The organism is Halobacillus sp. GSS1 (assembly GCF_017307035.1).
In the GTDB taxonomy this organism is placed as follows: domain Bacteria; phylum Bacillota; class Bacilli; order Bacillales; family Halobacillaceae; genus Halobacillus; species Halobacillus litoralis.
In genome coordinates this window covers 57,672-115,342 of the sequence record NZ_JAFLHE010000005.1, presented here as the reverse complement: position 1 = coordinate 115,342, position 57,671 = coordinate 57,672, and the positions used below count along the sequence as shown (strand labels likewise).

Annotated in this window: 40 protein-coding genes and 2 riboswitches (2 of these 42 cut by a window edge); of the genes, 22 read left to right on the top strand and 18 right to left on the bottom strand. The window is 42.9% G+C overall.

Features of this window, described 5'->3' with window-relative positions; all coding sequences use genetic code 11:
* Window positions 1-75, bottom strand: a riboswitch (SAM riboswitch); it reaches 30 nt to the left of the window's first position.
* Window positions 76-420: 345 nt separating this feature from the next.
* Window positions 421-1,848, bottom strand: coding sequence for a cell wall-binding repeat-containing protein (locus J0K78_RS12255; RefSeq protein WP_206947343.1), 1,428 nt, complete (start codon window positions 1,846-1,848; stop codon window positions 421-423).
* A 390-nt stretch (window positions 1,849-2,238) separates the two neighbouring features.
* On the opposite strand from J0K78_RS12255, the gene J0K78_RS12250 reads away from it, so the two are divergent.
* Window positions 2,239-2,457 (top strand): hypothetical protein, encoded by a 219-nt coding sequence (locus J0K78_RS12250; protein WP_206947342.1) that lies wholly within the window; start codon window positions 2,239-2,241, stop codon window positions 2,455-2,457.
* Between the two features lie 113 nt (window positions 2,458-2,570).
* Here the strand turns inward: J0K78_RS12250 and J0K78_RS12245 are convergent, their stop codons facing one another.
* Window positions 2,571-2,981 (bottom strand): hypothetical protein, encoded by a 411-nt coding sequence (locus J0K78_RS12245; protein ID WP_206947341.1) that lies wholly within the window; start codon window positions 2,979-2,981, stop codon window positions 2,571-2,573.
* A gap of 271 nt (window positions 2,982-3,252) precedes the next feature.
* Here J0K78_RS12245 and J0K78_RS12240 point away from each other — a divergent pair, with 271 nt between their 5' ends.
* Window positions 3,253-3,432: a hypothetical protein gene (locus tag J0K78_RS12240; protein ID WP_160911222.1), complete on the top strand. Its 180-nt coding sequence runs from the start codon at window positions 3,253-3,255 to the stop codon at window positions 3,430-3,432.
* Window positions 3,433-3,746: 314 nt separating this feature from the next.
* Here J0K78_RS12240 and J0K78_RS12235 read toward each other — a convergent pair whose 3' ends face one another.
* On the bottom strand, window positions 3,747-3,950 hold the full coding sequence (locus J0K78_RS12235; protein WP_206947340.1) for a hypothetical protein: 204 nt from the start codon (window positions 3,948-3,950) through the stop codon (window positions 3,747-3,749).
* A 315-nt stretch (window positions 3,951-4,265) separates the two neighbouring features.
* On the opposite strand from J0K78_RS12235, the gene J0K78_RS12230 reads away from it, so the two are divergent.
* On the top strand, window positions 4,266-5,900 hold the full coding sequence (locus J0K78_RS12230; protein ID WP_206947339.1) for a cell wall-binding repeat-containing protein: 1,635 nt from the start codon (window positions 4,266-4,268) through the stop codon (window positions 5,898-5,900).
* Window positions 5,901-6,132: 232 nt separating this feature from the next.
* Complete coding sequence (locus J0K78_RS12225) at window positions 6,133-7,101, top strand: M20/M25/M40 family metallo-hydrolase (RefSeq protein WP_206947338.1); 969 nt, start codon at window positions 6,133-6,135, stop codon at window positions 7,099-7,101.
* A 62-nt stretch (window positions 7,102-7,163) separates the two neighbouring features.
* Here the strand turns inward: J0K78_RS12225 and J0K78_RS12220 are convergent, their stop codons facing one another.
* Complete coding sequence (locus J0K78_RS12220; RefSeq protein WP_206947337.1) at window positions 7,164-7,640, bottom strand: DUF6843 domain-containing protein; 477 nt, start codon at window positions 7,638-7,640, stop codon at window positions 7,164-7,166.
* Between the two features lie 319 nt (window positions 7,641-7,959).
* Between J0K78_RS12220 and J0K78_RS12215 the strand changes: the two genes are divergently transcribed.
* The gene (locus J0K78_RS12215) at window positions 7,960-8,412 is read left to right on the top strand and encodes a serine integrase family protein (RefSeq protein ID WP_206947336.1); all 453 of its coding nucleotides are present in this window, start codon (window positions 7,960-7,962) and stop codon (window positions 8,410-8,412) included.
* 79 nt (window positions 8,413-8,491) lie between these two features.
* Here the strand turns inward: J0K78_RS12215 and J0K78_RS12210 are convergent, their stop codons facing one another.
* Complete coding sequence (locus J0K78_RS12210) at window positions 8,492-9,907, bottom strand: alanine/glycine:cation symporter family protein (protein ID WP_206947335.1); 1,416 nt, start codon at window positions 9,905-9,907, stop codon at window positions 8,492-8,494.
* A gap of 204 nt (window positions 9,908-10,111) precedes the next feature.
* Here J0K78_RS12210 and J0K78_RS12205 point away from each other — a divergent pair, with 204 nt between their 5' ends.
* The gene (locus J0K78_RS12205; RefSeq protein ID WP_206947334.1) at window positions 10,112-10,405 is read left to right on the top strand and encodes a YrhK family protein; all 294 of its coding nucleotides are present in this window, start codon (window positions 10,112-10,114) and stop codon (window positions 10,403-10,405) included.
* A gap of 130 nt (window positions 10,406-10,535) precedes the next feature.
* Here J0K78_RS12205 and J0K78_RS12200 read toward each other — a convergent pair whose 3' ends face one another.
* The 4 genes from J0K78_RS12200 to J0K78_RS12185 form a co-directional block, all read right to left on the bottom strand.
* A complete protein-coding gene (locus J0K78_RS12200) occupies window positions 10,536-11,399 on the bottom strand; it encodes a 5'-methylthioadenosine/S-adenosylhomocysteine nucleosidase (RefSeq protein ID WP_206947333.1) in 864 nt (287 codons plus the stop codon).
* 151 nt (window positions 11,400-11,550) lie between these two features.
* Window positions 11,551-11,654, bottom strand: a riboswitch (purine riboswitch).
* Between the two features lie 264 nt (window positions 11,655-11,918).
* The gene (locus J0K78_RS12195; RefSeq protein WP_206947332.1) at window positions 11,919-13,544 is read right to left on the bottom strand and encodes an L-lactate permease; all 1,626 of its coding nucleotides are present in this window, start codon (window positions 13,542-13,544) and stop codon (window positions 11,919-11,921) included.
* A 24-nt stretch (window positions 13,545-13,568) separates the two neighbouring features.
* Window positions 13,569-14,534, bottom strand: coding sequence for an L-lactate dehydrogenase (locus J0K78_RS12190; RefSeq protein ID WP_206947331.1), 966 nt, complete (start codon window positions 14,532-14,534; stop codon window positions 13,569-13,571).
* A 297-nt stretch (window positions 14,535-14,831) separates the two neighbouring features.
* On the bottom strand, window positions 14,832-15,209 hold the full coding sequence (locus J0K78_RS12185; RefSeq protein WP_206947330.1) for a PilZ domain-containing protein: 378 nt from the start codon (window positions 15,207-15,209) through the stop codon (window positions 14,832-14,834).
* Between the two features lie 223 nt (window positions 15,210-15,432).
* On the opposite strand from J0K78_RS12185, the gene J0K78_RS12180 reads away from it, so the two are divergent.
* Window positions 15,433-16,485 carry a lactonase family protein gene (locus J0K78_RS12180; RefSeq protein WP_206947329.1) on the top strand — a complete coding sequence of 351 codons (1,053 nt, stop codon included), beginning with the start codon at window positions 15,433-15,435 and terminating at the stop codon, window positions 16,483-16,485.
* Between the two features lie 241 nt (window positions 16,486-16,726).
* Here J0K78_RS12180 and J0K78_RS12175 read toward each other — a convergent pair whose 3' ends face one another.
* The 5 genes from J0K78_RS12175 to J0K78_RS12155 all read right to left on the bottom strand — a co-directional run bounded on the left by J0K78_RS12175 (window position 16,727) and on the right by J0K78_RS12155 (window position 23,373).
* Window positions 16,727-18,253 (bottom strand): AbgT family transporter, encoded by a 1,527-nt coding sequence (locus tag J0K78_RS12175; protein WP_206947328.1) that lies wholly within the window; start codon window positions 18,251-18,253, stop codon window positions 16,727-16,729.
* A gap of 65 nt (window positions 18,254-18,318) precedes the next feature.
* Window positions 18,319-19,626, bottom strand: coding sequence for a hypothetical protein (locus J0K78_RS12170; protein WP_206947327.1), 1,308 nt, complete (start codon window positions 19,624-19,626; stop codon window positions 18,319-18,321).
* Window positions 19,623-20,870: a M20 family metallo-hydrolase gene (locus J0K78_RS12165; RefSeq protein ID WP_206947326.1), complete on the bottom strand. Its 1,248-nt coding sequence runs from the start codon at window positions 20,868-20,870 to the stop codon at window positions 19,623-19,625. The genes J0K78_RS12170 and J0K78_RS12165 overlap by 4 nt, the downstream gene beginning before the upstream one ends.
* Entirely contained in the window at window positions 20,867-22,174 is a 1,308-nt protein-coding gene (locus J0K78_RS12160) for an amidohydrolase (RefSeq protein WP_206947325.1), read from the bottom strand. The genes J0K78_RS12165 and J0K78_RS12160 overlap by 4 nt, the downstream gene beginning before the upstream one ends.
* Window positions 22,174-23,373 carry a M20 metallopeptidase family protein gene (locus tag J0K78_RS12155; protein ID WP_206947324.1) on the bottom strand — a complete coding sequence of 400 codons (1,200 nt, stop codon included), beginning with the start codon at window positions 23,371-23,373 and terminating at the stop codon, window positions 22,174-22,176. The genes J0K78_RS12160 and J0K78_RS12155 overlap by 1 nt, the downstream gene beginning before the upstream one ends.
* A 431-nt stretch (window positions 23,374-23,804) precedes the next feature.
* Here J0K78_RS12155 and J0K78_RS12150 point away from each other — a divergent pair, with 431 nt between their 5' ends.
* The 4 genes from J0K78_RS12150 to glpK all read left to right on the top strand — a co-directional run bounded on the left by J0K78_RS12150 (window position 23,805) and on the right by glpK (window position 27,331).
* Window positions 23,805-24,419 carry a hypothetical protein gene (locus J0K78_RS12150; RefSeq protein ID WP_206947323.1) on the top strand — a complete coding sequence of 205 codons (615 nt, stop codon included), beginning with the start codon at window positions 23,805-23,807 and terminating at the stop codon, window positions 24,417-24,419.
* A 122-nt stretch (window positions 24,420-24,541) separates the two neighbouring features.
* Window positions 24,542-24,706, top strand: a complete 165-nt coding sequence (locus J0K78_RS12145; RefSeq protein WP_206947322.1) for a hypothetical protein — start codon at window positions 24,542-24,544, stop codon at window positions 24,704-24,706.
* 276 nt (window positions 24,707-24,982) lie between these two features.
* Window positions 24,983-25,813: an MIP/aquaporin family protein gene (locus J0K78_RS12140; RefSeq protein WP_206947321.1), complete on the top strand. Its 831-nt coding sequence runs from the start codon at window positions 24,983-24,985 to the stop codon at window positions 25,811-25,813.
* 24 nt (window positions 25,814-25,837) lie between these two features.
* Window positions 25,838-27,331: a glycerol kinase GlpK gene (gene glpK, locus J0K78_RS12135; protein WP_206947320.1), complete on the top strand. Its 1,494-nt coding sequence runs from the start codon at window positions 25,838-25,840 to the stop codon at window positions 27,329-27,331.
* Between the two features lie 130 nt (window positions 27,332-27,461).
* Here the strand turns inward: glpK and J0K78_RS12130 are convergent, their stop codons facing one another.
* Window positions 27,462-29,198, bottom strand: coding sequence for an ABC transporter ATP-binding protein (locus tag J0K78_RS12130; RefSeq protein ID WP_206947319.1), 1,737 nt, complete (start codon window positions 29,196-29,198; stop codon window positions 27,462-27,464).
* A gap of 213 nt (window positions 29,199-29,411) precedes the next feature.
* Between J0K78_RS12130 and J0K78_RS12125 the strand changes: the two genes are divergently transcribed.
* The 4 genes from J0K78_RS12125 to J0K78_RS12110 all read left to right on the top strand — a co-directional run bounded on the left by J0K78_RS12125 (window position 29,412) and on the right by J0K78_RS12110 (window position 38,803).
* Window positions 29,412-30,341 carry an aldo/keto reductase gene (locus J0K78_RS12125; RefSeq protein WP_206947318.1) on the top strand — a complete coding sequence of 310 codons (930 nt, stop codon included), beginning with the start codon at window positions 29,412-29,414 and terminating at the stop codon, window positions 30,339-30,341.
* Between the two features lie 391 nt (window positions 30,342-30,732).
* A complete protein-coding gene (locus tag J0K78_RS12120; RefSeq protein ID WP_206947317.1) occupies window positions 30,733-31,854 on the top strand; it encodes a M20 peptidase aminoacylase family protein in 1,122 nt (373 codons plus the stop codon).
* A gap of 499 nt (window positions 31,855-32,353) precedes the next feature.
* The gene (locus J0K78_RS12115) at window positions 32,354-36,316 is read left to right on the top strand and encodes a cell wall-binding repeat-containing protein (RefSeq protein ID WP_206947316.1); all 3,963 of its coding nucleotides are present in this window, start codon (window positions 32,354-32,356) and stop codon (window positions 36,314-36,316) included.
* A gap of 33 nt (window positions 36,317-36,349) precedes the next feature.
* Window positions 36,350-38,803 (top strand): cell wall-binding repeat-containing protein, encoded by a 2,454-nt coding sequence (locus J0K78_RS12110; RefSeq protein ID WP_206947315.1) that lies wholly within the window; start codon window positions 36,350-36,352, stop codon window positions 38,801-38,803.
* A gap of 114 nt (window positions 38,804-38,917) precedes the next feature.
* Here the strand turns inward: J0K78_RS12110 and J0K78_RS12105 are convergent, their stop codons facing one another.
* Window positions 38,918-41,461, bottom strand: a complete 2,544-nt coding sequence (locus J0K78_RS12105; protein ID WP_206947314.1) for a cell wall-binding repeat-containing protein — start codon at window positions 41,459-41,461, stop codon at window positions 38,918-38,920.
* A gap of 303 nt (window positions 41,462-41,764) precedes the next feature.
* On the opposite strand from J0K78_RS12105, the gene J0K78_RS12100 reads away from it, so the two are divergent.
* The 3 genes from J0K78_RS12100 (at window position 41,765) to J0K78_RS12090 (ending at window position 48,971) form a co-directional block, all read left to right on the top strand.
* A complete protein-coding gene (locus tag J0K78_RS12100; protein WP_206947313.1) occupies window positions 41,765-42,286 on the top strand; it encodes a BsuPI-related putative proteinase inhibitor in 522 nt (173 codons plus the stop codon).
* Window positions 42,283-44,346: a S8 family serine peptidase gene (locus J0K78_RS12095; RefSeq protein WP_206947312.1), complete on the top strand. Its 2,064-nt coding sequence runs from the start codon at window positions 42,283-42,285 to the stop codon at window positions 44,344-44,346. The genes J0K78_RS12100 and J0K78_RS12095 overlap by 4 nt, the downstream gene beginning before the upstream one ends.
* 365 nt (window positions 44,347-44,711) lie before the next feature.
* A complete protein-coding gene (locus J0K78_RS12090; RefSeq protein ID WP_370551124.1) occupies window positions 44,712-48,971 on the top strand; it encodes a cell wall-binding repeat-containing protein in 4,260 nt (1,419 codons plus the stop codon).
* Window positions 48,972-49,336: 365 nt separating this feature from the next.
* Here the strand turns inward: J0K78_RS12090 and J0K78_RS12085 are convergent, their stop codons facing one another.
* Together J0K78_RS12085 and J0K78_RS12080 are read right to left on the bottom strand one after the other, a co-directional pair.
* Window positions 49,337-51,673, bottom strand: a complete 2,337-nt coding sequence (locus J0K78_RS12085; RefSeq protein ID WP_206947444.1) for an immune inhibitor A domain-containing protein — start codon at window positions 51,671-51,673, stop codon at window positions 49,337-49,339.
* Window positions 51,674-51,966: 293 nt separating this feature from the next.
* Window positions 51,967-53,079, bottom strand: a complete 1,113-nt coding sequence (locus J0K78_RS12080; protein WP_206947310.1) for a hypothetical protein — start codon at window positions 53,077-53,079, stop codon at window positions 51,967-51,969.
* Between the two features lie 699 nt (window positions 53,080-53,778).
* On the opposite strand from J0K78_RS12080, the gene J0K78_RS12075 reads away from it, so the two are divergent.
* The 4 genes from J0K78_RS12075 to J0K78_RS12060 form a co-directional block, all read left to right on the top strand.
* Window positions 53,779-54,543, top strand: a complete 765-nt coding sequence (locus J0K78_RS12075; protein ID WP_206947309.1) for a tyrosine-protein phosphatase — start codon at window positions 53,779-53,781, stop codon at window positions 54,541-54,543.
* 337 nt (window positions 54,544-54,880) lie between these two features.
* On the top strand, window positions 54,881-55,876 hold the full coding sequence (locus tag J0K78_RS12070) for a pectate lyase family protein (protein ID WP_206947308.1): 996 nt from the start codon (window positions 54,881-54,883) through the stop codon (window positions 55,874-55,876).
* A 277-nt stretch (window positions 55,877-56,153) separates the two neighbouring features.
* Entirely contained in the window at window positions 56,154-57,080 is a 927-nt protein-coding gene (locus J0K78_RS12065; RefSeq protein WP_206947307.1) for an NAD-dependent epimerase/dehydratase family protein, read from the top strand.
* A 32-nt stretch (window positions 57,081-57,112) separates the two neighbouring features.
* Window positions 57,113-57,671: the 5' portion of a YveK family protein gene (locus J0K78_RS12060; RefSeq protein ID WP_206947306.1), read on the top strand. The gene runs 197 nt beyond the window's last position; 559 of the gene's 756 nt are visible here — the first part of the coding sequence; its start codon is at window positions 57,113-57,115; its stop codon lies beyond the right edge, outside the window.

The following is a 57,671-nucleotide window of genomic DNA, read 5'->3' as shown; positions in this document are numbered from 1 at the left end:
GATTTGGCACCATGCTATATTAATAGCGGTTGCCGGGCTTCACAGGGCCAGTCCCTCCACCTCTCTGGATAAGATGTTCTTTCGTTATTTGGTTAAGTGCCATGTTAGCAAGGGAAAGGGTATGTGTCAATGCATTTTAGAGAAAAGTGTGAAAATTTATTTTATTTGAGTGTGGTAGAAATTGTAATGATCCCCGGCAATTAAAGAGTCAAGGGTGTTTCCATAATCTTTCCCTTGAGGTTCCGTTTTTAGTAAGTGATTAACCAAACGATAAGGCATTTTTGGAGTTTTCTAGGATAATTTGTAGAAAAACACCACCAAGCCTGATTGACTACTTGGTGGTGTTTAATCTGTTCTTACTTAATGCTCTGACTTTGCATTTTGTTAAGGCTGACCATGGAATAGTAGAGTAGTAGAAACCTATTCAAATAGCTCCAGAATCTCATCCTCCACATTCTCACTGACAGCTGCCGTGCCACCAAGAATAGTGAAGTAGAAGGTTTCGTTCTTAACAAAATAATCTTTCACCTCAGGCGAAAGGTAATTGGTAGGAGTCAACAATAACGGTTCACCATACGTATAAGTGGCTCCTGCAAGAGCGTCTGCGAAATCCACTCCAGTCGCGATATTCACAAACGTCGGTTCCAGTTCGAAGTACTCAGCGATTGCGATCGATGTGCTATATCTGTTTTTCCCGGATATCCGTTCTGGATCTGGAAGTTGAGAGAATACTTTTTGATCGATCACTCCTTCACCACCTACGACATAGGTGAAGTCGTAATCATTGATGGCTTGTTTCGTAGCATCCGGGAGTTTACTTTTTTCTGTTAAAAGGATCGGCATCATGTTGCTTGCGGCTACCGGTGCGATGGAAAGCGCGTCAGGGAAGTTTCTTCCGTACGCGACCACGGCTCCATCACTAGCTGGAAGCACTTCGGCAATGGCTGTTGCGGTTTCGTACCGGTCAGCTCCTGAAATCCTTTCGACATCCAGTCCTAATTTCACAAGTGAGTTTTCAACATCTTTGGAAATGGCACCTGTGCCACCAAGGATCGTGACATGCTTGGCGCCTAACACCTCAATCGTTGACTTTGTAATCTGCGGAAGAGAGTTTTTCCTGGTCAAAAGAATGGGAGCATCATAGTAGAACGCAAGCGGCGCCCCTGCAAGCGCATCAGGGAAGTCAGCTCCCGTTGCAAGGATGATATGGTCGCTTGGATACCCAGCACTTCTACGTACAGCAATAGCTGCCGCTGTATGGTAGCGGTCTTCACCGGCGATACGGTCAATATATGGTTCATCTTCGAGAACAAGAGGACTAAACATGTATGTTTCCCCATTATTCAAGTCAGCTAAATCAGAAGCCTCAAAGTAGTAGACGCCCGGGTCCAGATAAAATCCACCCCCATATCCATACTCGTCGCTACCTTCAAAGTAGCTATCCATTTCTTCACCGGTGGAGTTATAAACATTTACATTCAGCTGCATGTTGGTTTCATCTTCATTCATAGAGAAAAGAGATACAGACAGATCCACTTCTTCATCTCCATTGATTTCAATCTTGTAATAATCTTTATCACTCTTTGTGAATGTGCCAACGGCGAGATCCTCAGTTGTTATGTGATTGGCCTGGGCCATGGTATTATTCGGCTCTTCCTCTTCAAATTCTCCCCATTGGTTATAGCCAAGCAGTTTAATTTCCTGGGCATTCGGAACCTGCTTTTGTTTCTTGAAATCTTCCAGACTTTTAAAAGGTGTTTCGCTTGTGGCAAGGACAGGTGTGGTCAATAAGGTAGACGTTAATAGAGCAGCAACTGTAAAACCGACAAATTTTTTCACTCGTTTCATTTTCCCCTTTACTTTTAACTTCAATAGGACTTAAGCAACAGTACAACCGCTGATTTTAACGGGATCATCACCTTCCATTCGAGTTCACTAAAAGGATTATAAATCAGTCTTCGAAGTAAAGCTATCTATTTTTTATGACATATATCGACTCATTGGTCTACGTGTCTGATAGATTTAAAGAATCGCAAAGTGAGATTGGGACATCTCTGTTTAATCTTGGTAGAGCGTTTATATTTCGGCATGAAAAGCAGGAATTTAGAAGAAAGACGTAGTAAATAATATATACAAGAATATATAATTCTTGGTTTCCTCAGGTCTTTCCTGTTTTTTTAATCGAAAGGCATGATTAGGTGGATTTAAACAAGACTACTAAGTTGAGGGGGCATACAAATGGCAGAAGTATCTTCAATGAAACAGGCCGTAGATGTATTACTACAAAAGGGATTATCCAAACGGCAGATCTTAACCAATGTAGATAGCAGCCATTTTCCGTTTGAGGACGAAGAAATTGTGATGACCTTTATTGATTTGCAGATTGAGTGTTCCTCTGATGAGGAATTTAATAAGTTGGTCGCGTATTTATATGGATTTAGTTCGAACCTCTCATAGTTTTTCCATTTCTAGTTTTCTCATAAATAAGATGCTGATCACAGACGGTTCGTGCAAGAAAAAAGCCTGGTAACAACGGTGGACCATTGTTACCAGGTTCTTTTTATGGAATCTCACTGCTTATGCTGATTACGTCTTTTTATCGTTTCTAATAAGTATGAATCGAAAACCCAGAACAGGAAAGCAGCAATGATTGAAAATATGGTGAAAACCCGACTGATAAAAAATAGAACGACGATCCCACCTAATAAGTGAAAGGAAAGGGAATAACTTCGATGTCTGACAGAGATTTTGGTTTCTTTTGTAACTAGGGAAGCGAGGTGATCACTTAGTAATGACCATACGGGAGCATATATAAATATAGATGGGATACCGATCCAAAAAAATCCAAACACATAATCATGGATGCCCTGGGACTCGCCAAATAAGAGGAATACAAAGACTAAGTACACATGTATAGATAAGAAAACAAATAAGCTGCTAAGTAGTTTTCTAAACATAGTTGTTCGTAATAACTTAGACATTATAGGCATTCCCTCCTTTTCTATTAAATGTCTTTATTATCTCACCTACGGAGGGTGGGGGAAAACCGTAATCTTCCTTGAGGGTATAGAAACCTTTATCCTTATAAGTTAGTAGAATAAAGTTGAGTGCCTGTCCCGTTTGAAATCCCAGGACTTAACACTTGTATTTGTCACCATATCTCCATCTCCCTAGTACAATTGCCCGCATCCACACCTTTTCCATATCGATTCGTATTGTAGAAGGTAAGCCAATACGATGGGAGAGAGTGATATGGGGGATTTAATTCCTTTTCGACGGACTGGAAATAAAAAGCTTGATGATGCTATTCTGAAATTCCAAATGCACGTAGAAAAAATGAAAAAAGCAAAATCAAAAGCAGAAATTAACTATCACTACAATGAAGCATTGCATGTTCTGAAAGAAGCACGAAATAAAAGAGAAGAGCGATGAGTGCAGGAAGTACAGTGAAAGTATGGTGCTTGTTGTAACGCCTTTGAATGTTTAGAAACTGTTTACGTTTACTTTTGATATGTATCGAAGGAATAAGGCTTTCATATCCATGGAAGTCTTATTTTGATGATTGCTTTTTTTAAATGAAAGCACCTGTTCCTTTTCTTAACTTTTTTTAGTGAAAAACTAGCTTATCGACCTGTGCGTCGTAGCTCTTCTCTGGAGATAGGAGAAAGAATTACTCTCCCTTGAATACATCGAGATGCTTCCTCTTAACTCTTCTTGTTAAAGTAGCAAGGCTTAAATGAGCCTTCTCACTTTTCTTTATTTCTTCTCATTGCTTTCCTTATATCTATTTTAGCCGGGATCAGGACTATGAAAGCAATCATCAATGTGACAAAACTCCACGTTTTATCTTCCACTTTAAAAAAGGCAAACCATAAAATCACCGCAAATGAGACAAAGGATAGAAGAGGGAGGTACCATTTCAGCTTTTCCTTTAGAGAACGTTTATCCATATTCACACATCCTAATAAGTTTTGTCTTGAAACATGTGTGTAAACCTATACCCCTTTGCCTGCTTGGTAATCCACCAAATACTGTGGTTTCAGGATTGCCATAGGTTGTGTTGAAGGGGCTGGGCATGAACTCAGCCTATCAAGAACCTTTGTGTTTTCCCGCTTTCTTAATTTGGTCATTACTTGAGCAAAGATTTGGGGCTGGATCAAAGGAGTTTTGCAGGAATAAATAAGAAAAGGTCTAATTATATAAGGTAGTGTTCTATATTGGGTTTTGTTCGTGTTTGTTAAAGAACACAAAAAGGAGGGGACATGTTGGATCAAAGAGTTATGTGGAGGAATAAGGTAAAGTTATTTGCTATTCTGTCACTCGTTTTCATAATGTTAGCTCCGTCGTTCGTTTTTGCAGAAGAAAACGATCATTCTGCAAAAGATTGGGACTATGTCGCGCTTGGAGACTCATTAGCTTTTGGTATTCAATCGGATAATACGCCAGGTTTAGGCTATGCTGATTTCGTTGCGGAGGATTTAGAGAACCTTTATCGGCTAGGGTCATTTACCAAAGAGTTCGCAGTGCCGGGTTTAACATCCGAAGGTTTATTGACACAGCTGCAAAACGATACAGAGACTCAAGCTGCAGTTAGTAACGCAGACCTTATTACTTTAAGCGTAGGAGCCAACGACTTTCTCGGTGTGCTTAGAAATAACCCCGAGGATTTGCAGGATCCTGAATTTGTTAAAGATAAGTTTGAAGTCGTGAAGGATAATTATATTGGGATTATGGGTGCGATACATACCTTGAATCCTGAAGCCAAGGTCGTTGTAATGGGGTATTACAACCCTTTTTATGCTTATCCTGCCGATCAGCAAGCAGCTTTTGTACAGCTGATGAAGTCTTTAAACCAGGTTATTGAGACGATTGCTATACAGTCGGGGAGCAGTTATGTTCCGACATTCGATGCCATAGCTGAGAACTATCCAGCATTTCTGCCGAATCCAGAGAACGTCCATCCTGGACAAGAAGGGTATAGGAGGATTGCGGAAGAGTTCTGGCAAACGATTAAAACGATCATCCCAATCTCATCTGAACGGATTGCAGGCATGGACCGATACGAAACCGCAGTGGAAATATCCGCTCATGGTTGGGAGAGTGCCGAAACTGTCATCATCGCTCGTGGAGACGACTTCCCTGACGCGCTTGCAGGAGCGCCACTAGCCTATAAGTTGGATGCACCGATCTTACTAACGGGTTCTACGCTTCCTTCAACTGTGAAAGAAGAGATTCATAGATTAGATGCGAAAAAGGCAGTTATTCTGGGAGAAGAAGGGGCAGTAACCCCATACGTGGAGGACCAACTGAAAGGCTTGGGTCTTGAAACAGAGAGGATTGGCGGAAAAGACCGCTTTGAGACAGCCGCCTACATTGCAGCTGTTTTGGATGGAACGCCATCGAAAGCGGTTGTCGCAAACGGGTTGAACTTCCCGGATGCTCTATCCATCGCTTCTCATGCAGCGGAGAAAGGTTATCCCATTTTATTAACCCGTCCAAATGAACTTCCTGAAGTTACTGAGACAGCTTTATCCGACTTTCAATCAAGTATAGTCGTTGGCGGAAGCATCGTTGTTTCTGATGGTGTTCTTGATCAACTCCCGGATGCTGTTCGCTATAGTGGGAAAAACCGTTACGAAACATCTGCAGAGGTTGCAACTATGCTCAATCCAGCTGACAAAGCGTTCTTTGCCACTGGTGCTGACTTTGCTGATGCTCTTACAGGTTCCGTCCTTGCAGCGAAAACGGATAGCACGTTCCTGCTGGTTCCTCTTACTAGAGTAGATGACTCTATTACTGATGCAGCAAAAATGCTAGGTGTGCGCCACTTCACCTTATTAGGTGGTACGGGAGCCATTGATGAGACGGTTTCTGAGGAGTTGCTTGAACAAGTAAAATAAAGAATCAGAAGGCGGGCGAGTTACTTTTACAAACTCTATGTTTATCCTCCAATACGAGAATAATAGATGAGTTGAGCGTGGTATCCATGATGGGATATTGCGCTCTTTTTTTGGTGATCTAGCGACATACGTTCATGAAAGTTTTCTGTGTTTTTGTCGAATCTATTCCTTTATCACTGATCATCTATTAATATATGACAAAATAAACCAATTTGGTTAAAGGAGTTTTGCAATGAAAAAGAAAATTTCACTTCTCTTGATGACGTTCGTCTTTGGGTTGCTTCCATTCGTAGGGAGTGTATCGGCCGATCCAGTTACCTACCATCCTTCACTCGTACATAAGGACGGGGCCATGGCTTATGAACATATGCAGTACCTGGCTGATGAAATTGGTCCAAGAGTAGCGGGGACAGACAATGAAAGAGAAGCGGCTCGCTATATTCAGGGGCAATTTGAACGGATGGGTTTAGAGACCGATGTTCAGGAGTTTAACTATTCTGGTACGAAGGATTCGTCTAATGTGGTGGCTTACAAAGAAGGAAAATCCACAAAACAGATCATTGTCGGTGCTCACTATGATTCCGTCTCATCTGGAGTTGGAGTGGATGATAATGCGTCAGGTGTAGGCGTCCTGTTAGAAACAGCAGAAGTGTTAAAGAACATAAAAACACCGTATTCCATCGTATATATAGCTTTTGGTGCGGAAGAAGTGGGATTACAAGGGTCTAAGTATTATGCCGATCAGATGACGGAGAAAGAGATCAAAAATACGATTGGAATGATTAACTTAGACAGTCTGGCTGCAGGTGATCAAATGTATGTGTATGGCAATGCTGGAGAAGATGGATTCATCCGTGATCAGGCTTTGGATATAGCAGATAAGAAAAAATTAGATGTGGAAACCAACCCGGGTTTGAATCCTTATTACCCAGCGGGTACGACAGGGGATTGGAGCGACCACGCCCCGTTTAAGGCGAAGGGTATTCCTTATGGTTACCTGGAAGCGACCAATTGGGAGATTGGAGATTTAGACGGTTATCAGCAGACTGTAAAACACGGGGAAATATGGCATACAGAGAAAGATACGCTGGCTTTTATTGAAGAGGAATTCCCAGGTCGCATTCAGGAGCATTTGTCTACGTTCAGTACGTTGTTGACAGATTTATTGAAGTTTATGAACAAAACGAGCACGTCAAAGTAACCTGAGTACACAATATAAAGAAGCAGAGGTAATTGCCTTTGCTTCTTCATATTGGTTACGTTCTACTGTGCAATCTTTGGGCACTTTGTGAATGGACTTCGATCCGCATTAAAATATTGGGTAGCATGATGATATTCAGTGCCATCGGCATCTACAAATGTACCGTTAGAACCTGGCCCGATGTCTTCCCGTGGGATTTCCTCGGTGATCTTTCCGTCTTCATCCACATAATAGGCAGAAATTTGGAAGGGTCCTGCGTGGTCTTCGTTGACCCATCCGTAATCCTGAGGTGAGGATGTCTCAATTACTCGATCTCTAGGAACTTCATAAACGAATTCGTTGTTTTCGTTAATTGTGAGAGGGTCCGCACCCTCAACATTATAGCGGATAACCGCGCATCCACTAAAACCTTCAGGCACTAACCACTTCTCATCTACCCCTACCTGTTGTCCTTCTCCCGCACCCTCATTTAAGAAGAATATGGATGACAAACCTAGTGAAGCTATAACTAAAAGGGTACCTAATATGTATTTTTTCATATACACACCTCTTCTGCTGGTCTTTTAGCAGTTTAACATTCATTAGGAGTTTATTGTTAAAGCACAAGGAAATGATTAAAGCATCTATTATGTTTGCTTTGTAATGTATTTATACAGAGGGGAAGGACCATATTCTAACGAGATAAAATATACGGGTTGATAAGAGGGGGATCTCAGAAAGACATAGGTTCCAATGAACCCCGTTTGAAGTGAATACGCTACAGGTTAATGAGGCCATACTAGCATATGAATCCAGATTATTGGATGCGTATGCTTTTTTGTGTTCTATTAAATATGCTTATTTGGGATGTGGAGAATAATGAAAAGTGTTTTCTGCTATTACAGGAAGTCTATGAATTTTGGAAACTCATGGGCTCCAGTCCAGCGCATTATCCACCAGGATAAAATGTTGTTCGATTACTGTTCATCCAACAACTTGCATGTCCTCAAAAGGTTCAGTGATTTAGGGTACTTAGGTTCTCCCTTTCAACGACCTGAATTGCTGCAGATCAGAAAAATAATAGAAAAACCAAAGAATAGGGCGGACTTACTTCTGTTTTACAGCATTGCTGGGCTAAGGACAGAGATGAAATCGAACGCGGATCTGCTTTTAGAAGTGGTGGATGTTTTAGGGAAGGTACATTTTTATAGGGAAGAGTTGACCCTGGACTCAAAAAAGATGGAATTATATATGAAAGGGGCCGGGGGCAGTGATCTTTCTATTTATAGAGAAGCACTCACTCCTCCGTTGAATAAGAAAGAAGAAGCATGATGACAGTGATCCATAGTTTAGTCTATCTCGTCCAAATAAAAGAACAACCTGCCCGGAGACAGGTTGTTTTAGCAAGATATTAGCTCGCTTTCGAACGCGTGTAAGAATGCTGATGAATATAATCATTAAAGTAACTGTTCGTTTCATTCACGATCACTTTATAAAGAAGCAATAAAGCGATTAAGTTCGGAATCATCATCAAAGCATTCGCCATATTCGCAAACGCCCATACAAGGTCAAGCTGCATGACGGCACCCATAAAGGTTGCAGTGATGTATATGAAACGATAGGGGACGATGTAGCGCAAGCCTAATAGATATTCGAAACATTTCTCTCCGTACATGTACCAGCCGACAATCGTTGAAAAGCCGAAGAAGATGACGGAAAAGGCGACGATGTATTCGCCTACGGTTCCTAACGCATGTCCGAATGCTGCACTTGTCAGCGCACCACCGTCAAGGCCAGTCGCATGTTGAACACCTGAGATCGCTCCACCGGATGGATCCCAGAACCCAGTCATGATCAGGACAAGTCCGGTCATAGTACAAACGACGATCGTCACGATGAATGTACCTGTCATGGCAACGAGCGCTTGTTTTACTGGGTGATCGGTTTTGGCGTTACCGGCAATCAATGCGGCTGTACCTAAACCAGCTTCGTTTGAGAAAATCCCTCGTGATACACCACTTCTGACGGCTTCCATGACGACAACACCAGCGAATCCACCAGCCGCGGAAACCGGGCTGAATGCGTATTGGAAGATCATTTCAAAAGCAGGGACGATCGCTTCGTAATTGGCGATGATGATGAATAGAGCACCACCAATATACAGAAAAGCCATGATCGGAACAAAAAATCCGGCCACTGTACTGATCCTCTGGATGCCGCCGAAAATAATCACCCCCGTCAAGATCGCGAGCACAGCTCCGGTAAACCAGCCATTAATGTGGAAGCTTTCCGTCATAACATCTGAGATGGTATTGGACTGCACACTGTTTCCGATTCCTAAAGCAGCGAAGGCACCGAATAACGCGAATGCGACCGCAAGCCATTTCCACTTCTTGCCGATCCCGCGTTCTACATAGTACATCGGGCCACCGGAATATTCTCCGTTTTCATTTTTTACTCGATATTTCATCGCAAGAAGGGCTTCAGAGTATTTGGTCGCCATTCCTAACAAGCCGACAATCCACATCCAGAAAATCGCCCCGGGTCCACCAAGAGTTAAGGCAGTAGCGACACCTGCGATATTTCCGTTTCCGATTGTCGCTGATAGCGCTGTCATTAAAGTTTTGAAATTACTGATATCCCCTTGGGAATCCTGGGAGGTTTCGGTTTTATCTTCTTTTGTAAATGCGAGTTTAAAGGCATAAAACAGCTTACTGAACTGCAGCCCTTTTAACATTATGGTTAAAAACAACCCTGTCCCGAATAACAGGACCAAACTGGGTGTTCCCCATAGAACATCATTAATCTGGTTCAATATCTCTAGCATGATTACCCTCCTAATCCTGTTGTAACCGTCTATGTAGGGCGGTCTTTTATAATGTCCATGTTCTACCCTATCACGTTTTCATCTATAAACGTTCGTTGAAACAACAAAATATAAGCGCTTACATTTGTGTGTAATGAACAAATGCAGGGTTTCCCGTTATAAAACATGTAGGGAGAGGGAAGGGTTTTAGTAGGAGGTGTGTGGATGTCGAACCAAAAGTCAGATAAACAGAAATACATCGATCTTCATGTAGGGAAACATGATGTCTTTTTTAAGAAAACATACGATATTCTTTATACCATCAATGACGTACTGCTTGGACTATGGTTTTTGATCGGTAGTATCTTTTTTTATTTCGAACCTTTAAAAAACTGGGGTGTGACACTTTTTGTCCTCGGAAGTATTCAAATGCTCATCCGTCCGACAATCCGGCTTGTTCATTACTTTCATATGAGGAAGGAATATGGAAAGCAGTATGAGAAAACCCGTGGTTCATGATCATCCATGTGAAATATAGACAGCCCTTTGCGTAATGGCTTAACCCGGGAAGTTGAAAAACTACAGAAAAGCGAAGCATCCACTTAAATCGTGGATGCTCCGCTTGTTTTAATACTATATTTTGTTCGTACTATTTAGAAATATACTCTTTCACAACTTCATATACATAGTCCTGGTTCGCTTCAGCTGTGTCCGGATTATACTCTCCGCCATTCGTTTTATTATTGGATAGTGTACGAATGCCGAGGTAAGGGACATCGTAGGCTTTGGCGATTTGTGCACCGGCAGCGCCTTCCATCTCCTCGACAGAAGTTCCGAAGTTCTCATGGAACCACTGGATGCGGTCGACTTCATTGTTCCAGACGTCTGCAGAACCAATCGTACCTTCGACGACTTTTCCTTCTTCATGCGTATCTTTGACGGCTTTGGCAGCTTTCAGCAGTTCTTTGTCTCCTTCAAAATAACGGATGTTTTCAGCATCAGGGTCTTCTCCGGCACTTCCTTCTGAAGCCATTAGATCCATAGGGATCCATTCTTTCGGAGCGATGCCTTCTCCATCTTCCAGATGTCCTGTTTTCATGGAACCGATGTTGACCGTTCTTTCTCCGAGTACGATATCAAACACGTGCAAGTCAGGATCGTGACCACCGGATGTTCCCTGGTTGATGATGGCAGCAGGATCGAATTTTTCTATAGCGATCGCCGTAGCGGCAGCTGTATTTTCCATACCTTTTCCTGTTTTCATGACAATCACAGGATAACCATCGACTTTCCCTTTATAAAAGACGAAGTTCCCGGAAGTCTCTTCTTCTACATCCTCAAGCTTTGCTGCGAAGTTTTCGGCTTCAATGGGCATTGGGCCCTGGATGAGAATGGGCTGCTGGTCGTTTTCTTCAGCAGATGCTTCTCCCTCTGTGGAACTTTGGCACCCTGCCAGAAAAGAAAAGGTTAGAGTGATGAATAGTAAGATTGCGAGGTTGCGAATGTTTTTCATGAGTAGCTCTCCCTTGATGTAGTACTCAATCACAAGTTGTACATCGTTGATTCCAAATAAAAAAGCCTGGAAAGTAACGGTCTACCTTCCAGACTACAAAAAGTTAAAGCAAGGGTGAATAACATTACTAAAAATACTGCATTTAGGTGCAGATGGACTTGCTTCAACTCGTAGTCCAGTTCTTTCAATGGGAACCAGGTAGAAACGCTCAGACCTTATTACTGAGAATATACGAGTACGGTATGTAATTGGTTGTGGTGTAACTATAACAAAGACGCTTTAAATATACAAGTAAAAAACGAACATTAATTAAGAGTATACATTTAAATGTTCGATTTAAATAGTGTTTAGTAATTATTATATATGTTTGGTAATGATTTACATGTTAATAAACGGACATTAGGAGTTTTGTGGAAGGGGGTTTAAGAGTGCTGGACCCACTGGCATTTTTTGTCCTGACCTCCCATAACGATAGGAGGTCAGGTTTGTTAAATAAAGTGAACACTTCACGGCCGTACCTTATATTCCAAACAAAGATAATACGAAGGTAGTGAGGCAGACGCAGACCAATAACCACAAACTGTATTTCAATGTCATTTTAAATAGAGCAGATTCTTGGCCGGTCTGTTTAACAGCCGCTGTCGCAATCGCGATGGACTGTGGAGAAATCAGTTTGGCCATGACGCCGCCGGCGGTGTTCGCAGCAAGCAGGAGCGCTGGGTTCGCCATAATCTGGTTCGCTGTCACTACTTGCAAATGTCCGAACAAAGCATTGTTACTGACGACAGATCCTGTAATGAACACGCCCAGCCAGCCGAGGACCGGGCTGACAAGAGGAAATAAATCTCCGGTTTTTGCTAATGCGAGTCCAATAGAAGAGCTTAAGCCGGCAAAGTTAGATAGATTGGCAAATCCCATGACGAAGCAAATCGTCAGGATAGGAATCCATAGTTCCTGGATGGTCGTTCTTAGAGAATCCATTCCTTCCGGCAGTGTGATTGCGGAACTGAACCATCCGGTAAGCAGAACAGCAACCAATATCGCCGTTCCTGTTGCAGATAGTAAATTTAATTGGAAGATGGCATCTAAGGGAACGATTTCAGGTGAAATCGGCGGTGCCTTCTGGATTTCCTCATGTAAGAAAGGAACGGGAATCAAGAGTGTTGTTTTTGCCAGTAACCCGCCTTCACTGAATAAGGCTTTAAAGGCAGGAAGGCTCCAAACTGTAATGACAGCCGTTAAAATATAAAAAGGAGACCAGGCTTTAATGATTTCTTTGATCCTGTAAGTTTCCGCCTGCTGGACAGCTGGAGCATTCTCTTCTCTGTGAATGTTTTTCGGCTGCCATTTCCGTAAGAACAAGGCTAGTCCAGCCATACTTGCAAGGGCGGCAAGAATGTTGGCAAGCTCAGGGCCCAGGAACAGGATGGTAAAGATCTGCACTCCTGTGTAAATTCCGCTCACGACGAAAAGGGCAGGCAATGTTTCTTTGATACCTTTTCTTCCATTAAGAAGGAACACGAGTAAAAAAGGAATGATGAAAGAAATCAAAGGTAAAAGGTAAGCAAGAGTGCGGGACAATTCCATGGTTTCGAGGTTCCCCATCTGTGCACCAACAATGACAGGAATACCAATGGCTCCAAATGCTCCTGAAGCTGCGTTTGCAATCAAACATAACGCCGCGGCTTTCAAAGGTCGGAAACCTAACTCGACAAGGAGAGCGGCACTGATGGCAATAGGGACACCGAACCCGGCTGCACCTTCCAAAAAGGCGTTAAAGCTGAATCCGATGAGCAAAAGCTGCAGGCGCTGATCCTGAGAGATGTTGGCTATACTTGAACGGATGACCGTGAATTTTCCAGTGCGCACCGCGATTTTGTATAACCAAACGGCCATGATGACGATGTAACCGATTGGCCACAGCCCGTTGGCGATTCCATGAAAAGAAGCAGCAATCGCATTTCCCATCGGCATGTCAAAGAATAGTACAGAAGACAAGACGCTGAGGATAAGGGTGAGAAGGGCAGCGAGAATGCCCTTCATCCGGAAACGCGTCAAGGCTAAAAAGAAGAAAATAATCGGCAGCGCAGCGACCAAAGCGCTCAGCCATACGTTTGAAAATGGATCATATTGTTGTAACCACATCCGTTATCACTCTTTCTGTACAGTCTAGTAGGTAGGTTTCACTTCGAAATGATCGGCCAGGATATTCTGGAGTACATCTGCGCTGTATTCCAGCTGCGTTTGCTCTTTTTCACTTAAATTCAGCTCCACGATATTACGGATGCCCTGGCGATTGATGATGGCTGGTACACCGATATAAACATCTTGAAGATTGTACTCACCATTCAAGTAAGCACTCACGGTCATCACACTGTTTTCATTACGAAGGATGGCTTTCGTAATCCGTGTCAGACCCATAGCTATGCCATAATAAGTGGCGCCCTTTTTCTCAATGATCTGATAAGCAGCATCTCGTACATTTGTGAAAATGTCCTCAAGGTCACCCATAGTATAAGGTTCATGGCGGCGGACCAGTTCAAGTACCGGTACTCCACCAATCGTCGCTTGACTCCATACAGGGAGTTCTGTGTCTCCATGTTCTCCTATGATATTGGCGTGAACGTTTGTTGGGTTGACATCAAAATATTCACCTAACAAATAACGGAACCGTCCGGAATCAAGGATTGTTCCACTTCCAATCACACGTTCTTTCGGAAGTCCACTGAATTTCCATGTAGCATAAGTAAGAATGTCCACGGGGTTCGTTGCAACGAGGAAAATGCCATTGAATCCACTCGCCATCACTTGATCCACAATCGTTTTAAAAATAGATAAGTTCTTTTTCACCAGGTCTAAACGAGTTTCGCCGGGCTTTTGGTTGGCGCCTGCACATAGACAAACAATATCTGCATCTTTACAATCTTCATAATTTCCGTACCAGGTTTTTGTTGGGTTTGGAGCAAATACTTTTCCGTGATTCAGGTCCATGGCATCTCCCATGGCTTTGTTTTCATCCAAATCGATAATGACGAATTCCTGCGTCACAGATTGGTTCAACATTGCAAAAGCATAGCTGCTTCCCACAGCTCCAGCTCCGATTAAGGCGACACGGTTTACACGGTTTGTAGTCATTTGAATTCCTCCAAATAATCGAATTATGTTTGTGAATCATTTCACATACTTATTGTGCAATATTTCACCGGAAGATACAATAGTTTTTTGTGAAGTTTTTCACAAAAGAATAATATACATAAGAAGTAAGCGATTTCTTGTTCAAAAGTTGTACACAATTAATCAGTGAGATAAAACTGAGGGGGTTATGTGTTTGCTCTAATAAAAAAAGCGAAGGGGAACGGTTGTCCGTTCGCCCTTCGCTTTTTTTCGTCCTAGTTATGATTCGGTCTTTTGAAGGTTTCTCATGATTGTTGTTTATATTTCATTCCCATGATCATGGTTGTTGGCGTAGGATTTGAGTGCTTCCACCAGCGCTTTACTTTCTGCTTCATCCAAGTCCATATAAATCCCATAATTAAACTGGGCAATTTTTTTCTTCCAAACAATGGTCCCAGGTAGGAGGAAATGCTGGCTATTCAGGTAGAAACTGATGGACAATTTGACCTCGTGTCCATCCTGGTGAGGAAGATCCAGGTTTGTGCTCAACTTCATTCCCTGGGGGCTGATATCTATGATGTGGGCTTCACCTTTTGATGTATGCACCTCTTTTTTTCCTATTCTATGAATACGGAAGAAAGCCTCGAGCGGTTTTTTGAACTCATAGCGGAAGTAATCTTTCCTTTTATATCTCATGTTCCTAACCTCCCCGGTTGTTCAGTTGAACCTTTGTATGTTCATCATACGTTCCCGTTACTGGAATGACAAGATATGGATGTATCATTAAAGGGATGAGAATCCGGGTATATAAAAGAGGGAGATGACAGTGATTTTGAAGCGAAGCCGTTTATGAGATAATGAAAGGAAGCGGCGGTCTGTTAGGATCGTCCACTACAACCGATGTAAAGGAGTTTTCTTAATGACAAAGTTTGTTGGATATGTAGGAACCTATACAAAAAAGGATAGTAAAGGTGTCTATCAATTTACGCTGGATACGGATAACAAAGAATTGCAAGATGTGAAATTAGCGGCTGAGCTGGGCAACCCGACATACGTAACCGTGAGTGACGACCATAAGAAGCTATATGCGGTGACCAAAGAAGGAGAAAATGGCGGCGTAACGGCTTTTTCCATTCAAGAGGGAACGGGAGAGTTAACGAAATTAAACACGCAAACGGCTGCAGGATCTCCTCCATGTCATGTCAGTGTCGATCACGAGAACAACACGGTGGTAACAGCGAATTATCATACAACGAATATTGTCTCTTACTTAACAAAGGAAGATGGATCTCTGAATCCAGCAGCTGCTATAGTTGAACACGCGGGTACAGGCCCACATGAACGACAGGAGAAACCACACATGCATTATGCAGGTTTTACGCCTGATGAAAAATATGTGATCGCGATTGACCTTGGAAGTGACCGCGTCATCACATACGCCGCTAATCAAGGGGATTTAACTCAAGTCCAAGTATTCAACACAGCTCCTGGAAGTGGACCTAGACATATCACGTTCCACCCGAATCAAAAATACGCTTATGTGATGACCGAGCTGAGTTCAGAAGTCCTTGTGCTTCACTATGACGAGAAAGATGGTAGCTTTACAGAACACCAAGCGATTAAAACGATTCCGGATGGTTTTAACGAAACCAATGACGGAAGTGCCATCCATATTTCTTCAGATGGACAATTTGTGTATGCAGGAAATCGCGGACATAACTCCATTGCTTCCTATAAAGTAGATCAAGACACGGGTCAGTTAACGTTTGTAGAATGGACTTCTACGGAAGGAAATTGGCCGCGTGATTTTGTGCTGGATCCTACTGAGGAATTCTTAATTGCGACGAACCAGAAGTCAAACACGATGACCTTGTTTGAAAGAGACAAAGAGACAGGAAAGCTGTCACTCGTTCAAGCGGATGTTCATGTTCCGGAACCTGTTTGTGTGAAGGTTATGAATAGCCAAAGCTAAACTTTGATAATAGGAATTTTGGGGGAATGAGAATCAAATAGCTCTGGTCTCCTGTCCCACTACATGAAATCTCTCAATTAAGAACATAAAAGAACAGGATAGATATCGATGCTATCCTGTTCTTTTTTTAGTAGATGCCGAGGCTTATATTAAAAGTGTTAGACCAACCTTAGGTATATCTTTCTTTGCTATACAAAAAAGGGCTCCTTAACGGGAGCCCTTTTCATGTTAACAAGGTGATTTAATTGATATACATACCTACCCCAGGACCAAACGGGATTCCTAAGAGGGCAAAGGCTAGCAATAGAACGATCCAGACACTCAAGAAGATCACTGCGTATGGCAGCATGAGTGCAATTAAGGTACCAAGGCCAGCTTTCTTATCGTATTCTTTCATAAACGCAAGGACGATGATGATGTAAGGGTTCATCGGTGTAATGATGTTCGTCGATGAATCGGCAATACGATAAGCCGCTTGAATGAACGCTGGGTGATAGTCTAATAGATAGAACATCTTCAGGAAAATTGGTGCTTCAAGGGCCCACTGGGCAGAACCACTGAAGATGAACATGTTCATAAGCGCCGTCAAGAAGACAAAGCCGATGACAACAGGAAGGCCTGTCATGTTGATGGAACCTAGGAAGTTTGCTCCGCTCACGGCAATCCAAGTGCCGATGTTTGTCCAGTCAAAGTATGCGATGAATTGAGCGGCAGCGAAAATCAAAACAATAAATCCGGACATTTCTTTCATTGCTTCTCCCATGTAGCCGGAGATATCACGTGTGGAAGTGATTTTCTTAACCGTAACCCCATAGGCGACACCAATGGTAATGAAGAATAATAGGATAATTGGGACAATTCCGCTTAAAAATGGAGATGGAATGATTCCGCCTTCTTCGTTTCTTAAAGCTGAACCAGGAATGGCAATCGCAAAAATCAAGAGTGCGATAAATCCAAGAGCCGCCAGCACGGCATTTCTGAATCCACGCTTTTCAAGTTTCGTGCTTTCCTCTAGTTCCGTTCCGCCTTCTCCTTCATATTTTCCTAGACGGGGTTCGACGATTTTTTCTGTGATCAACGCCCCCGTAACGGATAGAACAACGACAGAGGCAATCATGAAGTACCAGTTATCGACAGGTGTGACGACGATGTTTGAGTCCAGGCTTTCCATGACTTCTGTTGAAATACCGGAAAGTAACGCATCGGTTCCTGCAATGATGATGTTTGCTGTGAAACCAGATCCTACTCCGGCAAATCCGGCAGCAAGTCCGGCTAGCGGGTGACGACCAAGCGTATAGAATACCATCGCCGCAAGTGGAGGGACGATAACGAACGCAGCGTCTGAAGCTAAGTTACCTAGAATACCAACGAAAATAACGGCATAAGTGATCAATGATTTCGGTGCTTTCAAAATCGTACTCTTAATCGCTGTCTCCAATAGACCGACTTTATTGGCTAGACCAATACCAAGCATCATAGCCAATACGAGGCCGAGCGGCTTGAATCCAGTGAAGTTTTCGAGCATCGAAGTAAGAATGTACTGTAAACCTTCTCCTGAAACTAAACTTTTAATGGCGATTTCTTCTCCAGTGCCAGGCTGGGTAGTCGTGACTCCAAAAAGGGAAATGATCCACGAACCTATGATGGTAAAGACAGATAGGTAAACAAACAACATGAATGGATCGGGCAGTTTATTCCCCACTTTCTCTACGCCGTTTAACAACCTGGAGAAACCTTTTGCTTTCTTCGTTGAGCTTTTTTCGCTCATACTCATCATCCTTTCTATATTTAGGAAATATTCCTTTATTGTTCCGTAAAAGGGAGAAGGAAGAATTATTCCTCCTTCACGAAGCGATAAACCTTTCTCGGTCTCCCGCGTTCGCCTGATTGTCGTTCACCTGCTTGCTCCACAATATGGACGCGTTCTAATTCTGTCAGGATCCTTCGTCCATTTCGCTCGGTACTTTTCAACCATCGGGACAAGTCTTGAGATGAGAAGTGATCCCTGTGATACTGCTTGGAATAAGCCAGTAGTTTGGAAATGACCCCTGGGCTTAAATTCGCTTCTTTCATCTTGTTTTGCAGGCTATGACCGATTTCGGTCGTATGATAACTTAAGGTCTTCTGCTGCTGTTTCAATGAGATGGATTGATCTTCATCCACAATGAGGAGCAGCGGTTCTTTTTCTTCTTTGATGTGACGGAACCCGATTCTGACGTGATTTTCAGCTTGAGATACGGTTTCACCAAAACCGATGGACACTCGGGCGGTTAAGTTGGTTTGTAGACGGATGTCTTCAATGAGAGTAAAAAGATCAGCTTCTGATTCTTCACTTAATTCGCCCCGTGTCGTAAAGATGAAAAACAGTCCATCTCCGAGCTGCATGACAGATCCGTTCGTTTTTTCTGCAAAGGATAATAATTGACGGCGGACATCGAGTTCTTGATACTTCGTTTTGAACGAGTAGTAGTTTTCTTCTGAGTGGGAGGCGTTCATCTCGACACGACAGCCGATGATGGCCACTTGTGAATTGCGGAAATGTTTGGATTGGGCGCGCTCCTCTAAGAATTGAATGAGCATTTTAATCGATAAATAAGAGGGGGTCACCCGGAAAACAGGGATGTTCTTTTCTTTCAACTCTTTATATACGGCCTTAATGGAAGTGATGACGACTTCTGTTTTCCCTTGTTCATACAACTGGCTGTGAAAAGCGGTCAGTTCATCGGTGTGACGTACCTTCTCGAATGGGAAGTTTTCATATTCCAGGGCATCCAGTTGATAATAGGACAAAATCTTATCAAACTCTTCATTGGCAATCGTGTCGATGCTGACTTTCCGGTAGACGTGATTGGTCGTCAGTTGAGCTTCCAATAAGATTCCGAAAAAGCTGGAACCGTGAAGAGGAGGATAAGCACTCTCCTCTTCCGTAATCAAGCCGTTTTCTATCGCATAGGTGTGGTTGAGGACTCCCGAGAAGAACCATTGATCCACTTCGTGTCTGTGTTCTTTCAGGATATCCGTGACGTCCGATAGCTTTTCGTAGGTAAAAGGGTAGAATGTGATCTGTTTAAATTCCTCGGCGACATACATGATTTGCTCGACGGAATCCTTTGGACCAATGACTCCTATCTTCGTTTTCATTGGTCATCACCCGCTATGGATTCCAGATAGGCTGACAGCACATTCGTCCCTTTATTTAAGTCCTCGATGGACGCGTATTCTTTAGGGTGATGGCTGATCCCCTCCCGGCAAGGGATGAAAATGAGTCCGGATGGCCAGCGTTTAGCCATATTCATGACATCATGACCGGCACCGCTGTCCATGGCATGAGCACGGTAACCGACGTTCTCCGTAATCTCCTGAAGCTTCTCTTGAATGGAAGAATCGAGATGGACAGAATCATTATCCACGAGCGTATGGACATGAACCGTTACATCCTTGGATGTCTGGATCGTTTCACAATAGCTGCGGATTTGGTCGGCAAGACTTCTTTTCAGCTCATCATCTACGCTTCGGATGTCAATTCCTAATTGGACTTCTCCTGGTATGACATTCATGACGTTCGGTGAAAGTTTCACCGTACTTGTCGTTGCGACAATCGGTGTCTGCTGTTCCTCATTAAGTTTACGGGCTTGTTCTTCCACATAGGTGATGATGGGTGCTGCAGCGACAAAGGCATCAGCACGGTTGTTCATCGGTGTCGTTCCTGTGTGGTTGGCCATCCCTTGAACGGTGACTTGCAATCGTACAGGACAAGCGACTCCACGAACGATACCAATTTCCGCTCCGTTGTCTTCAATTTGAGTTCCTTGTTCAATGTGCAATTCAAGGAAACTTTCTAAATCGGCCGGAGATTTCTCGGCTTGATCTATGGCAACCCACGACAACCCGTAAGCTTCTACCGCTTCTTTCACCGTCATGCCGTCAGCATCCACCACACGGCCGAGTTCATCTTTTTCAATCATGCCGGCCGTCGCCTTGCTTCCTACGGTGGAAACGCCGAAACGCGCCGACTCCTCGGAGGCGAAACAGACAACATCGATGTTTTTCTTTGGCCGGAAGCCTTTGTCTTTTAAAAGTTTGACAGCAGCCAAGCCTGTCAGTACACCGGCAGCTCCATCATATCCACCGCCACTACTGACTGTATCCAGGTGGGAGCCGGTAGCAATCGTCGGTGCATCCTCATTGTCTGCTTTCCATCGAGCCCATAAATTTCCGGCCTCGTCCTGACTCACATCAAGGTTCAGTTCACTGGCTACTTTTCTAAAAGCTTCGTGTGCCTGTTTTTCTTCATTGGTATAGCTGAGTCTGGTGAATCCGTTCTCTTCATCCATGTATTCAGTAACATTAAGTTGTAATAGTTTTTCTTCTAACCACTGCTTCATTGAACATTTCCTCCTCTTAAGACGTGCGCATAGGCGGCGAGTGCGACAGGTAATACTTTTTCTTCAAAATTAAAGGTTGGGGAATGGTGATTGGATGGCAATGATGTACCAAACAGCATGTACGTTGCTATTCCTCCATTTTCCTGAACCGCATTCATCATGAAACTGGCATCCTCGGAACCCGAGACATAAGCAACAGGATCAATTCGATTGATTAAGGAACTTTCTTGACACTGGTCTTCAATGAATGGGATCAAGCTCTCATCACAGCGCATACGTTCCGTTTCCCCGACGTATTCGATATCGACGCTTACATCAAACATGGAAGCGGTAGAATGAATGATCCGCTTTGCCTCCTTCTGCATGAATTGATGGATGACCTCTGATTCACCTCTTGTTTCAATCTCCATATACCCACGGTCGGATATGATGTTCCTGCCGTTTCCGGCGACCAGCTTTCCTACATTTACTCGGCTTACTCCTTCACTGTGACGGGGGATGGCATGCAGCTGGGTGGCGGCTGTTGCAGCTGCCAGTAATGCGTTCCGTCCATCCTCAGGTTTCATACCCGCATGGGAAGATTGACCGTGGAAGGTCACGTTCCATTTAGATGAAGCAAGAAAGCCTTGCGTTGTTGCAGCGATGGTTCCAACAGGGAGGGAGTTGATCCCGATATGGCCGGAGTAGAATTGGTCGACCTCGTCCAACCATCCTTGGTCCACCATCGCTTTTGCCCCTCGGCCGCCTTCTTCTGCCGGCTGAAACAGGAGGGTAAACCTTCCGACAAAGTGCTCTTGAAATTGAGCAATAAAACGGGCGAGCCCGAGCCCTATCGTTGTATGTCCATCGTGCCCACAAGCATGCATGACGCCATTCTGCTTAGAACGAAATTTATGTTTATTAGGAATGTGAGTTTGATCAGATGCTTCCAAGATTGGGAGGGCATCGATGTCAAAACGAAAGGCGAGGTGAGGGCCATCTTTTCCAGTGTCCCACTGAGCGACCACTCCGGTGTGTCCTCCTGCCATCCGGTCGATCCACTCCGGTGGTACACCATTTTCAAGGGCTTGCTTCTCAGCTTTTTGTATATCATGATATTCAGGAACACCATATCTTGAATCGCTTTTGACCGCTTCTTTTCCCATGTGGGTGATGAACCCGAGTTTTTCTAATTCCTTGCCGACTTTGTACGAGGTTTCGTATTCAAGGAACCCGAGTTCAGGCTGTTGATGAAGCTCGCGTCGCCATGAAGTTAATTGTGGCTCAAGTTCTTGAATGAAAGAATCAATTGCGTCAATCACCATTATCCCTCCTTATTGGATAGAGACTGCAACGTGTCTAAAGCAACTTCCGCTAAGAAGCGGCTTCCCATAGGCAGGGCTCTTTCATCTAATTGGAACCCAGGATCATGAAGCGGCTTTTGTTCAGATGCCTGCTCAATTTGTGTTCCAAGCCAGAGGAAAGCGCCTGGGTATTCAAGTAAGAAACGAGAGAAATCCTCTCCCGCAAGTGCAGGCTCAACTTCAGGGGTCGCATTTTCTCCGAAAAGCCTTTGAGCGGTTTTTCGGGCTTGTTGAGCGTAAGCTGGTGTATTAATAGTAGCTGGATAGCCGTCAAGGTATTCAATATCAACCTCCGCGTCAAACGCATCAGCCGTTTGGTTCAGAATCGTATGGAAACGATCTTTGATTTTTTGTTTCACTTCAGGTTTGTAAGTCCGGATGGTTCCTTCAATGGTCACCTCTTTAGGAATGACGTTGTAGCGATGGCCGCCTTCAATCCTTCCGATGGTCACGACTGCGGAATCTAAGGGATTGATGTTACGACTGACAATGGTTTGCAGGCTTGAAATCATCTGATTCGCAACAATGATTGCGTCGTTTCCTTCGTGAGGCATGCTGGCATGACCGCCTCTTCCCGTCACTTTTACAGTGAAGCGATCCGATGCGCCCATCATTTCATTGTCGCGAATTCCCAATTTACCAACGGGTAATCCCGGCCACACATGTTGTCCGTAAATCACGTCCGGTTGGTACTCAGCAAACACCCCATCATCCATCATCGGACCAGAGCCTCCGACTGGCGAAGCTTCTTCCGCTGGTTGGAAAACGAGAAGTACCGTTCCTTTGATCTGATCTTCGACTTGCTTGAGGGCATACCCAGCTCCAAGGAGCATCGCCGTGTGAGCATCGTGACCGCACGCATGCATCTTTCCATCTACTTCCGAAACAAAATCATGGTCGTTTGTTTCCTGAATCGGAAGGGCATCCATATCAGCTCTTAATGCAACCGTCTTTCCGGGCTTCCCTCCCTTGATGATTCCGAGCACACCTGTGTTAGCGAAGCCGTTTTTATAAGGAATCCCGTATTCCGTGAGTTTCTCTTTGACAAGTCCAGAAGTGTTCCCTTCTTCTCCACTCAATTCTGGATATTTATGCAATTGTCTTCGTATTTGATAGATGTCATTTTCGATTTCATTGATGTATGATTGTAAGGTTTCCAAAAAGGACACCCCTTCATTGTTATTTTGGACATTGTCCTTAAATGTTCCGTTATTTATGTACTATAACAAAACTTTCATGAAAATGCATCATAACTTGATGAATTTTCTGAAATTTATTCTCGAATTTTGCCGAAGTTGTACAGTTAAAAAGTAGGGGAATTGGTAGAGTTATTGTTCAAAGACTGGTTAATATGGCGGGGATATGTTGTATTTATCGGCTGGTAAGGGTTTCTACGAAGCCTGGCTGTAAACGATCACGTAGGTTATCAAAGCGGTTTTGCGACGTGGGGAGTTGAAGTGGTGTCCTCCATAGAGACTACCTTCCATGTTCCGTTAACTTGAATGTTTGAATAATGATTAAAATGGGTAATAAGGATACATTTCAAAAAGCTTCTTAGTGTTCATTTAAAAAATGAAAGATAGGTGAAAAGATGAAATTGCGCCAAGTCTTATTTTTAGCTGGATGGATGGGGTTTATATTATATGCCTTCTTCCTCGCCCCGGACGGTAACCATGGATACTTGGGTCAGCTGTTAACGATGGATGAACCAGATCCTCTCTTATTGATGGTGTTCAGCTTTCTTGGCATCTATCCCCTCGTTTTTGTTGCTCTTCTTATCGGAGAAGATCGCAGCCGTCTACCGTTATGGCCATTTCTATTGGGGATGTTCATGCTGGGAGCCTTTGCGCTAATGCCCTATTTTTTCTTATCAAACGCAAGGAATGTGAAAAAAGGAAGGATTCCGGACTGGTTAGTGAAGGTATTCCATACTCGTTTTTTCATTTTTGTTCTTATATTCGTTACTGCAGCTTTATTATGGTACGGAACCGTTTATGGGGATTTTATCTCCTATCGTCAGGCCTTCCAAACATCTAATTTTGTCCATGTAATGACCATTGATTTTATCGTATTAACCGGATTGTCTATTTTCGTCATCTACTGGAAAGAACATAGAAGGGGAAGAGCTAACCAGCGACACTGGACCGGGGTCATTCCTATATTTGGAGCGCTTTTCTATTTGTTGCGGCTGAAAGAGGAATCGTAAGTTTGATAATTTCTTAGGAGATTAATGTTTGAGTTATTAGAAGACTGGGTAATTATATCCTATGAAATTATAAACCGTCATTTTTCTACAATTTTCCATAAAATCCTCAAAGGAGAATGAAAATGAGAGAAGATATGTTGAGAGTGTTGGATCAAAGAGATTTACTGGTTAAAGAAAACCAGAGACTTCAGGAAGAATTGGAAGTAGAGCGGAACAAGGTCCAGCAGTTGAAGAAGGAACAAGAGCAACAAGAAAGCAAACGTGCTCTTTCATCAATGGGTGCCTAATCGAATCAAAAACAGAGCGCAACTGTTAAGTCAGTTGCGTTTTATTTGCTTGTAGAGTTTATCGTAAAAAGCTTTTAATCTTTCACTTCGCCGCAGCCCTTTCTAAAATATTATTGACACCGCTTACATAGTGTCATATAATTAGCAACAACAAGTTAAGTATGTGACGGAGATTTGGAGACTCACACTTTTGCCGGACGTTTATTGTCCAGGCTCTTTGTGTGGGTCTCCTTTTGCGTATATACTCCCAAAATTTAACAAATAGGAGTGTGGAGGATGTCAGAGTTTGTAGCTGAACTGATTGGTACCATGATTTTAATTATTTTTGGTGGTGGTGTAGTTGGTGGTGTTGTTCTAAAGAATTCGAAAGCAGAAGGAGCCGGCTGGGTGGTCATTACCATTGCCTGGGGACTTGCCGTTACAATGGCGGTCTACGCTGTCGGTGGATTCTCAGGCGCGCACATTAACCCTGCCGTTACATTAGGTTTGGCGTCCATCGGCGATTTTCCTTGGGCGAAGGTCCCTCTTTATATTACAGCTCAGATGATTGGTGCTCTTATCGGGGCGGGCATTGTCTTTCTTAACTATCTGCCTCACTGGCGTGCTACGGAAGATCAAGGAGCAAAGCTGGCGGTCTTTTCTACAGATCCAGCGATTCGCAGTCCTTTTTCCAATTTAATCAGTGAAATGATAGGGACATTTGTTCTTCTTATGGGGCTATTGTTTATTGGTGCTAATGAATTTACGGAAGGTTTGAATCCACTTATTGTAGGTGCACTCATTGTAGCCATCGGGATGTCCATCGGGGGAACGACCGGTTATGCCATTAACCCTGCACGTGACTTAGGGCCGAGAATTGCCCATGCCCTGCTTCCGATCCCAGGAAAAGGTGGTTCAGATTGGAGTTACGCCTGGATCCCAGTCGTGGGACCGATTTTAGGTGGAATCTATGGAGCTCTTTTTTACCGAGCAATCTTTATGCAGGAATTGTCCGTTGCTTTTTGGATCTTGTCCGTGATTGTCGCATTCATCCTGATTGGTGCTGCGAGTTCTGAATTGAAAAAAGGGCAAACCTACAGCGACAAAATAGAAAATGAAGTGAGCTAATTAAAAATTAAGGAGATGATTGATATGGAAAACCAATACATTCTTTCAATTGACCAGGGCACAACGAGTTCCCGAGCGATTCTTTTTAACAAAGCAGGAAAAATTGTAGAGACAGCTCAAAAAGAATTTGAACAGTTCTTTCCAAAACCAGGCTGGGTAGAGCACGATGCGAATGAAATTTGGACTTCTGTACTGGCCTGTATTGCAGAGGTATTAAGAAAATCCGATGTAAGTCCACAGCAAATCGCGGGAATCGGAATTACCAACCAGAGGGAAACCGCTGTCGTATGGGATAAGAATACTGGAAAGCCAATTCACAAAGCGATTGTGTGGCAGTCCCGTCAGACCGAAGAGATTTGTAAAGAGCTGCGTGCGGCTGGTCACAATGATCTTTTCCGTGGGAAAACCGGTTTGCTTTTAGATCCGTACTTCTCTGGCACAAAAGTAAAATGGATGTTAGACAATGTTGAAGGCGCAAGAGAAAAGGCGGAGAATGGGGAGCTATTATTCGGAACGATTGATACATGGCTAGTGTACAAACTTTCTGGAGGAAAAGCTCATATCACGGATTACTCCAACGCTTCCCGTACATTGATGTACAACATCTATGACTTGAAATGGGATGAGGAACTCCTTGATATTTTAGGTGTCCCAGCGTCCATGCTTCCAGAGGTGAAACCATCATCGGAAATTTATGCTCATACCGTTGATTATCACTTCTTCGGTCAGGAAGTTCCTATTGCAGGAATCGCAGGTGACCAACAGGCAGCACTGTTCGGCCAAGCCTGTTTTGAAAAAGGGATGGCGAAAAATACGTATGGTACGGGCTGCTTCATGTTGATGAACACAGGAGAAGAAGGCGTAGCTTCAGACCACGGTCTTTTGACAACGCTTGCCTGGGGCCTTGATGGAAAAGTCGAATATGCCCTTGAAGGAAGCATCTTTGTCGCTGGATCAGCGATTCAATGGCTGAGAGATGGGTTGAAGATGATAGAGGATGCTCCGGAAACAGAAGCCCTTGCCACCTCCGTAGATTCTTCGGACGGGGTATATTTAGTTCCCGCCTTCGTTGGGCTTGGAACACCATATTGGGATAGTGATGCAAGGGGAGCGATGTTCGGCCTGACACGTGGCACAACGAAAGAACATTTCGTCCGCGCAACATTAGAATCCCTCGCGTACCAAACAAAAGATGTGTTGGATGCAATGATCGCCGATTCAGGCATCGATTTGAAAGCGCTTAGAGTTGATGGCGGCGCAGTGAAGAACAATTTCCTGATGCAGTTCCAAAGTGATATTCTCGGCGTACCGGTAGAGCGTCCAGTCGTTCAGGAAACGACCGCCCTCGGCTCAGCCTTTTTAGCAGGGCTTGCGGTTGGCTATTGGAAAGATAAAGAAGAAATTAAACAGCAATCAGAAAATGACCGAACGTTTACGAATGAGATGAGTGAAGAAGAGCAGCAAAAGCTATACAAAGGCTGGCAGAAGGCTGTAGAAGCGACAAGACAGTTTAAATAATAAGAAAGAGCGCCCTTTAACGAGGGTGCTCTTTTTTTGGAGAGTATTCCTTAATAATGGGTGCAAATATATGTCCGAGCATTTGATGAACCACTCCAGAAAGGAGATGGATTATATGATTGAAAATGCTCTATCTAGTCCCCACATCAGGCTTTAGTTGCTGTCTGGCAAAATTACGGTAAAGCGAGTGTTTCTGGAATAATTCCTCATGGGTGCCGATCCCTGTTACCTTTCCTTTCTCTAGGAAAACGATTTTATCTGCATCCACAATTGTAGATAGCCGATGGGCGATGACCAGTGTTGTTCGTCCTTTCATTAAATTCTTCAAAGCTTGTTGAACGACGATTTCTGATTGGCTGTCGAGGCTTGAGGTGGCTTCGTCCAGCATGAGAATTTTAGGATCCCTTAGAAGGGCACGGGCAATCGCGATGCGCTGCCTTTGTCCACCTGATAACTTAATCCCTCTTTCACCGACTTCCGTATCATATCCGTGGGACAACGATTGGATAAATGTATCCGCATAAGCCATTTCTGCTGCTGCGTGTACTTTCTCTATTGGGATGTTCCCTTCCAAGCCATAGGTTAAATTGTCCATGATCGTTCCTGCATAAAGGGGACTCTCCTGAGAAACGTATCCAATCATAGTGCGCCAGGATTTTAGGTTGTAAATGGATATTGGTTCTTCGTCATAGAGAATGTTTCCTTCAGATGGGGAATAAAACTGTTCGATCAGAGAGAACAGGGTCGTTTTCCCACTCCCGCTGGGCCCGACAACCGCCGTTACTTCTCCTTTTATCGCTGTAAAGGAAACGTCATCTAAAATGGGATCATCAGGACGATAGCTAAATGATAAATGATCAACGACCAGGCTGCGGTCAAAAGACTCGACTTCACGCCCGTCCTGCAAGTTTTCTCCATCCAACGACAAAATCGAAAGCACCTTTTCAGTTGCCCCAACGGTTTTCTGAAATTGTGTGGTGAATACGACAATCTGTGTAATCGGCATAATGATTTGGAACAAATATATGAAGAAAGCAGCCAGCTCTCCCGGTGTCATAGAGCCTGAAGTTACCCGTACACCACCAAATCCGATGATTAAAACAAGGACAACAATGATGAGTGAAGAAACAAGGGGCGACATCAATGCCTGGATGACGCCTTCACGTAATCCGAGGGCATATAACTTATTGATCCCTGATTTCCCCTTGTTCCACTCCCTGTCTTCAGCATTGGAAGCTTTTACAAGACGGATTTCTGAGATGACCCGGGTCAAATGAGCAGAAAAGCCGGCGGTTTCCTTTTGCAGATTACGGGAGATCTTCGCCATCTTTCTGCCGATCGGAATTAGAAAAAGGAGAGCTAACGGAATAATGGAAAACATGACGAGCGTCAAAGGCCAATCCAAATAAAATAGGATGACAATCGCCCCGACGACAGAAATGATCCCGGTAATGAAGCCTGTGAAATGTTCGGTAATCAGGTTTTTGATGACACCTGTATCGTTTGTCATTCGACTGACCGCATCTCCCGTTTCATGAGCATCATAGTAGGAAACCGGAAGGACAAGGAGTTTTTGCCACAACTGCTCCCGCAAAGAAGCAATGATATGCTGTCCGACTTTGGCGAGGAAGTAGACTGATACACCACCGGCAACGGCCTGGACAAAGAAAGCAATAACGATTCCCGCGATTACGGTTGTATTTAGGTCGTTCAAATCAAAATTGTCGATTAAACGGCTGGCGAGTAAAGGGATCGCAAGACCTGCAATCGTTGTGAGTAAACTTAAGAATAGTGCGATTGAGAAGATAAGTTTTGGTGGATGGGTAGCCCGTATCAATTGTAGAAGTTGTTTCCATTTCGGCTGCATAGGTAGTCATCACCTTTGATTCATAGAGTAATTCTATTATATCGAATCTTACCCTCCCACTTACAATTTCTTGATTACGTTTCTTATCTTTTTAAATAAATGTGATAAGAGTGCTGGAGTTGATCATTAGAGATCGACCGTTTGGTTTCTTCCTTCCTGAGTTGTGGAATGTAAATAACCATAACACCAACAACTAAAAGGAGACATGTTCATATGGATAGACAAACACGACTAGGGAAATCAGAACTCTATGTTAACCCCATAGGCCTTGGAACCAACGCCGTCGGTGGTCACAATATTTACCCGAACCTTGATGAAGAAGCAGGTAAAGAGGTCGTACGTACAGCACTTAATCATGGAATGAATTTTCTGGATACAGCGTTTATCTACGGACCTGAACGATCGGAAGAGTTGGTCGGAGAAGTGATGAAGGAATACAAGCGTGAGGATATTATTCTTGCTACAAAAGGTGCTCACCAATTCAAAGGCGAAGATGTCGTCTTCAACAACTCCCCGGAGTTTCTGAAGAAATCCGTGGAAGATAGCTTGCAGCGTCTCCGCACGGATTATATTGATTTGTTCTACATTCATTTTCCGGATGAATCCACACCAAAAGATGAAGCGGTGGGTGCCTTGAAAGAGTTGAAAGACGAAGGGAAAATACGATCCATCGGTGTATCGAACTTCTCGGTCGATCAACTGAAAGAAGCGGATAAAGATGGATACGTGGATGTCATTCAGAGTGAATATAACTTGTTCAAACGTGAAGCGGAGAAGGAGATGCTTCCTTACACAGCTGAAAATGAGATTTCTTTCATTCCATACTTTCCATTTGCATCCGGTCTCCTCGCCGGAAAGTATAATGAGAACACGACGTTTGATGACTTCCGAGCGAAGAACCCTCTTTTCCAGGGTGAGAAATTCAGACGGAATTTAGAAAAGGTGGAGCAGCTCAGACCGATAGCGGAAGAGAAAAATGTGGGAATCCCTCATATTGTTTTAGCGTGGTACTTGAATCAGCCCTCCATTGACGCCGTAATTCCTGGAGCTAAACGTACGGAGCAGGTGGTTGATAACTTGAAGACACTGGATGTTGATTTATCTGAAGAGGAATGGATGAAGATCGACAAGGTGTTTTCGTAAATGTACACCGATGATGGATTCAATGGTTGTCTTTAAGTATAGGAGGGGGACATGGTGATAGAACTCTCATTAGTCTGAGTGTTTTTCTGGTCTGTTGTGTGGTCCATACACTTGCTTATTCATGGTCCTCTCCTCTTTGTTTTAAAGTAGACACTTATCGGCTTCCGTCTTGTTCACATGATTTTTACCCGGCAAGGATTATCAAAGAAATTTGAGAAGGATATGGGAAGTTTTTTAAGAGAGTGCACCAGTTGTTGGTGCACTCTTTTTTCATTCCAAAAACATATTTTTTTAGGAATTCACATCTACTAGAAAATTCAACATTCAAGGAGGAAAAGGCAGGAAAACAGGGAAGTGTGTAATACAAAATATTGTAAACGGGAGTGTGTCTATGAAGAAGAATGTTCGACCAACGGTACAGGAAATCTTTGATCACCTTCATCAAAATCCAGAGGTCAGCTGGAAGGAAACGAAGACAACAGATTATATTGCCTCTTTGCTAGAGAAAACGAATGCGAGAATCCGGCGATTCAATGATTGTACAGGCTTGATCGCTGATCTGGGCCAAGGAGACCCTGTGATCGCTGTACGTGCGGATATAGATGCCCTTTGGCAGGAAGTAGATGGAACGTTTAAAGCGAATCATTCCTGCGGGCATGATGCCCATATGGCGATAGTCCTTGATGCTTTTTACAAGTTAGAAGAGAGAAAAGATTCTTGGAACGGGACGGTTCGATTTATTTTCCAACCCGCGGAAGAAAAGATAGAAGGTGCCCTGAAGATGGTAGAGGAAGGGGTCATCGATTCTGTAGAATACCTTTATGGTTTGCACCTCAGACCTATGCAGGAGCTTCGTACTGGTCAGTTCGCTCCAGGTATTCAGCATGGAGCAGTCCGATTTTTGAAAGGGGAGATCCAGGGGGAAGATGCCCATGGGGCACGCCCGCATCTTAACAAAAATGCAATCGAGCTGGGGGCAGAATTTGTTCACATGATGAATGCCATTCATTTAGATCCCAAAATTCCTCATTCGGCAAAAATGACATCATTTCAGAGTGGTGGGAGCAGTGCGAATATCATTCCAGGCAACGCTGCTTTTTCAATAGATCTACGAGCTCAGACGAACGAAGCCATGTCAGAACTTTTTTCGAAAATTGAAGCCATTGCCGATTGTATATCCAAGTTACATGGTTCTGAAATAAGGGTGAAGGTCACTTCGGATGTCCCTGCAGCAGTTATGAATGAAGAATCTGTCATGCACATGGAACGTGCGATTAAAGAGGTGAAAGGTGAAGAGCGTTTAATATCTGTCATTGAAACGACAGGGGGAGATGACTTTCATTTCTATTCCATCATGAAGCCGGAACTCAAAGCGACGATGCTGGCTGTTGGGTGCGATTTGCAGCCGGGTTTGCATCATCCGCATATGACCTTTGATCAGAGTGTATTAGGAGAAGCCTCGGAGATTATCGTTGAAACCATCATGCAACACGGCCGGAGCCATGAGCACTGAAGGGAGTGGGGACTTTTGGGGTAGGGGGCTGAATGATGCCGAAGAAAAAGGTGGTGATCTCCCATTTCTTTCAAAAAGCATGTAATCATCGATGCGATTTTTGCTTCTGTTCTCCTTCTGTTTTTTTATTTAATCGATCGGTTTATTTATTCTATTGATGGATATGTGGTAATGGTCCTCATTCTTTATATTGGAAGTCTTACGGTAGGAAAATTTGAGCGTAACTTTGCTAATAGAAATAAGATGAATGACCCCGGGAACCGTTGAACGGTATCGGGGTTTTTATTATGAAATTTCATCTTTATCCGTTGATGTATAAGGGTTGGACTGCTCTTTCAAGGAATGAAAATGGGTAAGTTATTAATCTATAATTGTAAGCGATTTCAAACTGTTTATCAAAGATTTACACAATTAACACAAATTGAACAAATTTTCCTATATAATGGAGGTTGTTGAGGAGTTTTGTAGAAATATAAACAATATTGGGAGGTTATCTCTTTTGAGAAAGAAAAACTTTGTACGTGGAGTCAGCTCTGTCGTGGTTGGTTCATTGGTTCTTGGGATGTATACGGCCCCTGCTTTTCCAGTAAGTGCAGAGGCAACATCTGCCGATTCCATGCTCATATCCGAGTACATTGAAGGAAGCTCTAATAATAAAGCTTTGGAATTATATAATGGTACCGGGAGTTCATTAGACTTATCCCAGTACACTCTTGTCCAGTACAACAATGGGAGTACAACACCCACCTATTCGCTGTCTTTGGCAGGAACACTTGCAGATGGTGAGACATTCGTAGTGGCTAATCAAAATGCAGCCCAAGCGATTCTGGATGCTGCAGATTTGAGCACTGGGAACCAAGTGATTGGTTTCAACGGGGATGATGTCATTGTTTTGAAGAAAGGCGATCAGGTGATTGATTCAATTGGTGAAATTGGTACAGGTTCCGATTTTGCTAAAGACGTGACCCTGACGAGAAAAGCTGATGCCCTTGCAGGAGATACAAATCCTGATGACTCATTTGATTCAATGGTATCCTATGTCGATCGAGGCCAAGATGTATTTTCCTACCTCGGGCAATTCCCGGACGAAGTCTCTGTAGAGGAACCGACTGAATTATCCAGTATATATGATGCTAGAAACTCCGAAGAGGGTACGGATGTCAAAGTGAAGGGAATTGCAACAGCAACTTTTGTAGCTGGTGACAAAACGAACGTGTACATACAAGATGAAACAGGCGGCATTGTCGTTCGTACAGCCCAGAAAGTCGCAATTGGTGATGAACTTACAGCAGAGGGACCTTTGGGTGCTTATTATGGTCTTGAACAAATCCAGACAGAGAAGATAGAAATTACAGAAGAGAAGAAAGGTGTACCCGCAGCTCTTCAAGTAGAAGGTGCAGATTTCAGCAAGGAATCGGGAGAAGATTTCGAAGGGGAATATGTTGAACTCACCGATGTGAAAATCGCTGGCGAAGGAGATGGTGGGGATTATTTAGCTGAGGAAAGCGGTAATGATTTTCTTATCTCTCCAAACGAAGGTAGTGTTGATTTTGAAGTAGGGAAGACCTATGAGTTGTTACGCGGAGTAGTCACCTACAGTTTTGATGAATATCGTTTAATCCCTCGCGATCAGAGTGATGTGATTGAACAGATTTTTTCAGTTATAGCTTCTAAGGATTCTGGCAACATTCCAGAAGGATCCGAAGTCACTCTCAGCACTGCTCAACCAGATGCAACCATTCATTATACAATGGATGGATCGGAACCTACGAAGGAAAGTCAAGTGTACGATTCTCCTATCACCATCAATAAAGATACGATGATCAAAGCGGTCGTAGTCAAAGAGGGTGGAGAAACGAGTGAGGTATTTACTTACTCCTATGAAGTGCTGAAGGCTGTTGATTCATTGGAGATTCATGATATCCAAGGATCTTCCCATACATCACCATACGTAGATATGAATGTAGAAAATGTCAACGGGGTTGTCACAGCACTGGATGGTACTTATGGCTATTATATTCAAGGGACAAACCCTGATGAAGATATTGCAACATCAGAGGGGATCTATGTTTATGATCGAAACTCTGGTGTGAGTGTCGGTGATGAAGTATCGGTGAACGGTGAAGTTAAAGAGTGGCGTGAAGATGGATACGATGATGCGGATGATCTTTTAACCACACAAATCACAGCTTCTGATTCTACGATTCTATCATCTGGCAATGCCTTACCAGATACGGTCGTTATCGGCGAAGACCGTATCCAGCCAAAAGTGAACGTTGAGGACGATGGGATGGAAAACTTTGATCCTGAGACGGACGGACTGGATTTCTACGAAAGCCTTGAAGGTATGCGGATTGAGCTGAAAGATGCCCACGTCACTTCTCCTCCGAAGTATGAGGAGGTCGCTGTCTATGTAGATACCAATGAGGATCAGGCCATGACCGATGCCGGCGGACTGTTGTTGACGGAGGAAGACGCGAACCCTGAGCGTGTGCTGTTGGATGTTGATGAATATGACGTCAATGTCAAAGTTGGAGATCAGCTTGATGGGTCTGTCACGGGTATCGTCAGCTATGACTACAGCAACTTTAAAGTCCGCACAACCGGCGAATTCCCTGTCATTATTGATGGTGGCACAGAAAGAGAAACGACTGACCTTGCTGTTGAAGAAGAAAAGTTGAATGTAGCTACTTACAACATGGAAAACTTTTCAGCAGAAACTTCTATGGACAAAGTCAATCGTATTGCTGAATCTATGGTGAACAACTTGAAGCAGCCGGATATCATCGGATTGGTGGAGGTTCAAGACAATAATGGTCCGACAGACGATGGCACCGTCAAGGCGGATGAGTCTTATAAGAAGCTCATTGCTGCGATTGAGGACCAGGGCGGACCAACTTATGAATTTGCAGAAATTGCCCCTTTGGATAAAACGGACGGAGGCCAGCCGGGAGGAAACATTCGTGTCGGGTTTATCTACAATCCTGAACGTGTGTCCATGGTCGATAAGCCTAGCGGTGATGCAACTACGGGTGTAGAAGTTTCAGCAGAAGGGCTCAACCTTAATCCAGGGCGTATCGATCCAACGAATGAAGCTTTCGATGATTCACGTAAATCGTTGGCTGCAGAATTTGAATTCAAAGGACAAAAGGTCCTTGTCGTAACCAACCATTTCAATTCCAAAGGCGGAGATGATGCACTCTTTGGTGCCAGTCACCCAATAGAACTGGGGAGTCAGGTCCAGCGCCTGAAACAAGCTCAAGTACTCAATGACTTTGTCGATGAATACGAAGAAAACGTGGATGGAGCGAACATCGTCGTCTTAGGAGACTTGAATGATTTTGAATTCTCTGATCCTCTCGAAACATTGAAAGGGGACGTTCTGACGAACATGACGGAAGAACTTCCGCTGGAAGAGCGTTATTCCTACAACTATCAAGGGAATTCTCAGGTTCTCGATCATATTTTGGTCAATAACTCTCTGGCTGAACAAACGAAGATTGATAGTGTCAATATTAATGCTGACTTCTCAGAAGCAGATGGACGTGCAAGTGACCACGACCCGATGCTTGCTCAAATTGAATTTGGAACAGATGTGGAACGTATTTCAGGAGTCAATCGTTATGAAACGGCCATCGAAGTTTCGAAAAAAGGCTGGGATCAGGCAGATACCGTGGTTATTGCCAGAGGAGACTCCTTCCCGGATGCATTGGCTGGGGCCCCTCTTGCTTATAAACTTGATGCACCTATCCTATTGACGAAAACGAACACGCTTAAATCCGAAGTGAAAGCGGAGATTGATAGATTAGGAGCGAAACATGCTGTCATTCTTGGTGGCGATGGAGCGATCTCTGATTATGTCAGTTACCAATTAGAGGGAGAAGGCTTGTCTGTTGAGCGTATTTCAGGAGAGGACCGTTATGAAACGGCGGCCAACATTGCTGCTCGCTTGGATGGATCACCAGAAAAAGCGATCATTGCAGATGGAAGAAACTATCCAGATGCCTTGTCTGGTGCTTCTTATGCAGCGGAGCATGGCTATCCTGTCTTATTAACGAATACGGAAAATCTGCCATCAGATACAAAACTGGCTTTGTCTGACATTGACGAAACGGTAGTACTTGGTGGAACAAATGCTGTCAGTGAAAAAGTCCTTGAAAATCTTCCAAATCCAACGCGCTACAAAGGATCTGATCGTTACGGAACATCTGCAGAGATTGCATCGAAATTAGTTGGCGATACAGACGCTGCTTTAGTTGCGACGGGACGGGATTTTGCAGATGCTTTAACAGGATCTGTACTTGCAGCCAAATTAAAAGCTCCCATGCTTCTTGTGAAGAAGGATGACCTTCCAGATGAAATCGAAGCCCTGATCCAGGAAAAGGATTACACAAACTTTCATGTTCTTGGTGGAACAAATGCCGTAAGTGATGAAGTGAAGAATGAGCTGGATGACAAATAAAAAAACTGTGAAACTTTGAAAGGATGTATTTTAATGAAAATGGTAAAACCACTTGTAACTGTAGCTGCATCAGGAGCAATTGCTCTTGGTACTTTGGCTTTCCCTTCCGGGGAAGTCAAAGCAGCTGAAGGAGATTTTGATCTGACAATCATGCACAGCAATGATACACACGCTCACTTGGAGAATGTACCTAAAAAGGTATCTTTGGTGGAACAATTGCGTGCTGATCGTGAAAATTCAGTATTGCTGGATGCTGGTGACGTATTTTCAGGAACGCTTTTCTATAATGAGTTCAAAGGTCTTGCTGATCTAAAATTCATGAACATGATGGAATATGATGCCATGGTTCCAGGGAACCACGAGTTTGATGATGGTACCGAGCCTTTGGCTGATTTTATTAATGATGCAGAGTTCCCCATTGTCAGTGCGAACATCGATTATAGTCAAGATGTGAACCTGAAGGATTTGTTCAAGAACGAAATAGGAAAGCCTGGAGAAGGTGGCAGCATCTATCCAGCTACCATCCTGGAAGTTGATGGGGAGAAAATCGGTGTATTTGGATTGACTACGGAAGAAACGGCTTTTCTTTCGAACCCGGGAGATGACATTGAATTCCAGGATTACTTACAAAAAGCGGAAGATACAGTGACGATGCTTGAAGGAGAAGGAGTTAATAAGGTTGTAGCTCTTACTCATATCGGTGTGACTTACGATCGTACATTGGCTGAATCAGTGGATGGCATTGATGTCGTTGTAGGAGCTCACAGTCATACCGCAGTAGAAGAAACTGAGGTTTTCAATAATGGAGAGGGAGACGAACCTACCCTTGTTGTACAGGCAGGAGAATACAATGAATACTTAGGAGATCTTCAAGTGACTTTCGATGATCAAGGTGTCTTACAGGAATGGGATGGGCAGCTGATTGACATCGAGGCTTCTGAGGTAGAACCGAATGCAGAGGCGCAAGCATTACTTGAAGAGTATCAAAAGCCTCTTGAAGATCTTAAGAACGAAGTGGTCGGTGAAACGACGGTTGCATTAAATGGAGAGCGTAGTGATGTCCGTCAAGGTGAAACAAACCTAGGAAACTTAATTACGGACTCTATGCTTGCTAAAGCCCAAAAAGCCGTTCCTGAAACAACGATTGCTATCCAGAACGGTGGAGGGATTCGTGCATCCATTGATGAAGGTGACATCACCATGGGTGAAGTTTTGACAACCATGCCTTTTGGTAACCAACTTGTCACTCTTGAATTAACGGGTGAGCAGCTTATGGCAGCTCTTGAAAATGGTGTGAGCGATTTGGAAAACATGGGTGGACGCTTTGCTCAGGTTTCTGGACTTCAATATTCTTTTGATCGTAACCACCCAGCAGGTGAACGAATCGTTGATGTTCAGACGAAGACGGCTGATGGTTATGAGGACCTTGACTTGAATGGAACGTACACGATTGCTACGAACGCTTTCATTGCTGACGGTGGAGATGGCTATGCTTCTTTTGCTGAGGCAAAAGCGGATGGGAAAATGAAAGAATTGTTTTTTGTTGATTATGAAGTATTTAACGAATATTTGAGTGAGAATGGTACGGTTTCACCAGCTGAAGAAGGACGTATTTTAGAGAAGACTCGAATTAGCGGGGAAGATCGCTATGCTACCGCTATTGAAATCTCTAAGAAAGGCTGGGAGCAGGCGGATACCGTTGTTATCGCAAGAGGGGATGAATTTGCGGATGCCCTGGCTGGCGCTCCTTTAGCTTACAAAGAGGATGCTCCGATTCTTTTGACGAAATCGAATAAACTTGATACAAGAGTGAGAGAAGAAATTAAACGTCTGGGTGCTACGAATGCGATTATCCTAGGTGGAACAGGAGCAGTTTCTCCTTATGTGAAGTATCAATTAGAAGGTTTGAATCTGGATGTTGAACGTATTTCTGGTAAGAATCGTTATTCTACAGCCGCAAGTATCGCAGCTCGTCTTGGCGGCAATCCAGACAACGTAATTGTTGCAGATGGACGTAATTATCCCGATGCCCTGGCTGTAGCCTCCTATGCAGCAAAAGAAGGTTACCCAATTCTTCTTTCTGAAACAGACAAACTGCCGGGAATTACGAAGACAGCACTTGGTGGATTTGATCAAAGTATCGTTGTCGGCGGCACGAATGCCATTTCAGAAGATGTAGAATCTATGCTGCCTGAACCAACAAGGTATAAAGGCGCTACGCGTTACGAAACAGCTGCGGTTATTGCAAAAGATCTGATGGCCAGTAAAGAGAATGCTTTTGTTTCTACAGGTGTAAACTTTGCTGATGCGCTTGCTGGATCTGTTCTTGCAGCGAAGCATGATGCATCCATGCTGCTTGTAAAAGAAGACCAACTGCCTCAAGCTACGGAAACCGTGATTGAGGAAATGGGCCTTAGCAACTTCCATGTACTTGGTGGTACAGGAGCTGTTAGTGAAGAAGTAGAAAAAGAACTTGGACAAAAATAATGGTTTGAAAGAAGGAGCCACCGATGATCATCGGTGGCTCCTCTTTTATTTGTAACCATTCACTTGTTGCAGTTTTTCAGTTTTTAACAGGATAGGGGTAGCCTTCAAAACGACCTACTCTAAAGACAAGTGCAATAAACGGGCACCGACTTCTTCATTAACTGCTCCAAACCCACCCAGGATGGTGTAAGCATTTGGCTGGTGTCGATAAATGAATGATTCTATCTCCGAAGGGATTGCGTTTGTACGGACAAGGAGGATGGGTTGCTGACGACTGGCTGCAAGAACAGAGCCCGTTAAGGCATCCGCAAAGGATTGACCGGTGACTACAAAAACCTCATTGGTGTCCATGTCCAATCCTTCCATGATTTCAACAGCCGTCGCATAGCGGTTGCTACCAGAGAAGCGGACGCCACTCGGTAAGTCACGGAGAATTTGATCACTCACTACACTTTGTCCCCCGACCACAAACGCTTGATTCACATCTCTTGCAATGGAACGGATTTCCTCTGGTATGGCCTTCTGTTGGGTTAGTAAAATTGGGTAGCCATTTTGAGCCGCATAAGGCGCGGAAGCAAGAGCGTCGGGGAAGTTGTGTCCGTACGATACAAAAGCTTTATCAAACGACGATCGATCCTGAAGGCGGAGAAGCTCTCTAGCTATTTCGGCTGAGGTTTGATACCGGTTCTCCCCCGATATCCTTGTCACCTGTAACCCCATCTGTTTTAGTTCTTTTTCTACATCTGTATGGATGGCCGCGGTTCCTCCTAGAATATAGACTTCGTTTGCTCCGAGTCTTTCAATCTCGTTTTTCGTCTCATCACCAAGTGCATGCGAACGTGTCAATAATATCGGAGCATTCAGTTCATAGGCGAGAGGAGATCCTGAGAGGGCATCAGGGAAGTCCTGGCCCTGGGCGAGTACAATGGTATCTGTTCCATCTTTAAAGCCTTCTCTGGATATTTGAACGGCTGTTTCGTAGCGGTTTTCTCCATAGATTCTTTCAGGCTGATCCAACTTTTGTTTTACCTCGAGCACATACGGATTTTTTGACCAGTTTGCATAATAATCGCTTACACCAATGTAATAGTTTCCTCTTTCAGCGTAAAAGGATAGTGTTTCTGGCTGGCCTTCATAACGGCTGTCTACGGAGTATAGTTCATAGATGACGCCATCCATTTCCTGATACACGTTCATAACAGGATCGATATGGTTCCCGCGATGTGAAAGGTTGAGGGAAAGCTCTCCTGGGTATTCCATCGTAAAAGCATACAGGTCATTGTCATTTGGAAAATTGAACTTTTCGTTATAAGTTCCTGCCGTAATATTCATTGCTCCAACCACCGACCATGTGGAAGTATCTCGTCCCATAGCGGAAAGAGAGGTGGTCAGTGACTGATAGCCATTGACCTGGCCAAAACCAACATAAGGATGAGACTCCTGCCCATAGAGCTGTTCTGCACCATTTTGCAAGGCGAATTCTACTTGGTCTGGGTTCCATTCCGGGTATTTAGATTTGAGGAGAGCGGCAAGGCCACTTACAATTGGCGCGGCAAAGGAGGTCCCGTCCCCACTTCCATATCCTCCAAAATGGTCTGTGCTTACGATATCCACCCCTGGTGCTGCAACATCAATATGCGGACCATAATTACTGAAGGCTGCCGCAGTTGTTGAGCTTCTGGTCGTATCGGTTGCACCTACGGCAATGACCCATGGATAACCTGCAGGGAAGGAGAAGGCAGACGTCCCATCATTTCCTGATGCAGCAACTAGAACAATGCCTTCCTGATAGGCCTGCCATAGAACATCTTGAAGAAGAGGATCGGGCGTGTATCCACCAAAGCTCATGTTTATAACATCAACCTCTTCATCGATAGCATGTTGAACGCCACGTATAATGGCAGTAGTCGACATCCCTTCTGTTGTACCGGCTTTGATTGGTTCCACTTTGATTTTAGGAGAAACGCCGATTACTCCTTTTGTATTCGCATTTGCAGCAATGATTCCTGTTACATGAGTACCATGGCCCACTTCATCGGACCGTACGGACCCAGATGTTATGACATCTAATCCATCGGTTAAACGGGAGGTCAAATCTTCGTGAGAGGGTGTGATACCAGAATCAATGACAGCTACTTTTACCTGACTTGCTCCTTGAGTGATTTCCCATGCTTTTTCCATATCGATTTTATTCAAGTAATTCTGCTGACTTTTATAATAGGGATCACCCGGGATGTAACTAGGTTGGTAGATTTGATCAGGAGAGACAGAATCCACTCCTGGCAGCTCATGAATAGAAGAAAGTTCATCATCATAATTAAGCGACTCAGGGACACGAACGGTCATCCATATTCCCGGGGCGAGTTTCTCTAAGACATCGTTGTCTACAATCTCGTATTTATGTAGGTTGAGAGTAACCCCTGCATCTTTCTTTTTAATGACGATTTGTCTATCATTAATTTTGTTCATTGGAATGGAGTTGTTTGATTGTGACGTAACTATCTTAGGCTTAAATTGTGACCTCACTTGATTTTCCTCATGTTGAAAACTTCTAATTTTCTTGGGTTCTTTTTCAGCTGAAACATAGAAAGGATCAAGGAATATAGAGAGACTGGAAAGGAAGAACATCGTGACAAGTATCTTTAAAAGATTTTTCATCGTTACGTCCTCTCTTCTATTGGTATTGGTCAGCCTATAAAGTATATTCCCCTATATACATAAAATTCCAACCTGTTTTTAGTAATTTAATATAATTGATTATTGGTTGAACATTTAAATTAAAAGTATTTACCATCTGATAAGGGAGGGTCTTTCATGATCATGTACCCACTATAGTTAGAAGTGCTATAGTTAAAGGTTGGGAGCCGCTATATCATAGAAGTTTGTAACAAAAGTAGATTCCTATATTTAAAATTGATGGAATTGCGTGTAAACTGTAAGAAAATGAGAGGAGGAAGAAACTTGGCAAAGTTCTGGAGTGTTTTATCTCTCATTCTATTGCTTGGTGGAGTGATCTGGTGGGTAAATGCCTCTTATTTTAATCCCCAGCAGCGTACCAGTACAGAAATATCAGGGAGTGAGACCGTGGTATCAAAAGATCAAAAGAAAGAAGTTTATGCAACCCTTAAACGGAAGGGGACGGAATTACAATCCAACCATTTTGAATACACCATTCATAACGTGACGGAGGAGCCAGTCACCCTACCTTTTCGATCAGGTCAGCGATATGAGTACTATATAAGGGACGGTAAAGGTCAACTGATTGATACATATTCAAAAGGGAAAATGTTTACACAGGAAGTGACTGAGAAAGTCATTGATCCTGGAGAAACATACACAGAAAAAATAACACTTTCACCACTGCCGCCGGGATCCTATGTATTAGAGGTGGAGTCTGTATCCAAGTATAAGAACAAATTTAAAAAAATCGTAAAATTTGAAGTCGAAGGTCCGAAGAACGATAAAGGAGAAGAAACAACATGAAGTATTATCAGTACACAGCTATCCTGATGATCCTTATAGGATCTATTTTTTTTCCTCATACTGAAACGGCACAAGCCGAAGCAAATGAAGTCAAAATTATCGTAAAACATAAAGACAAAGTTACAGCAGCATCTAAACCCTCTTCTTTTCCTGTAGAAATTATTTCGACGCCTAAAGAAGATGTCCCAAATAAAATGGCTGCATTAAAAAATGACCCTGACATTGAATACATAGAAATGGATACGAAGGTTTACTCACAAGGAGAAATACCTAACGACAACTATTACGATAAACAAGAAGATACGCTTGAAGCTATCCATGCCCCTGAAGGCTGGGGAACATTCCAAGAGAAAAAGCTTGATGAAGACACAGTGGTTGCTGTGATTGATTCCGGGGTTCAGTTGAATCACCCGGACCTGAAGGGACAACTGTTGGAAGGAGAAAACTTTGTAAACCCTGATCAGTCGCCAGAAGATCATTATGGTCATGGCACCCATGTGGCTGGTTTGATCAGTGCACTGACAAACAATGAAGAGGGCGTGGCTTCCGTATCCCTCGGCAAAACAAAGATTCTTCCTGTGAAAATTATGGAAGAAAACGAAGGGAATGTTTCTGATCTGATCGATGGCATTACCTATGCCGTTGAGCAGGGAGCGGATGTTATTAATTTGAGCCTTGGTACATATAACTATAAGTTCGCATTAGCTGATGCCATTCAATATGCACAGGATCAGGGAGTGCTCGTGGTGGCAGCTGCAGGGAATGATAATCGCAATGAGACCCTTTATCCTGCGGCCCTCGAAGGGGTTCTGGCTGTTGGAAGTTTTAATTCCGAGACACAATCCAAGTCCTCCTTCTCCAATTACGGTTCAGGGGTGGATGTAGTGACACCGGGCGATGGCATTTGGAGTACATATAAAGGAAATGGATATGAAGCTATGGATGGGACCAGCATGTCGACAGGGCATGTGAGTTCCCTTGCCGCTTTGTTGATGGAAAACTCTCCCTATCTAACAGGAAAACAAGTGGGGAAATTAATACAAGCATCCTCTACAAAACTTGGTGGTGAGTTTTTGTTAGGGGATGGAATGATTCATGCGGGCGATACTTTGAAAAATGTAAAACAGTATCACCGAATTTCAGGAACAACCTCTGTTGAAACCTCTGTGGAAGTTTCTCGTGAAGGTTGGGAAAGTTTAGAGGAAAAAGAGCTTACCATTAATGAAAAAACGGTCAAAGGAAAATTTGTGATCCTGGCCACAGCCAGAGATTTTCCTGACAGCTTAGCTGCCTCTCCACTCGCATCTTATTTGAACAGTCCTGTTCTGCTTGAATTGAAGAAGGAAGTTTCACCTTCAATATTAAAAGAACTGAAAAGATTAGATGCGTCTGATGTGCTTCTTATTGGAGGGACGAATGCTTTGTCGACAGAAGTGGAGTCTTCTTTGGAATCAAATGGGTACAACACTCACCGTATATCAGGGGAAGATCGCTACAAGACAGCTGTGGCTGTCAATCAGTTGATTCCTTTTGATACCAATAAAGCTTTCATTGTTTCTGGTCAAGAATTCCCTGATGCTCTCTCTGCTTCCGGATATAGTGCGATGAATGGATACCCTGTTCTTTATGTGCGCCATGATCGGATCCCGGGTGTCGTGAACGATTATATGAAAGCTGAAAATATCACGAAAAATTACATTGTAGGCGGGTCCGTTCCTGTTTCTGAAGGTGTGGAAAATCAGCTGCCAGATGATAATCCTCTCAGGATAGCAGGAGATGATCGTTACGAAACGAACTATCAAATGCACCGTATCTTTGGAAATGATGATGCCAGGACTATTTATTTCGTAACGGGGCGTAACTTCCCGGACGCGATGGCAGCCGCTCCTCTTGCCGTTCAATCGGAAAGTCCTGTGATGATCACCCACGAAAATCAAGAGGTCATCACAAGTAAAAATATACAGCTGTTCGACTATAGAGAGGATTACCATATCGTAGGGGGAACGGTCCCTATTCCTGCTCCGTACGCATGGGAGATTGATGAGACTTTTTACCGATGAAATATCGACTGATTTCTAAGTCCTGTTTATGAACAGGTCTTGAACATACTTGGAAAAGTAGAAAAACTAGGAGGAAGGTAGAAAGAGCCTGATTGATACAGGTCTTTCTACCTTTTATTTTGTATAAAAACCTTTTGAACTGCTCATTTCCATTCTTGAAATAGTTCGTAGGTTTTATCCTTGAACAGGATTTTCAGCCCATGTGTTTACAATTATCAAAATTGAATGAATATTCATTGACGTATACACTTCTTTACATTACAATGAAAATTGTAATTTTTTGAAATTGTTTGTTAATAAAGGGAGGGGAGTATTAGGTAGATTTACACCGATTCACAGAAAAATTTGGGAGGTTATACACTTTGGTGTCAAACAAAAAGAATGCTAAGAAAAAAGCCTTAAGTGTTTTCGCCAGTGCAGCTATTGTTGCTTCTTCTTTCGCTGGAGTAACTACATACAATCCAGGAGCCGTGCAAGCAGAAACCAGTGAAGTGAAGACATTTAATACTCTATTAAACTATAAGGAAGTCGTTTCTCTTGCTAATAATGAGGAGAATGTACAGGAACTTGTCATTATTGGTAACGGGAAAGTTGATGCTACCAAGCAGCTTGAAAAGCTTGGAGTCAAAGTCAAACAAAACCATAGAAATTATGGTTACCTGGCTGATGTTCCTACAAATAAAATCTTTGATGTTGTAAAACTGGATGCTGTGCGTACTGTAGGAGATAATGCCGAGGTACAACTAGCCCCAACTCCAGAAGACTCTGAGTCTAAAGGGAATAGTGATGTAAATACAGAGGGTAGCGTAAGCCCGGATCAGCTGGAAACTCACCCGGCTGCTGGCGTAGACGATTTCCACGGTAAATTTGATGGAGAAGGTACCACCGTTGCGATCATTGATTCTGGTCCAGACCCTGGGCATGAGTCTTTCACAGATCTTCCTGAAGTAGAAGAAGGAGAAGATGCTGAAGAAGTCTTCGCAGAAACGAGAAAATATGGAGATTCTAAGATTGTTAATGTTAGAGATTATACGGTCTCTAATTATTACCGCACTGAAGTAGGGGTCTTTTCTGTAGAAGATCGCTATAAGAAATTTGTGGAAGGTGTGCAATACGATTATTTCTCCGAGGGTGATGTCGTTTTCATGCCTTTAGATGAAGACCAGAAAAATGACATGGGAATTACCGAAGAAGGTGATGTTTACTATGGTCAGACTCACTTCAATGCTTTGGCAGATTTGAATGGTGATGGGGAACACCCGAAAGAAGTAGATGGAGAAATCGAGGGAGATCCAGATAACTTTGGTGTTCTTCTTATTGGAGATGAGTTGTATATCGATACGGATATGGATGGTGACTTCTCTGATGAGACAGCATACGAAAATGAGGAAGCAGGGACATTTGATGTGGATGTGACCGATGATACGGTAGGAGCGAACTTCCGTGTCAATGACCTGGATTACCTTGAGGATCGTTTTGGAATCCGTACGGTCAACTTGTTCACTGATTTCAATGGCCATGGTTCTCACGTAGCAGGTATTACGGCTGCTAATGGTCCGTTACGTGATAGTGAGACGGGAGCCGTAGCTGGAGAAGGTGTTGCACCTGAAGCTGATCTTGTTGGAATGCGTGTATTCGAAGAGTCAGGTGGAGCTTACACTTGGAGCATTCAGAAAGCCATGATCGATGCAGCACTTCCTGAAGATATGGGTGGATTTGATGCAGATGTAGCCAACTTGAGTCTAGGTTCTCTACCAGACTTGAATATCGGTGAAGGAAGCTACGGAGAGCTCATGACTCTTCTTAGTGATGATTATGACATCGTCTTCGTTACATCTGCAGGTAACGATGGACCGGGTATAGATTCGGTTGGATCCCCTGGTGATGTAGGAAGTGTTATTTCAGTTGGTGCGTATATCAACTCTGAAATGTGGGCCAAAGAGTATGGAAATTATCCATATGGTAAGGATGCAGAAGGTAATCCACTACCTGGGGAAGGCCTATGGTACTTCTCATCTGTAGGTCCTAACGAAATTGGAGATCAGAAACCGGACGTTGTAGCTCCAGGGTCTGCATACGCTGCCGTACCTGTTCACCAAAAGGATAGTTTAGCTACCGCTTATGGTGTTAAACAAGGAACGAGTATGTCTGCTCCATATGTTGCCGGTGCAGTAGCATTATTGAAATCTGCGGCCTTGAAAGACCGTCTGCCATTTGATTATGAGCTGGCTAAAGAAGCATTGGTCCAAACATCGAGAGAACTTGATGGTTATAACCGTGCTCAACAGGGTGCTGGACTGATCAATGTACCAGCAGCCTACGAATATATGCGCGAACATTTCGTCAATGAAATCAAGGATGTTGAAGTAACGGTCTACCACGGTGAAAAAGTAGCCGGTGGTCCTGGCCTATATGTTCGTAACAAGGATATTCCTGAAACGGTCGAAGTTCTTGTAGAGAACCCTTCTGATGAAGAGAAGAACTTAGAAATCACAGCGACTCACGATTGGTTCACACCGTCAGTTAGTGAACTTACACTAGGTGCGGGTGAACATGAATACATCACAGTCAGCTATGATGCGTCGAAACTGGAAACAGGTGTCAACGCAGGTAATCTGATTTTCAATGACCCATCCACTCACTATGTGGAAGCAAGAAGTGCTCAGACAATTATGACTGGGTATAAGTTTACAGAAGACAATAAACATCGCTTCCGTGATAATGGTGAAGTTCAGTCTTCTCAAACCAAAGGCTATACATTTGATGTAGAGTCTGGGTTAAGTGAACTGCGTTTCTCTTTAAACGCGCTTACTAAAGGTGGAAATTACGAAGGCCGCGTCCGAATGATGATTTTCAATCCTGACGGTACACAAGTCAATGAGTACGTTGGATATGCAGGATATGGATCAGGTGGACTGGATGTTGAGGACTTTGTCGTTCCATCTCCTGAACCTGGTGTGTGGGAAGTTCATGTTTATGGAACAACCGCTCCCGAAGAAGGAAAAGAAGTCCATGAATACACGCTTGAAGCTGTAGCTCAAGATGTAGTGGCAAGTCCTGGACGTATTGACCTTGGTAAGGTAGCTACTTCTCAGGAAATCAACGAAGAAGTTACATTTACGAACTACTTGAAGGATTCTGCTGATGTTAAATTTGAAACAGTCGGATTCTCAGGACCTATTACAAAAACCATCACAGGTGATGTGACACAAAATCTTGCTGATGCTCCAGATGATGGTGATTTAATTGATATTAAGATTGAAAACAATGTTTCCTTGAGTGTGGATGTTTCTCCAGAAACTTCTGCCGATTTGGATCTGTTCCTTTTCAATGAAGAAGGAGATATTGTTGCTTCAAGTGCAACAGCTTCAGATAGCGAAGCATTCTCTGTAACAGGTCTTCCAGATGGAAACTACCAAATCGCTGTTGATAACTTCGGTGATGGTTCAAGTACAGTAAATTACACCTTGAACATGACGGAAGAAAAAGTATTGTCCTATGATACAACTGAGGAAACGAAGGGCTCTGTTTCTACTGATGCAGGCATGACGACTCTTGGCGTAGGAGAATCTGTAGATGTTCCGGTCTCTATTACGACACCGGATGAGCCGATTAAAGGTTACGCGGCATTGTATATGCTGGATGCGAATACAGATGAAGTGCTGGATCTTGTACCAATTACCACAGATGCCGATGTTGTGGATGTGATTTCAGGTGCCACTCGTACAGAAACAGCCATTGAAATTTCCAAAGATCTATACCCTGATGGTGGAGCGGATACAGTCATCGTCACAACTGGCTATAACTTCCCGGATGCTTTGTCTGCAGGACCACTAGCGTCTGCAACCAATGCTCCAATCATTCCGGTTAACAGTAAGGGTACCCTGGATCAAAATGCACTTGACGAAATTGAGCGTCTTGGAGCTGAAAATGTATATGTACTAGGTGGAACAGGTGCTGTTGATAAGGAAGTATTCTCTCAATTGAATACAGTCAGTATTGCATCCGATAATATCAAGCGTTTGTCCGATGATACACGTTACGGCACAAACCTTAAGATCGTCAAAGAATTGCAAAGTGAATATGGCTTTGAAGGAAATGGTGTTTTCTTAGCCACAGGTAAGAATTATGCAGATGCGTTGAGTGCAGCTTCTATCGCTGGTGCCAACGGAATGCCGATTGTTCTTACAAATGGTGAAGAACTTTCTGAAGAAGCTCTTGAAATACTGGAAAACGAAGACGTTTATGTCGCTGGTGGTACGGGAGTCGTATCTGATGAAGTCTTAGCTCAGGCAGATGAAGTTGCCTTGTCTGTGGAAAGACTGTCTGGTGCCAACCGTTACGGCACGCTTGTAGCCTTGCTTAAAGAGTTTGGTCACAGCACAGGTCAACTTTATGCAGCAAGTGGAGCTAACTATCCAGATGCCTTAGCTGCTGCACCGCTGGTGACAGCTAATAACGGTCAGCTTCTATTGGTTGACGACGAAAGACTTCCAAAAGAAGTAGATGCTTACCTTACGAAGTACGTGTACACGAATGATGTTTCTTCTGTAACTGTACTTGGTGGCGACGCAGCTGTCAGCCCGGAAGTAAGAGAAGCTCTTCAGAAGAAAGTAACAGAATAATTTAAGGTTGAGAGTCACTCTCAGATTGTAGAGAACCTTTAAAAACAAGAGCGCAAGCCTATTTTAGGCTTGCGCTCTTACTATGTTAATCTTTCGTACAATACACATATTTGATTAGTTCCTTCCCCGTGGACGTACGGAAAAGCGTGATTCATATGAAAATAGTTTCAAAGCTTTTTTAATTAGGACGAGGAACTTTTTTAAGTAAACCCCTACCCATTTAGTTCTTCTCTATGGAAGCTTGTTTAGTTTTCTAATGATCGTCCTTCCTCATAATAGGGGACGCTAATACAAATGATAAGGTTTTTTTAGCATAGAAGAAGTCATTGAAGAGTTAACTCTTCAATGACTTTTTTGTTCTTTCATTATTTGAAAATCAGCACTTTACCAACCGTACCATCTTCACTTTGACCAGTGACTCTGAACTTCAGTCCATACTCAGGAACGTTACGTCCTGCATCTACAAGACCTTTATTCGAGTAGTCTGCACTGTCATCAAAAAGTGGTGTACGTTTCGTGTAATTATCTTTCATTGTTACACCTAAAAGGTTTGTATAATCTAAATACATCTTTTCGGATTTATCAAGGCTGAATGCAGCATCATGTACTTGGAAACGAGTGGATCCAACGCTGCCATCACTCCACTTGTTTACATGCTGGTCTGCATCAACCACTCCTACAAAACCATCTCCTGGGTGGATACCTGTCCAGTTCTCAGAGTATTGCTTATCCACGTACCAGACGACAAGTCCATCATCGAATGTCATAAGGCTGTCACCACGGCGGATGTTTGCTAAGCCTTCATCGACTCCATTGTGACTTCTCCATTCAAGGAGGTAGTAGTGTTCGGAACGTTTAATCCCGTCATCCTTTGTGAAACCATCGAGATTGAATATCGCATCACCTTCTGCATCATCAAAGACAATTTCTTCTCCGTCAACAACGATGGAAAGGTCGTCCGCATAAAGCCCTGGGTTAGATACAGCACCATCCGTCACATATTCGATAGCTACTTCAACTTCCTGTCCTGCGTATGCAGAAAGGTCGAAGGAAGCATCAATCCAACCATCAGAGCTTCCAGTAATTCCGTTACCATCATTCACATCATACGGGTCTTCATTCGTTGTAATATCACTTGCGACTGGCTCACCATCCACAGTCACGTATGCATAATCCCAGTCTTTTTCAATGTCATACCAAGTTTTGAAATTGAATTCAGCACTTGTTGCATCAGTCAAGTCGACTGTTTTGGTTAGGTAGTTGTGCAAATCATCAGCGCTTCCAGAGAAGTACTCAAATTCTCCACTAGCCGGCTCGTTGATGACCGTTTCTTTTTGTGGCAAGTTGACCTTTACGACATCATTGTTCGTACCTTTTGTAATGGCTTCGTCTAAAAGGAACTCCATTCCATCCTGGTTCACATCTTCAACATTAATTTCTGAACCTGATAGCCAGTTTCCTTCTGTCCCTTTGTTATCTACAACTGCTGAAGCTTGTAGCATTTCTTTCATATAAGGACTGAATCCTGTCGGCATGGTACCAGGGATATCCCCAGCCCAGCTTCCGCTCGACATGATGGACCAGTAGCTGACTGGCTCACCTGCGCCTGAGTACTGAGTATCATACTCATCCGGAAGACCTAAGTCATGTCCGAATTCGTGGGCCATCACACCTACAGCCCCGTCTTCAGGCTCAATCGTGTAATCGTAGGCTGCCATAGCACCTAAACCGAAATAATCGACGGTTGCTTCTGTATTTGAAATCGGAGTTACTCCTCCAAGATTCCAACGGTGAGACCAAATCGCATCAGAACCAAGGGAGCCTCCGCCAGCTTCCTCTCCGACACCGGAGTGGATGACCATCAAGTGATCAACTAATCCATCCGGTTCTAAGTAGTCTCCATCACCGTCTAAGTCATAGCGGTCCCATTTATCGTAATCTTCAATGTTAACAGTTGGATCAGCAGCGGCTAACTCTAAAGCTTCCTTGACAAGCCCGCGAGCATTGACATCACTACCATCTTCTGTCGGATAGTTACCGCCATAGGCAGCAGCAGGTTGACTAGCCGTGTACCAGCCGGCTACTTCGCCTTCCACAGAATAACTTCCACCCGATTGCTGCTCATAGTATTGTTTCATAGATACATAGTTTTCTCCGTCCGGACCTGTCCAGCCGCCTGTACCGAAGAGCATGTCCTGGTAATGTTCACGGGAGTAGGCATCTTCTCCATCGTAATACATATCTGTTTCATCAGCAGTCATTGAATTATGAGGTTTATCAGGATAGTCGACCAGAAGAACTAGAACTTTGTCGGTACGCATTTCGCCGTCATAAGCCTCGTTCTCTACGCTCTCAGGAGCATCAGCTTTCGCTTGTCCAAGTTTGTTTCCTTTTCCTTTCGTCAAGCTGTTATTGTCCATAGCTTCTTTTAATTTCGCCTTGGTATCTGCTTTTTCATCATCCAGCTGCCCTTTGGCTTTTTCAGCAGAAGCCTTTTTAGATTCAAGGAACTTCTTCAATCCCTTCTCAGCCTCAGCAGGTGAAGCATCTTTAGCGATCTTTCCGCTTTCTTTCAACATCTCAATCAACCGCTCATCATTGGCAATTGCTCCGTCAAACGGCATGCCACCATGAGAATGTGAATGAGTTTTATGTACGTTCTCATGCCCGGTTGACGGCATTTCGAAAGCACTTGCGCTCATTGGACCTACAGCTAGTGCTAGAGCTAAAGCAGATGTTACAATCTTTGACGTTTTCTTCAATAAAATGACCCCTTCCTTTAGAAACCTTTTTTATCCTACATTTTCTAATTTATCAAAATAGAAGGAATAATCAATTGTTTCTACAAAATATTCAGAAAAATAAGAAAAAAAGACTACCAATTGTCAGAAGTTGTAGTCTTGGGGATTCATCATTCGACACTATTTAATTTTAAATGTCATATATAGATACTCATACTTTCAATGAGTTTCCTTTGTACTTTAGGATTTTCTCATCATACTGATTTTAAAGGAAGGTGCATAACTCCTGCGCTGGTCATGATTCTATAAACCGCATCTGTTGTTGGATTGAGGTCTGTTCTTAACCATACTTGCCCTATCGCGGGGTCTTGAGGGTCACTCGTTCTTTTTTCAATGATTGTCGTATCATGGCTAACGACAAGGTTTTTTCTTCCTTTATCACTGACACGATCCAGTGGCACATTTCTGGATAAGTCGACAAAATTATAAGACGATCTCGCAGTGAAATCTACGACAGACCCGGAGTGGGGGATCTCAAATAAGTCCCATACCATGCCTGAAAACCTGTTATCTTGGCCGCTGGCTGTAATGATTTTCTTAGTAGAACTGGAGGGTTGGATTTGGAGGTTTGAGAATATATTACCTGTTGTTTCAAATGGGACTGTTTCGCTTCCCTCAAGCACAATCATGTGGACACAATCTTCAATGGCGATATTATCAAAGTTATTTGCATTTACCCAAGCCCTGCCACTGCTAGGTTTTGTAGCGCGAAGATGTATTCCCTTTTCAAAGCCTACGACTTTAATATTGCTGAAGTTTACAAATGAAATTTCGTGTTCATTTCCTCCTGAGTAAAGATAAATCCCTGTGCCCCCGTTATCCCCCATCCAGTTAAGAATCGTTATATCATCAATTTGCGTATTGTTCCATGTGTTATAGAACTTTTGAGATCCATTCAGTGAAATGGCTTTTCTTGTATATCCATTTACGTCAATGGCTACCTTTCCACCTAAGAAAGAAGCATCTTGTTCTATGATGAATCCGTCCACGTTCGCTCCCAGCATGTAAACCGTAGAGTAAGCAGACAATAAACGTACACCTTTTTTTATAGTAATGGTTTTCTCCAGATAAAAACTAAAATCATCAGAAAAAACGGTTTTAATGGAATTTTGCTGTGCGTAGTCTATCGCCTTCTGTAACCTATCTGCATCACTTACACCTGAAAAATCAGATACTCGAATATAGACGGGACGGGTACCTGCCGATTGACTGTCCTCATTTATTGAGGATAAAAGTGTAACAATACCGTTTATGGCACTTGTCAAATTGTTAATCTCATTCTCAAGTTCTTCATTGGAATATACCAATTGGTACACCTCTTCTTCTCAAATTTCCACTAACTTTATGTCCTATTCCTATAAGTAACTGGAATAGGAATTGTCCATTTCACATGAAAATCCTTCATTATTTACCTCTGTATTATATGAACAATTAATTCAAATGGTTCTCATACTTTGGAGCATGTTCCAAGAGGGTTCGTATTCTGAGTAATGCATCATTTCCACTTGTGTAGAAGTTAGATTCGCATGCTTAGTTCGAATGTTCTTTCATAAGAATGAATAAGGGGTAATTTTACTTATTTTAAAGTTATTAAGAGTATTTTAGAGATTTTTATTAAAATTTGTTCTTTAAAGTGAAATAAAGGTGATTTTGAGGTTTCCAAATTACCACTAAAAGGTATATAATCATTTTATACCATTCTTAATAAAGAACAAAAATAAGTTGTGGAGAACTATATGGATACGGGGTCGAAAATCTTTGGGACCAGGAAAAGAATAAGAAGTTCTCTGTAAGGCATGAAATCAAGCAAATAAAAGATCTCACCTGCCGTGTGAATGAACTATTCATTGTTTGGGATGAACTTGAAGGTACTATGTGGTTTGAAAAATCTGGATATTGGTTAGTAGTTAAGCTAACAACCTAAATCCTACCCCAGACATTATAGGTGGTAAGAAGAACGCTATTGTTTACTTTTTATTCGAAAAAACAAAAGAGGTGGAATGAAAATGATCGATTTGCACAGTCATATTTTACCTGGATTGGATGATGGAGCTCAAACGATGGAGGAAAGTATCGCAATGGCTAAAATGGCTGTTGAACAAGGGATCGATACGATTGTCGCTACTCCCCATCATCTTCATAAACGTTATAGTAATCCAAAGTCACTCATCATTCAAAAAACGGCGCAGTTAAATGATGAACTCTACCAACAAGGAATTGATTTGACCGTGTTACCTGGACAGGAGATAAGACTCAACGGAGATCTTGAAGCGTTTAGGTCGGAGGAGTTGTTATCGATTAATCAGAATAGTGGTTATGTTTTTCTCGAATTGCCGAACCACGAAATTCCTCATTATGCTAAAAAGATGATGTATGAGATTCAATTGCTTGGGTTTAAGCCGGTACTTGTCCATCCGGAACGGAATAAAATGATTCGCCAGCAACCGAATGAACTTTATAACTTTGTAAGAAATGGGGCCATCACTCAAGTAACCGCGGCAAGTATCGCTGGCCGTCTAGGGAGAGAAGTTCAAAAGTTTTCTTATCAAATGTTTGAATTCAACTTAGCTCACCTTGTGGCTTCTAATGCCCATGATGCCAAAAAGCATGGATTTTTCATGAAAGAAGCTTATAGCAAAATTGAGAAAAAGTTTGGTACAAATCTTATGTATCAACTTATGGAAAATGCTCACGTCGTTCTTGAGGGAGAAATGGTTTATACAGATCCTCCTGAGCGTATCAGAACAAAAAAACGTCTGGGAATTTTTTAAGCAATAAGAAACTTACCTTTCAGAGAAAGAAGGCAGTTTAGAAATAGATTATATCCATCAATTCTCTTGTTCATGTCACGCAAAAACGCAAGCCCTTATTGTAGAGGCTTGCGTTTTTGCGATATTTATTTGACCTCGAATTAGAGCCGTGATGTAGACGCTTCTTTATGGTCAAGGTCAAGCTTCTATAGGTTTTCAATTAGCGAGAGGACAGAGCATAAGATTTACTGCGATCGACATAAATTCCTTCGCGGAAATACTTCCTATAGTAAGTGGTTTCTTCGAGTTGCAGCATTTAGGTTTGCCTTACAAAAAATACTTTTAAGGAGCGTATGCGTTGAATAATAAGGTTGTTATGCTTTCACTAGCAGTACTTATCCTTGGAATTTTATTTGTTCACGAAAGATATGCTCATCATCACCAATCCTTAGAAAAAGCTTTAATCGAAGGATATGTAAATATAGAGGAATTTGGAGCCAAAGGAAACGATGATAAAGATGATTCATCGGCTATTCAAGAAGCCATTGATTATGGCGTGAAACATAAATTAGGGAAAGTTAAGGTGACAGGTAATCAAAGATTCATTCTCCGTAAAGGGATTTTATTGAAACAGGGGATTGAGCTGGAATTAGGAAAGAACACCACTATTGAAGTGCAAGGCGACTTTAGGGTATTTGAAATCATGAAAAATTCCTCAATCACAAATGGAGTCATAGAAGTGTCTGATCAAAACTTCTCTTCAGAAGTCCTATACTTTGACGGTGAACAGAGGTTCTGGTCATGGGAGACCACGCGAATTGAGGGTGTAAATATTATTAATACGAGTGATAAGAATATGGGAACTGCTATAGCCCTGGTAGCTGATCAGTCCAATGAGTTTATAAGTTTTATTGATTTCTTATCTTTAAAAATCGTAGGGTTTCGCATGGGGATATTGATCAAGGCAGAAGTTCCAGTTGAAAAATTTAACTTTGTCAACGGCAATCGTTTTACTAATCTTACCTTTGATGATTGCGTGAAATGTATTGTCTTAGACAGTTCAAAATCCATTCCTAACGAAGTGTCGGGCAATCAATTTACTGATATTCAAATTCAAATGTCAGACGATACAGAAGGAGTCTTGCACGTTTCTGGATCTGATAACCGTTTCCAAGGAATGATATGGGACGTAGAAACTTATGCGTCGGATACTACGGTTGTGAAATTCTCTGATCAGTCCATGAGGAATAGTGTGGTTACTAATGTTGATAAAGCCTATATGGTCGATCAAGGAGATGATAACTCATACTTTCCACAAACGGGATCTACCTATGGCAGCTCCTTCAAACAATGAAGAACACATCTTTATTGCTCGCAGAACAAGTGAAAAAAGAGGTCCGGCAGATTCTTTAGGAAAAACGGATCTCTTTTTGTTCTTTAAAAAGAATGAAAAGAGCTGTAAAAAAGAGATATTAGAAGTATCAGTAACGAAAAGTGTCTTATTAAGAACAAATAGAATGTATTTAGAGGTTTTAAATTGTAGGTAATCGTTTTATAATGAACACAATATACTTTATAAAGAACAATATTACTTCGTTCTTTATAAAGAAAAAGAAGGGTAGGTGGAGGGTGTGAAAGTAATAGTGACAGGTGGAGCTGGCTTTATTGGATCACACATCGTGGATGAATTACTTAGACAAGATTTTGATGTTGTTATTTTAGATAACTTATCAACAGGGAGGAAAGAGAACATCCCGGATCGAGTGACTCACTATAACATGGATCTCAGAGAAAGCTTGGATTTAGTATTTGCCAAGGAAAGACCAGATATTGTGATTCATCAAGCAGCTCAAGTTTCGGTTTCTTTTTCAATGAAAAACCCCGGGTTTGATGCGGAAGAAAACATCAAGGTTACTGTTAACCTCTTAGAAGCCTGCGTGAAATATGGAGTGAAGAAGTTTATTTTTGCCTCTTCAGCAGCTGTTTACGGAGCTCCGGCTTATTTACCTATTGATGAGAATCATCCTGTAGACCCTTTATCCTTTTATGGATTATCAAAAAGAAATGCAGAAACCTATATTGAAATGTTCTCCCAAACATTTGATCTGAACTATACCATCCTTCGCTACTCCAACGTTTATGGAATGAGGCAAAATACAAAAGGGGAAGCGGGCGTAGTAGCCATGTTTATCGATCAAGCTTTAAGAGGGGAGTCTTTATGCGTTTTCGGAGATGGGTTACAAACCAGAGATTTTATCTTTGTTAAAGATGTAGCCCGAGCGAATGTCGCTGCATGTCATTATGGCGATGGAAAGACGCTCAATATCAGCCAAGGTACAAAAACTTCGATATTAGAGCTTATCGAGGAACTGTACTTAAACATAGGTGAGTCCATAATGCCTTCTTTTCACGGTGAACGTCCGGGTGATATTCGCCATAGTCTACTTTCCAACCAGGAGGCTAAACAATGGCTTGATTGGGAGCCATTCTATACACTATCAGACGGTATTCAATTAACCATAAACTATTGTCAAAGTCATCAAGTGCATACTTACTAGATATAAACTTTAATGAATAGGTGGAGGTTTGCATGCAAGATCAGATGGATATCAAAGGTTTCTTCTCTGTCCTGAAAACGAGAATCCTTACAATTGTTCTCGTCACCTTGTTCGTGTTTATTTTAGTAGGAACGGTTTCTATATTTTTTATAAAGCCTACGTACGAATCGATGGAGAGTATTGTTGTCGGTGATTTGAATAAACAAACAACAGAATATGCGGAATCACGAGAACTTAATATGTTGCTCGCCTCTACTATAGATTTTATTAAAAGCCCAAGCGTACTTAATACCGTGAGTAACGAGTTTAGTATCAGTTATGAAGACATAGAAAAGCAGGTGGTCGTTCAGAATACGAGGAATTCACAGATTGTGAATGTTGTCGTAAGAGGAAGTAATGCGGAGGAAACAGAAAAAATAGCGAACATGATTGTTGTTACCACTGTAGACAAGATGAATCAATTGTTTGATGTACAAGATATCTACATTTTAAGCGATGCTCCTAATGGAACCACCGCCGAAAAAGTCGGTAGCACTACACTCAACTTAGGAATTGGGTTAGTCATTGGGGTATTGGCTGGAATAGGAATCG

Excerpts from the sequence above, each read along its gene's own strand:
- J0K78_RS12195 (WP_206947332.1), bottom strand. The coding sequence starts at position 13,544 with ATGTGGTTACAACAATATGATCCATTTTCAAACGTATGGCTGAGCGCT.
- J0K78_RS12205 (WP_206947334.1), top strand. The coding sequence starts at position 10,112 with ATGTCGAACCAAAAGTCAGATAAACAGAAATACATCGATCTTCATGTA.
- J0K78_RS12225 (WP_206947338.1), top strand. The coding sequence starts at position 6,133 with ATGAAAAAGAAAATTTCACTTCTCTTGATGACGTTCGTCTTTGGGTTG.
- J0K78_RS12160 (WP_206947325.1), bottom strand. The coding sequence starts at position 22,174 with ATGGTGATTGACGCAATTGATTCTTTCATTCAAGAACTTGAGCCACAA.
- J0K78_RS12240 (WP_160911222.1), top strand. The coding sequence starts at position 3,253 with ATGGGGGATTTAATTCCTTTTCGACGGACTGGAAATAAAAAGCTTGAT.
- J0K78_RS12165 (WP_206947326.1), bottom strand. The coding sequence starts at position 20,870 with ATGAAGCAGTGGTTAGAAGAAAAACTATTACAACTTAATGTTACTGAA.
- J0K78_RS12250 (WP_206947342.1), top strand. The coding sequence starts at position 2,239 with ATGGCAGAAGTATCTTCAATGAAACAGGCCGTAGATGTATTACTACAA.
- J0K78_RS12130 (WP_206947319.1), bottom strand. The coding sequence starts at position 29,198 with ATGCAGCCGAAATGGAAACAACTTCTACAATTGATACGGGCTACCCAT.
- J0K78_RS12075 (WP_206947309.1), top strand. The coding sequence starts at position 53,779 with ATGATCGATTTGCACAGTCATATTTTACCTGGATTGGATGATGGAGCT.
- J0K78_RS12220 (WP_206947337.1), bottom strand. The coding sequence starts at position 7,640 with ATGAAAAAATACATATTAGGTACCCTTTTAGTTATAGCTTCACTAGGT.
- J0K78_RS12245 (WP_206947341.1), bottom strand. The coding sequence starts at position 2,981 with ATGTCTAAGTTATTACGAACAACTATGTTTAGAAAACTACTTAGCAGC.
- J0K78_RS12210 (WP_206947335.1), bottom strand. The coding sequence starts at position 9,907 with ATGCTAGAGATATTGAACCAGATTAATGATGTTCTATGGGGAACACCC.
- J0K78_RS12255 (WP_206947343.1), bottom strand. The coding sequence starts at position 1,848 with ATGAAACGAGTGAAAAAATTTGTCGGTTTTACAGTTGCTGCTCTATTA.
- J0K78_RS12140 (WP_206947321.1), top strand. The coding sequence starts at position 24,983 with ATGTCAGAGTTTGTAGCTGAACTGATTGGTACCATGATTTTAATTATT.
- J0K78_RS12185 (WP_206947330.1), bottom strand. The coding sequence starts at position 15,209 with ATGAGATATAAAAGGAAAGATTACTTCCGCTATGAGTTCAAAAAACCG.
- J0K78_RS12105 (WP_206947314.1), bottom strand. The coding sequence starts at position 41,461 with ATGAAAAATCTTTTAAAGATACTTGTCACGATGTTCTTCCTTTCCAGT.
- J0K78_RS12180 (WP_206947329.1), top strand. The coding sequence starts at position 15,433 with ATGACAAAGTTTGTTGGATATGTAGGAACCTATACAAAAAAGGATAGT.
- J0K78_RS12175 (WP_206947328.1), bottom strand. The coding sequence starts at position 18,253 with ATGAGCGAAAAAAGCTCAACGAAGAAAGCAAAAGGTTTCTCCAGGTTG.
- J0K78_RS12085 (WP_206947444.1), bottom strand. The coding sequence starts at position 51,673 with ATGAGCGCAAGTGCTTTCGAAATGCCGTCAACCGGGCATGAGAACGTA.
- glpK (WP_206947320.1), top strand. The coding sequence starts at position 25,838 with ATGGAAAACCAATACATTCTTTCAATTGACCAGGGCACAACGAGTTCC.
- J0K78_RS12145 (WP_206947322.1), top strand. The coding sequence starts at position 24,542 with ATGAGAGAAGATATGTTGAGAGTGTTGGATCAAAGAGATTTACTGGTT.
- J0K78_RS12170 (WP_206947327.1), bottom strand. The coding sequence starts at position 19,626 with ATGAAAACGAAGATAGGAGTCATTGGTCCAAAGGATTCCGTCGAGCAA.
- J0K78_RS12095 (WP_206947312.1), top strand. The coding sequence starts at position 42,283 with ATGAAGTATTATCAGTACACAGCTATCCTGATGATCCTTATAGGATCT.
- J0K78_RS12235 (WP_206947340.1), bottom strand. The coding sequence starts at position 3,950 with ATGGATAAACGTTCTCTAAAGGAAAAGCTGAAATGGTACCTCCCTCTT.
- J0K78_RS12200 (WP_206947333.1), bottom strand. The coding sequence starts at position 11,399 with ATGAAAAACATTCGCAACCTCGCAATCTTACTATTCATCACTCTAACC.
- J0K78_RS12215 (WP_206947336.1), top strand. The coding sequence starts at position 7,960 with ATGAAAAGTGTTTTCTGCTATTACAGGAAGTCTATGAATTTTGGAAAC.
- J0K78_RS12125 (WP_206947318.1), top strand. The coding sequence starts at position 29,412 with ATGGATAGACAAACACGACTAGGGAAATCAGAACTCTATGTTAACCCC.
- J0K78_RS12110 (WP_206947315.1), top strand. The coding sequence starts at position 36,350 with ATGAAAATGGTAAAACCACTTGTAACTGTAGCTGCATCAGGAGCAATT.
- J0K78_RS12150 (WP_206947323.1), top strand. The coding sequence starts at position 23,805 with ATGAAATTGCGCCAAGTCTTATTTTTAGCTGGATGGATGGGGTTTATA.
- J0K78_RS12190 (WP_206947331.1), bottom strand. The coding sequence starts at position 14,534 with ATGACTACAAACCGTGTAAACCGTGTCGCCTTAATCGGAGCTGGAGCT.
- J0K78_RS12120 (WP_206947317.1), top strand. The coding sequence starts at position 30,733 with ATGAAGAAGAATGTTCGACCAACGGTACAGGAAATCTTTGATCACCTT.